The following is a 57671-nucleotide window of genomic DNA, read 5'->3' on the forward strand; positions in this document are numbered from 1 at the left end:
TGACTACCTAGCACTTACCCGATTATGTGGTTATCAGGAGGATCGTCCTCTCACGATTTCAATCCCGATCGGTCTGTGACCAATCTTCGTTACATTGTCAGAGCCGCTGCTCTATTCAGGCTCCTAGGTTCATCTGGTGATACAGATGGTTCACTCGTTGAGCGGTGAACAGCGCTTCATACGACTTCACGTCGCACGTCCAACAGTGAGTTACGTTATTTTGTGTGCAGATTACACGATTAGGTCATACGACTTAATCAACACGGTCTAATCGTGTATGAGTTAGTACAGATTAACTGACTTTAAACCTGGTCCACACTTGTGATCGCCAGCGTTTCGCCATGATGATACCGCGCACCCACTCATCCAGCGCAGTGGCCATCCACGCTCCCAGCACGCCATAGCCCATATGGATGCCAAACAGGTACGAAAACACCACCCCCAGGCCCCACATGCTGAGAATGCCCATTTGCACCGGAAAGCGGATATCACCCGCTCCCTTAAGCGCCGAGATAAACACCAGGTTAAACACCCGCCCGGCCTCCAGCACGATGGATCCCATCACTAAAGTGCCGGCCAGCGCCAATATCTCGGTTTGGCCGGTAAACACGCTGAGTATTTCCAGACGGAAAAGGTAAACCAGTGACGTCACGAGCGTCGATACCACAAAACCGACCAGAAAATAGATCTGCACCCGCCTGGCAATGCTGGTGATCCAGCCTTTGCCGACGTAGTAGCCGGTCTGAATTTGCGCCGCCTGGCCGATCGCCAGCGCGAAAGCAAAAGAAAACCGGGCAATGTTCTGCGCATAAGTGAAGGCCGCCAGCGACGCCGTGCCCATCTGCACCACAAAATAGACAATGCAGATCTGCGCCAGATTATACGACAGCACCTCACCGGCATTCATCCCGCCAATCTTGAGGATTTTGTGGTAAACCGCTTTAGGTACCTGCTTTAGCGTCGACATCGGCAGGGCAATGCTACTGCGCCACAGTATCCACGCCAGCAGCAGGGTACCTATCACCTGACTGACCACCGTGGCCACGGCCACCCCTTCCACCCCGTACACCGGCAAGCCAAACGGCTGATACAGGGCAAGGTAGTTGCCAAAAACATTCAGTACGCCACTGATAAGATTCACCACCATCGGCGAACGTGAATAGCCGTGGCTGCGTAAAATGGTGGTGAAGACAATCCCCATCGTGACATTGAATGTCATCGCGCCGCTGATCAACAGGTATTCCCGGGCGTACTGCTCGACCTCTACCTCCAGGCCGTAATACGGCAAAAAATACACCGCGACCAACACCGCCAACACACTCAGGGCGATCCCCACGCCAACAGAGAGCGCGACACTGGCAACGCCTACCTCTACCGACTCATTCTCTCGCCCCGCCCCGTTATACTGGGCGATCAGGATCCCGGTGCCGCTGCTGACAAAGGATGAGACAATGATCAGAAAGAAGGTTAACTGAGTGATCACCCCGACCGCTGACACCGCCTGATCGGAATAGCTACTCAGCATGAACACGTCACTGGTTCCCAACGCCGTGCGCAGAAAAATTTCGACAAGTATCGGCCAGGTCAGTGCCACAATCGACATCCGCTGGCTGATGTTCTGGCTATTCGCCATACTGCTACCCTCTACACAACTAAAAACTGCCCCACAACAAATTGTGAGGCAGTTAACACTATTGACTGATTTTGGGCGCGAATTGTATAGCTTTTGTTCGGGATGTCACGCCTATTTTGATGTTATTGCAGCAAATAATTGGCTTTTTGCCGCGCTGACCACCAAAGCATTATTCCACGCTATACCTCGCCCGCTACTGCTTGGTGAAAACTATCTTTTCCAGCTCCAGACCCGGTTTGACGAAACGGACATCCAGGTTATAAACGCCGGGCGCCAGCTTCACCTGCAGACCTTCGACGTTGATCCACACCCCGTCAGTGCCATGGATGGGCAGGGTCATACCAAACTCATCATTGAGGAACAGGCTGCAAGAGGATTGCGCCAGCGCATCACGCTCATACCTCATCACCCCACTGACCTGATAAACCCCCGGCTCCGATACCGCCACCATCACGGAAGTATCGAGCTTGGTCGCCAGCTCAATCGCGTTTTCGACCGGGTGCACCATCTCGTCCTGGGCTAGCGGCCGGGGGGCAAAGGTTCTGATCGGCTCATATGCTGTTAGCGGGCGTTCCATTACCGGTGCCGACATAATAAAGCGGCAGATGTTCATCGCACTGCGTTGCAGCTCGCCCAGGGTTAACCGGCCGGTTTCCAGCGCTTCCAGGGTGTCATCCCCCATCACGTTACATTCTGCACCATCGTTCTCCACCACCATGTAGAGATCGTTTTGCGCCCGCAGCATAAAGGAGGTGAAGGTTTTATCTTCTTTGCCCGCTTCAATCGGATCATTCATCTTCGCCCACCAGTCGGTCATCACGATACCGGTGTAGCCCCACTCCCCGCGTAATATCGTGGTATTGAGATCATAATTGGAGGCGGTCCAATGGCCATTGACCGGGTTGTAAGCGGTCATGATGGTCGAGGCCCGGCCGTCTTTCACCGCCATTTCAAACGGTTTAATGTGCACCTCACGCAGTGCCCGCTCAGACATGATGCTGTCCACATCCACCCGCGCCGTTTCCTGATCGTTGGCCGCGAAATGTTTGATCGTACCCGTGACACCGGCTTCATCCAGGCCGAGGGTTTGCGCCGCCGCCATCACCCCGGTGATCAGCGGATCTTCTGAGAAATACTCAAAGTTACGTCCGTTGAGCGGATGACGGTGGATGTTAATCCCCGGCCCCAGCAAGGTATCAATCTGATTGGCACGCAGCTCCTGGCCAATCAGGTTAAACAACTGCTGGTTCAAAGGCGGGTTCCAGGTACAGCCCAGTAGCGTGCCAATCGGTACCTGAGTGGCTTTATGACCACTGTCCATACGGATCCCAGACGGACCATCTGCCGCCGCCACCACCGGGATCCCCAGCGCAAACAAACTGTCACAAACACCACCAAAGGCGGCCGCGGTACCCGGCGTCGCTTTCGGGCTGCACATTCCTTCGCCACGCACCAGGATCGCCAGTTGCTCCGGGGTCATCTGGGCCACAAACGCTTCCAGGCTGGCTTTACCCTGCTTAACATCCATCAGCGTGATGCCCTGATCACCGCTCATTTCCAGTGAACGCGGCAGATTGGCGTGAATACGCTCCGACAGCGACACGCTGCGCAGCGGCACCGCTTCGTGTTCCAGGCGATACACGCCAAGGTCATTCGGCTTTCCGGGCTTGATGCGTTCGAAAGCCTGCACCGGTGCACAGGCCTCACTGAGCACCTCCACCAGCAACAGCTGCGCCAGCTCCAGGGTGGCCGCAATCGGCTCGGCCCGGCGAACACTCGCCCCCAGATAAAACTGGTAGCGGCCAGATTCCAGCACGTAACAGTTGCGGTGTCCGGTCTGGCCGCCGTCGTCGTAGGAAGCCAGGGAGGCGACAGGAACCGAAACCCGCACCAGTTGACTGTCCCCCGGCAGGATCACTTCTGTTTTGGCAAACCCCGCCAGGACCCGGGCAGGTTTGCCCAGTTCACCCTGTGGCGCTTCAACATACAGCTGCACCACCTCTTTACCCGCAAACTCGCGGCCAAGGTTGGTCACTTCAATATCAAAATGCAACACAGCGGCCACCCCCTCACCTTGCTGGCGGTATTGCACCAGCTCGCGGCGAAACTCGGTATAAGACAGCCCGGCACCAAATTCAAACTGCACCGCCTCAGGATTGAAGGTTTCGAAATAGCGGTAACCGACATAAATATCTTCTGCGTAAAGATTGCGGTCGGTACGACCAAAGTTGGCCGACGACGGGTAATCCGCCAACCGGTAGGCAATGGTATCAGTCAGGCGGCCACTCGGAGACTGCCGGCCCGAAATCACGTCCGCCAGCCCGTGGCCACCCTCCATCCCGGCCGCCCAGCTGTAGAGGACCGCTTTGATCGACGCATGACCTTCAATGGTGTCTAACCAGGCCATATCCATAATGTTGGTGACGTTCATCACCACGATCACTTCAGAGAAGTGGCGCGCCACTTTGGTCAGCATGTCCTGTTCGCATTCGGTCAGGCGATAACTTCCGGGGGCATCGGCGTTGTCCTGATCTTCCCCTGCGGTGCGGCCAATAAACACCATGGCTTTGTTGGACTGAGCGGCCGCCTCTGCGACCAGTTCATCCGTAAGCGGCATCTCTTGCTGGAACCAGGGCTCTGCCGCCCAGCCACCGCCGCCATCGTCGAACGGGTGCTGCGCTATCCAGTCCTGATACACGGCCACCAGCTCTTCATTGATACGCACACGGCTATTGGCACGCAAACCATCCAGCGCGCTGATGGCGTAAGGCACATTCACCGCCCCGCCAGATCCGGTACCGCTGCGGTAGGTGTCAATCTGACAGCGGCCAAACAGAGAAAGCGTATCGCTGGCCCGTACCGGCAGCACCGCATCCGCATTCTTCAGTAATACAATCCCTTCAGCGGCGGCCTGTCGGCTCACCGGGACCAGCCTCTTTTGCACCTGGCTTATTTGTTTATTGTTCATACACAACCACTCGACCATTTACTTTTGTTTCACGTTCGGCAATCCAGTCACAACCCGGCCAAAACCCCCGGTTGTACGGCATTGCCAATATTCATTAATTATCGCTATCCACCAGGTACCCGGACGCGGCGAACACGCTCTCTCGCATACGGTGCCACCGGCCTGAAAACAGCAAAAATTCCTGATAGATATTCGTTTTGCCGTGGAGAAATAGTATGCTTAGCAGCTGCGCCATTCTACCAATATGGCGACAATTAAAAGGAATATCGCGACATGAGCATTACTTATCAGCTAAAAGCACATCAGAAACACAGCCATCTCAAATTTGCTTACGTTGATGGTCATCACCATTGCGATTTTGCCCCGCACCGGCATGACTTCTCTGAGCTGTTTCTAGTGGTCAGTGGCAGCGGTAAGCACACCGTCGCTGATCAGGAGTACCCGCTGCGCCAGGGGGATGTATTTGTCATTAATGGCGATATTGAACATGGCTTTCGCGATGTCGATAAGCTGAAAATCATCAATCTGATGTTCGATGCCTCGACCCCTTTTTTTGAACTGCCGTCAATGCGCCAGTTATCCGGCTACCAGGCGATGTTTAAAGTCGAACCCATCGCCCGGCAGAGCAAGGAATATCAGGCGAAGCTGACTTTAAGCCAACCACAGTTCGGTGAAATTGAGCAGTTACTGATGCAAATTCATCACGAATACCAGCAGGGCACCGCCGGATTTGAAGTGATGCTCACCAGCCTGATGCAGCAACTGGTCATTGCCCTGTCGCGCTTATATCAGAATCAGACCCAGGATTTGCCGCAAACCACATTAGCCCTGAGCCGGGCGCTGGTGTTCATTGAACAACACTTTAACGAGATTGGGATCAGCAGTGAGACGATTGCGCAGGCCGCATTTATCAGCAAACGCCAGCTGGAAAGGCTGTTTCGCCAGTTCCTCAATACCTCGCCCAACCAATACCTGCGCGAGACTCAGCTTAATCACGCGCTGAAACTACTTAATCAGGAAAATGAACGCCCGGTGCAACAGGTGGCCGAGCTGTGCGGGTTTGCCGACAGTAACTATTTCTCGAAATGCTTCAAACAACGATTCCAGCAAAGCCCCAGAACCTACCGCAAGATGAACCTTTCTCAGGCAAAAAAAAAGCCGCTAAATTAGCGGCTATGAATGGTTGACCATTCAGTGCAATATAATCGAGCTCCCCCGTTGAGTATTCAAGTAACCGTCCTTCAATGGAACTGACGCTACTTAAACTAATTTCTCGCATATTGCCAAGTGGATTCAGTGCGGCCCCCCAAGAACCGCACCAGAGTTAAGAACTCAAGTGGTGGATTACCACCAAGCTTCAAACATTGCGCCAACCGCAAATGTATCCACTTTGTCAGAAGCGACAGCTACACCATCACCATTAACTTTGTTGTCTGCCTCACCTGCTGTAGCGTAAAAGCGCAGCATCGGACGTCCCCAAGGCACACTGTCGATCGCCATGTTTTGTGAAACGGTGATCTTCCATGCCGCATTGCTTTCGTTCGCCTGGTCGTAATCAACCAGAGAGTAGCCCGCTTCTAGCCAGGTTGAGTGCGTATCATCCCATGCGTGCATCGGGCGTACGATGACACTGTAGTTAGTACGATCTTGCGCAGCATTGTCGGCGTATTCTGAATTGTGGTAGGCCAGCTGGTAATCCATGCTGGTTTTGTCGCCCAGAGAAATGCCAGACTGGAAGCTTGCGTAAATGGTGTCTAAACCTTCTGTACGGTTAAACGCAGTGTTGTCAGAGTTGGTGCTGTAGCGCAGGCTCAGTTTCTTGCCAGAGAAATCAAACACCGTGGCAACCTGGAAGGCTTCATCAACATCAGCACTGTCTGACTTGTCATCTGACAAACCGTAGTTCATGTAAATATCAAGGTTATTACCTTCACCTAAAGACAGGCCATGCAGTTTTGAAGTCAGCGCGTAGTTGCCACTGTCACCGGTACCTGTCCAGTTGCTGCCATCGGTTTGACCGACAAAACCAACGTCCAGTTTCAAAGCACCCATATCGAGATTTTTAAAGCCGGCACCCTGACCATCGTGGGTCATCAGAAAGTAGTCGTTCAGACCTTCCTGTGGACGCTGGTGGAAATCACGACCCGCCCAGATGTACAGATCAGGCTGAGCGTCAAATACGTTCGAAACGCCCGCGTAGAACTTTTTCAGGAAGACATCGGCATTACCGACGATGTCGCCATCAACGTCACCCGGCATTTTCCACCAGTTTTCCATCATCACGTTCAGATCCCATTTCGTGCCGTTAGCACCTTCAAATCGTTTTGTGAACTGGAACTCGCCACCGTTGGTTTCATTGCCTAAACGACCCGCTGCATTACCTGCTTTTTGACCAGCAGCACCAACGTAACGGTTGCCGTCAGCTTCAAAATGGAAACCGTAGCGCGCATAACCGGTGAACTGAACATCCGAGCTTTGCTGTGATTCCAGTGCTTCTACACGTTTTAGTAGCGCATCAACGTCCGCGTTTGCAAAAGTTGAAACTGAAGCAAGCGAAGCTGCCACTGCAAGGGTAAGAGGTACTACCTTAAAGTTTTTCATGATAACTCCATCATTTCATTATTATATATAGCCTTATAAGAAAGCGCTTTCTTACGTGAGCAAAATTTTTTGCCCACAAAGAATAAATATTCACCTGAATTCAGATAAAAAGACAGAAACAACCTAAATCAGCGGTAAAAACCTACTCCCTAGCGCTTTTGATTGGCATTATATGGACAAAATCCAGTTGTAAAAGTGATCAAACTCACCAAGAAAGCGCTTTCCTAGTGAGAGCAATCACATTGTCAGTAACTAATCAGAAACCCGAAACCATTTACATCGGAAATTAAAAAAGCCCCAAAGCATATTTGAGGCTTTATATGTGACCCTGGTTTCATTACATCAGGGCAAAGATTAGGTTACCACCAGACTTCCGCCTGGATCCCCAGGATCAGATCAGACTCCGTCTCACCATCGACAATGTTAGTCCAGGAGTCTGGCAGGTAGGTGGCGAACATTCGGATTTCCGGCGCAACACCAATCGATGTCGGCAGAATCACCGTTGGCGCGACGGTCACTTTACTCTGTGTCCACGATCCGCCGTTCCAGTTGTTATAGACATAACCCGCTTCGCCCTGGAGATAGAAGTGTTGGCTGATAGGCATCGTTGGGCGAACCATGGCTGATACCCAGTAGTTGTAACCACCGTCAGAGCGGGCATCGCCCTCCGCCATATCATTGTACTGCGCCTGGATAGACGGGAATAAGCTGATGCCATTCTCGAAGAAATACCCGCCCCAAAGCAGTGCGCGGGCCGAGGTGTCATCGTCTTCTAAATGGGTTAACAGGTAGGTCGCATCGCCCGCCGGCCCCCAGTCATTATGTTGGCCTTGCGCCAGCGATCCCGGGTGGTAGGCATTATAATCGGTGATCGTACCGCCGAGCAGGTTACCCGCACCGAGCCCTTTGCCTGCCTGGACAATAATATTGGAGAAACCGTTTCCAGGTAAGCCAAAGAAACTGCTTAAGTTGTAGGTTGCGGTCAAATCAAAACCCGTTTCCGCCCACTCTTTGCCTTCTCTGTCCCAGTTGTCGGGCATCGCCTTCAGTAAGGCTGACAGTTTTAAGTTACCAAAAGTCGAACTGATATTCACCGCATGAAGCAGGTTATTCAGGTTGGTCTCATTGTTGCCGACTTCTGCCGGATCCGTCTCCCAGCGGTCAATGCTCTCATCGACGCGATCACTCACAATGTAGGCCAGATTCACCACCGATTCCCCGAATTCATAGCCTTGTACACCCAGGCCGGTACCGGACATGTCGTGGTAGAAGAAGTCGGTCATAAAAATATAGTTATCTTCTTTACCGTACTCGCGACGCCCGGCCCATAACGTACCGGATGGCGTGACACCATTCAGCTCAAAGAACGCGTTACCGATGCCGGCTTCCACCGAATCCGCACTGGATGTCAGCGCTGACTCATCCCCGCGTTTACTCAAACCAAAATGGATCTTGAAGTTTCGCCCATCATCAAAATCCCATTTGCTGATCAGTTTGGCGTTGTAATCATTGTCCGCCTCAAGACCCAACCGGCCTAAGGTTTCCTTCTGCCCGGCATAATTTGAGCGCTTAAAGTCATTTTCAGAACTCAGCATAATCCCCGTTCTGAAGTAACCGTGAAACTCAAATCCCTCGGTTTGGTTAGCGCTGGCCAGACTAGGCATGCCCAGTACCGTAGCAATACACAATGCGGTTGTTGTTATTCTCATCATTACCTCTAATCCATTTAGAAAGCGCTTTCTTTTCAAACTCCAGAAAAGCGTCAGTTGATGTATCAATTATCCAGTTATCGTTCGAGACGAATGTTATCGAAGTAGGCCGTCATCGGTTGCTGTGGCTCAATGACTAACAGGTTTTTCACTTTGCTGAAATCTACCGTGCTGCCGGAAGCAAAGCGGTTACCGTTGCGCTTTATGTCCGAAAGCCTGACGCGGACTTCATGCCACTCATCATTGCCGGTAAGCGGTACTGAGTAATCCCCCACAGCAGGCCAGCCGCTGTCGATTTTTACCAGCAACTCAGAACCGCTGGTGTTGCCTTGCGTTTTCAGATCAAACACCAACTCGCCATCAGCCAACCAGTCACTCAAATCCACTTCAGGTGAAATTAGGAAGGCATTCCCGCTGTTGCCGGTTTTGGTCACTTTCATCACCTTGCCGCGCTCTGCCTGATCCTCATAACTGACAGAGACATTCTTTTCCGGATCATAACCACTCATGATCAGGTGTTTATTTAGCGCATCATCAAACAGGGTCAGTTGCTTGCCTTTACCATAACTGGCATCAGCAACAATGATTGCTGGCGCACTGTTTCCTTCCACAAACTGCGCCTCTTCGGATACGGTTGCACACCCTTTGCCCGTTTTTGGATCGACAGAGCATTCGAATACGCGCACATAATCCACCGCCATGGTCTGCGGGAAGATACTGTGGTCAATGCCTTTTTCATTGGTGTTGCCCGCCCATGAGCCACCAACCGCTAAGTTGAGCAACAGATGGAAACGCTCGTTAAAAGGCGCCGGTGCTTCTGCGGTCACCAGCTGGCCATTGTCTTTATACTGGGTGTACCATCCCTGCTGACGCTGCGTGGCGTAATGGATATTATCGACATACCAGCGTATTTCCCCCTCTTCCCACTCAATCGCGTAAGTGTGGAACCCATCGGCGGGATTCAGGTTATCGGGTAAATTAAACTGGGCACCAGAGTGGACGTTTTCCGGCCACTGCCGGCCATAGTGCAAGCTGCCATGAATACGCGACTCAACCTCACCCGGTTGAGCTCCTTTTTTATCGGACTGGGTTTTCAGGTTCACCGCTTCCACAATATCGATCTCACCCGACGCCGCCCATGTGCCATAGACGTTGTCTGTCGGTAGCATCCAGATGGCAGGCCAGGTGCCTTGTCCATACGGCATACGCGCCCTGATCTCAAACCGGCCGTATTTCCAGTCACCTTTATTGACGGTACGCAAACGTGCGGAGGTAAAAGGCAGGGTCGCTTTACTGCGCATGTCCCCGTCCGGGTTATTGGCTCCGGTATAACTGCCCTCCTTGGCGACAATGTGCAGTACGCCGTCTTTCACAAAGGAGTTAACCTGGCGTTTGGTATAACATTGCTTCTCGTTATTGCCTCCCCCCCAACAGTTCTCTTCATGACTCCATTTGGACTTATCAATTTGATTACCTTCAAATTCATCAGACCACACCGGTGTCCAGAGCGGGCCTGGCGTGCCGGTCGGATCCACCAGTTCGTCTGCGGTAAATGTCACCGGTTCACTGGTTGATTGACAGCCCGCTAATGCCACCATTAGCGAAATCGACATTAAGGATAATTTAGGTAACGCACTTTTCTTTACGTTAACCAGCTTGTTTTGCATCATCTTTTTACCATCTCGTTTTTATCTATTTTGGTTCGAACGCTGCATACTCATCTTTGCTGTCGTTCGAACAGCGCAAAGGTGAGGCTTTCTTTATCAACCCATGATCCAGAAAGCCCGCCTCTTAAAGTACTGCTGAGATAATTATTCGAACCAGGATATGTTTCGAATCTGAATATCCGATGCTGTCAGCCCTTCCTTCGACGTGTTATGCACAACAAATGGCTGGGCGATTTTGGTGAGATCTGGTGTGCCGGAAAACTCACTGATATCGACTTCGATGGTCTGCCATTCAGTGGTTAACTGGCGGCTACCTTCATTAAAACGAATCGTGTGGTTAGATGCCCACTCTCCGCCCGTGTCAGACTGGAATCCAACCCCAAAACCGAACTCAGCCAGCACCTTGCCATCCTCGGTGTAGCCACGTATGTCAAACTTAAGTGTTTTGACGTTGCTGAAATCACGCATGGTGTCATCACCGATATGAGCGCCCCAGCCCCAGTCTTTGGCGCCATCAGGCAACGTCGCAACGGTCAGTACGCCATCACTGTCAATTCCGGCCCAGGAGGTGCCTTCCCATGCGATCGCACTTGCGCCACTAAAGGCGCCAGCGCCCAGCACTTTAAATTCACCTTCCAGCGGTGGTTGTTCCACTGGTGCAAAAGGCGAAGGCTGGACGTCCGCCAGTAACGTTTCAAATACACCGCCATAGCTCGCCGAGAACGCACAGTCGCGGGTCAGCCCCAGCTCATTCAGGGTTTCCACTTTGTCCCAGGCGACGTACTTCACATGACAGTCGATATCAATCAGACCGAAATGCTGCTCTGAATGTCCATCATTAGCGGCGTCGCCTTTCCATGGCTCGTCAAAGGCCTGGAAGAAGAACAGCGACACCCCTGAGTTATCTGAGAAATCGCGCATATCATCGTGGAAGAGTTTCTGCTTGTACTCGTCAGCTGCCTGGGTACCACCGGCACCATACGCTTCGTTAGAGAAAGTGGCCCACCCTGTTTCCCCGATATGAATTGGCTTACTCGGATCGACACTATGGACAAATTGCTGCGCAGTGGCGTACTGCTCTAATGAGTGGAGGTAGGCTTTGTCCATCGCGGTCGCAATTTGGGCTTCCTTGCTCAACTCTTGCTCTGCTTCCGGTACTTTCCAGTCTTCACGGAAATCCGGGTGCCACTTGGTATCGTGGAAAGCGTAGGTATGTAAAGACACATAATCCACCGCTTGGATCAGTGCTTTCAAATCTTGCTGGTCGTTATTATTGCCGTTGGCGTCTATCCCTGCCCACACCGCCCAGTTATCCGAGGTGGTGATCCAAAGGTTTTGGGTACTCTCGTTCTCTTGCTTCCAGCTCTGGAAATCGTTAACGTGATTTAAGATGATCGAAGGATGAACCTTATAGGAAGCCGCCCAGTCAACCATCGCCTCGTTACCCACCGCCACGACTTTGACAATATCCGGGTACTTCAGCGCCAACTCTTTCGCTTTGGCGATTTCCAACGCGTTATTGGGCGAGTCCACCGCAGAGTCAATCGGGTTACCAGTCCAGGAGTTCAGTGCGTCAATCCAGACTCCCAGCATCACGTACATTTCAAAGCTCTTGCCGTCAGCCTCGGCTTGATCTTTCAGCTGTCGGATCGCGGCCAAAAGATTTTCGGTATTACTTTTACCGTCGGTTCCTTTGAAACCCTGGGTATTGTAGGTACGCACCATCTTGATACCCATCGCCGAGAGTATCTTCATATCTTCAATATGTTGCGCGACAGATGGGACGGTTTCACCGTCAGCCCGTGCTTTGGTCCGCCACGCGCCATAAGAGATGGCCTGATACTCCGGGTTACCGAGTAACGGCTTGCCGGAATCCGAGACCGGATAGCTTTCCGGCTGAGGCTGATCAAGCAGTCCATAGCCTTCATGACGAACATTGTCCCAGTAGAAGACTCTTTCGGTGCCGGAGTTGCCGAAATCAAAGAAAACGCTTTTCTTGTTAAAAACAAAATCCGGGTTTAGTTCACCGGCTTTTAACTGGGTAAAATCAAACGTCAGCTGTTCCCAGTCGTTCGCCTTCGTCGTATTAACTTCAACTTCAGCAAACTCGTCACCGTTGCTGGCATTTTCGACCTTAAACAACACCGGAAGATCCGCCGCTGGTGAGTATACCCACATGGTAACCTGGCTACGTTCCTCGCTCAGTTCCAGCGCTTTGGAATCGGGTAACGTGGTACCCGCCCACACTTCTGCTGTCGCCGGTTTGGTGGTTTTGATCACCGTGCCCAAAGGCTTGACCGCCTGAAAGCTGGCCGCGGCCACACTATCGGGGTTAACGGCATTGACTTCTGTCGTCGCCCCGCCAAATGGCAGGTGTTCGCCAGACAATAATTCCAGTTTATAGTCAGGTGAAACGGACACTGTTACACTACCGCCTGTATCACCCCCTTCTGGTGGCGCAGTACTGGTACTGTCTTTAAGGCTGTCCTCACCACAGCCCATAAGCGCAAGGGTAATCGCAGAACATAACGCAGCCTTGGCAAATCGAGACCGCTGATTAGTTACTTTCATTCTATCTTTCCTTATTATTTGCTTCGATCTTTCATTTCACCTACCAACCACAAAAGAAAGCGCTTTCTTTTGTGGGGTTAAAAATAGACTTCCTGATGATGTACAGCTAAAGAAGTCTAATAAGAATCGAACCATTCCTTACCCCAAACACTAGGGTTTCTGGTAGACCCGAGACTCTTTTTCTATTCTAGAAACAAATAACCTATGAAAATGTGAGCGCCGCCTATAAGCAAGCGCTTTCTTAGTGCATGGGTCACATTATAGGGCGCGATTAAACGGTGTAATTAACACCTGGGCAAATACCTGCGTCGATCTGACGTTAAATAGCTCAGAAATTTGCGCCAAGTTCATCAAGAAACCTAGGCGTTCACCGCTGGCGCGGGTAAGATAGCGACCAGATTAATCAGCGATAAAATAGAGGGCGTTCCGTTGATCACGATTAAAGAAGTCTCTGAGCTGGCAAAGGTGTCTCAATCAACTGTGTCGAGAGCACTCAATGGCCACCCAACGGTAAAAGAAGCCAACCGTAAGAAAGTCTTTGATGCGATTGAAAAACTTGGCTACAAACCCAATGCATTTGCTCAGGCATTAGCCTCAAGCCGCTCCAACAGTATTGGCATGCTGGTCGGATCGCTTGATGGTCCGTTCTACGGCCCGCTGATGCACAACGCCGAAAACACGGTTCGTCAGAATAACATTCACCTTATCGTCACCAGCGGTCAGGAATCCCACACCCGAGAGCGCGATTCGGTCAACTTTCTGCGCTCCAAGCAGGTTGATGGGTTGATCATCCACTCAGACACACTGTCTGATGACGAGCTGATCGAGGTGATCAAACAGAGCCCTGCGACCGTCATCCTCAACCGCTATATTCCGGAAGTTGCCGATAACTGCATCTACATTGACAATGAGCTCGGTGGCTATCTGGCAACCAAACACATGCTGGAACAGGGCCACACCAAAGTTGCGTGTATTACCGGACAAATGAGCAAGATCGACAGCCGCGATCGCCTGCAGGGTTACCGTAACGCCCTGGCAGAATATGGCATCAGTTATGATGCCAACTTAATTGTCGAAGGCCGCTTTGATCATGATGGTAACCATGACGCCGCACGCCGCCTGCTAGATCGTGATCCGGAAATCAGTGCGGTATTCTGTCAGAATGACAATATCGCCATCGCCGTGTATGACGTCGCCGCAGAGCGGGGCCTGATCATTGGCCGCGACCTGTCAGTGGTCGGCTTTGATAATGATACCCATAGCCAGCACGTCCGCCCGCGCCTGACGACAGTGAACTTCCCCGTCCGGGAAATGGGGTGTGAGGCCGCCAAAGGGGTGATGGCGATGGTCAACAAACAAACTTACCCGCTCAAACACAAACTGACGCCCGAGTTAGTGGTGCGCGATTCCGTCGGGGCACACGCTTAGTCTGCTCGATCGACTTACTGAACAATACAACCAAAAAAGGCCTCAAGTTTACACTTGAGGCCTTTGCTTATTTACTCAGTCAGGTTATACACGTAGCCGTGTCTGAGGGATTGACACCAGCATTTTTTCAATCTCACCGTTACGGGCAAAGATTTTTTCGCAAATAACTTCAGGTAACGTCAGGTGTTCCAGAGTTGCCACGCTGCCATCCGCCAGGGTGATTTCAATCGCGGCTTGTGACTCAGATTCCACCAGTTGGTAAATCACCGGGATCTGGCAGTAAGTAAAGGCCAGTTGATCCGGATTAATCACATAACTGCGCGTTTCGCCGCTGACCGTCTGGCATGAGAACGATACCGATGAGGTCAGGAACTCACTGCGGCTTAGCAGACGCGGATCGATGTGAACCTCACCAGACTCAACCATCAGACCCAGCTCCGCAAAGCGGGTGATCACTTCCTCTTTAACCTGTCCCGTCATGCCCGGTTGCTGCGCGCCGGCGTGTTTTGGGGTATGCGAATACGGATCGGTTGGGAACGCACCGTAGTTCTGCGGGGTTTTGTTAAAGCCGATCCCAGCACGAACCCGGTAGTAGTAATCCGCCAGTTGCTGGGTTTCGACACTGTTAGCATCCAGCTCACGTGCCGCCAGATAGTTTTCCTGCACCGCCAGTAACAACTTGGAAACCATGTGCCAGTAAATGCAGCCCAGACCTTCGTAGCCGAACATGGTACCAGAGCGGCCGGTAAAGGCTTTATGGTTGAATACCTGTTCATACAACGCTTCAATATTTTCCCAGTCTTCGTCACTCGCCTGCGGGTAATCGGTACGTAACGACTCGATCTGCGCTTGGAGATAGCCGCTGTTCTCTAAGCTTGCATGGAAGTGGTACTGGCCTTGCTCGTCCAGACTGACTAAACGCTGATCGTCATTTGCCACCATAGTATTCAGCAAACGACTGGCTTTGATCTGCTCGGCAGTGATGCAGTTCTTGTCCATAAAGTGGCTCAAATCGCGATCCGGGTAGAGCATAAAGCTGTGCTGATCCTCGCGGTACATCTCACTGGCAAACAGGTTGTCCAGTAGCGCTACCGCTTGGCTTGGCGTCAGCACCCCGGCACTCAACACCGCCACTTGCCCTTCCAGCATCGGGTACAGCTCTTCCACCTGAAGGCTCTCACCCGAATAGGTCAAAATGTTGTAGGCATTGTACAGGCCATCCTGGCGCAGGTTAGCGGCAATGCTGGAATCCAGCACGGTCAGGCTGACATCCAGCAGCAACTGAATCGCTGAAGACTCGACGGTCGTTTTACCAGAGAAACCATTCACACGGTACACGCGCTGGCGGAACTCATCGGCCGCTTTTTCCAGCTGGGTCAGAATCGCCTTACGGGTCTGACGGGTCACGGTTTCCTGACGGATCTCTTTCGCCGCCTCAGACAAAATGCGCGTGGTCGACAACAGCCACTCAAACACTTCCTTAGACATGCTGACGGAATCCGCCGCATCGGCCAACAGCTGCTGAAGGAACGCCACATAGCGGCGCATGTAGTACAGCGTCACCATCGACAAGCCATTGCCGACGATGGCATTATTGGCATCGTTCCACTCAGGACGCTGGGTATTGAGCCAGATCCCGCCATCCAGTACCAGGTTACTCAGTTTTGCCAGCAGCGGCACCAGTACTTTCTCAGTCAGGTTAACCGTGTAGACCTCATCGCCACCGGTTAACACCAGACGGCCATCGCTGCCCATATGTTCAACCCGTTGTTCGATGCGCTGCTGGAGATCATCATTGAACGCCACGGTATCTTTGGGGTTGGCAAACAGCTTGTCGACATCACACAGCTCGTAAGGCACGTTGGCATAGCTGAAAACGTCCGCCTGCATCAGCGCCAGCAAATCATCGCGCTGGTACTTGTCTGCCAGCTCAAGGAACTTGAGCAGGTAGATGATCTGGTGATCGCCCCAGTAACCGATGTTGCTCCATGGGTCATCCGGTTCAAGCATCTCCCAGTCAATACCGTCTTTGGTAATCCGGTATGGGTTGTAACCATCCATCGTCGACGCATTGACAAATTTGGCCAAAAACGACTGGATAAAGCCCGGATAGCTGAGGGCCATCGCTTCCCAGTTCTGGAAAATGTCACGCCAGTTGCCCTGATAAGAGAGTAAACGCTCACCATTCTCATCTTTCAGCTTGATTTCATAGTGGTTCCACGGACGGCTCGGGTCACCATGGCGACGACCAAACGTCAGCGGCAGGTACTCGTAAGCCAGGCGAATCAACTGCGCATCGCCGCTCTCTTTGGCCAGCGATACCAGCTCGGCATGGGTAAACTGCTCGGCAAGATCGGTGAACAGGGCATGATGACGCTCAAACACGCCACGGTTTGAGTTGCGAATCGTCGCCAGTACATCTTTTTTATCCAGGTTGTAGTTGTTCTCAAACACCCCGCCGCGCATGTTGTTAAATAACACGTTGGCGTAATGATGGACGCTGGTGGCCTCTTCAGCCGTTACTTGCCATGCGTCTGCCCCTGACATCAGGCTGATCAGTTCCTGCTGGTTCGCCGCAACGCTTTGCGCCACCAACTGCTCCATGTTCACCGGCTGGGCAAGCTGGTTGCTTAATCGGGTAATATCACCGTGGTTCTTATCGATATCAGCGATGATCAGCCAAGATTTGCTTTGGTTCGCGTCAAGTTTGGTCGACTTATGGATCAGGTAACTGCCACGCACCCCTTTGGTGAGCGACTCATTACGCACTTCTCGCCCCTGACGGAACGCCGTCAGCTGCTCACTGCTGAGCAGGCGCTGGCCGTAATCGTTGTCGACGCTAAATACGGTTGTCGCCAGCAAGGACTCCGCCGGCTCCGCACGATCACTCAGCTTCGCGTACATGGTAAACAGTGCCAGAGAGCTGCCATCCAGCAGTTCATTCCACTTGTACGCGTCAACCAGCGCACTGCGGGTTTGCAATGCGCCCAGCGGGGCGCCGGAAGGCAGCAGGTTTTGCAGGCCGTCAATCAGTTCAAGCTCACGCAGCTCCCCCGCCAAGTCCGTCAGCTCTGCACGGCGGACAAAGCCAAACTCTTCACTGGTGTTCCAGCTGTACTGGAATTTCAGCTTTAATGTGTGGTTAAGCTCTTCAAAGACAATTTTGTCACCAACGGTATTCTTATACAGATTACGCTCAGTCTGGTACAGGCCATCGTGATGGCGGTTGAACGGTTCCCACAGCGCCACTCCATTTTCAGTGGCGACTTTAATGATGGTTTTTGATCCGGTGTTTTCTGCATTCTCATGAATGTGGTCAACCGATTTGTAAGGAAACAGGGCATTCTCCGGGCGGATACGACCGGCAGACAGGCTGCCGGTTGAGGAGATAAATAACCAGTGATCACTCGATGAAACCACACTGATAAAAAACGGAGTCATCTGATCCACATTGGCAATCTTGTAATAACGCTCGCCGTCCAAATCCACAAAACTACCGTCAACGGCAGGGCAAGAGTAATGGGCAAAATTCATATGATTATTTCCAACTTTTATGAAAGCGCTTTCTTGAGCGCTTTTTTTTAATAGGCTGTTTCGGTGTCTTACGTCAGGTGGTGGCAACGTGCGTAATGGTCTTCCGCGACTTTGGTCGCGTCAGGCACCGATTGGGCACACACCTCTGTCGCCTTCAGGCAGCGGCTGGCAAAAGGACAACCGACACTGCTGGGTTTCCACAATGGAATTTCGCCTTTTTTGGCCATCAGCTCCCGTTTACCGGCATTGCCGACCTCAGGTACGGCTGACAGCAACAGCTGCGAATACGGATGCTGCGGGTTCTGGGTCACGCTGTCGCTGCTGCCCCACTCCACCATATGGCCGACGTACATCACCGCGGTTTTCTCAGCGAAGTAACGGGCTGTGGCGATATCGTGGGTAATATACATAAACGAAATGCCGTGTTTGTCTTTCAGATCCGACATCAGGTTCAGAATCCCCAACCGCACCGACACATCCAGCATAGAGATAGGTTCATCGGCGAGAATGACGTCGGGATCGACCGCAATCGCCCGGGCAATCGCGACACGCTGACGTTGACCGCCACTGAGCTCATGAGGGTATTTCTCTGCCGTTTCTTTCACCGGTGACAGGCCGACCAGTTCCAGCAGCTCGTACACCAGCTTAGGGATCGCGTGTTTCTCTGCCCGATTATGGATCATCAGCGGACGGGCGATATGATGATAAATCGTATGTACCGGGTTAAGTGAACCAAACGGGTCCTGGAAGATCATCTGCACCTGGCGCGCATACTCCAGCTCACCGTGCTGTTTGATGTACTCGCTCAGCTCCTGGCCTTTAAACATCACCTCGCCGTCGGTCTTATCGTAGATACGCGTCAGTACGCGGGCGCCGGTACTTTTACCCGACCCCGACTCCCCGACGATCGCTAACGCCTCGCCTTTACGCAGCTCAAATGACACATCATTGACTGCGCGCATCAGGTTGCTTTTCACCGACTGACCGAGTGGAAAGTCCTTAACCAGATTCTTCACTGAGAGAATCACTTCTGGGTTGGTTGCATTGTCCATTCTTCTCTCCGGTTTACATCAGATGGCACGAAACAAGGTTACCGTTGCTGACTTTAGTCAGCGTCGGATCACTCTTTTGACACGCTGCGAAACACTCGTTGCAGCGAGCCTGGAAGTTACATCCCTGCGGGATATTCAACAGGTTGACCGGGTTGCCCGGAATGCCGTACAGGCGCTCTTTTGGCCCGTGAATGGTCGGGAATGACGAAATCAGGCCTTTGGTATAGGGGTGCTGTGGATCGCCAAACACCTTTTTCGCCTCGCCCAGTTCAATCAGGTTACCGGCATACATCACCCCGATGCGATCGGCAATTTCACCCATCAGGCTCAGGTCGTGACTGATAAACAGGATTGAGAAGCCAAATTTATCTTTCAGCTCATACAGCTCGTTGAGGATTTCGCGCTCAACCACCACATCCAGTGCCGTGGTTGGCTCATCCATGATGATCAGTTTAGGCTCAAGGGCAAGCGCCACCGCAATCACCACCCGTTGACGCATACCACCACTCAGCTGGTGAGGGAAGCTCGCCATGCGATCGCCGTGAATACCGACCACACCCAGCAGTTCAACCGCACGCTCATGCGCCTGCTTATACGTTACTTTGCGGTGGGCGAGGATCACGTCGGTTAACTGTTCCCCGATGGTGATCACCGGGTTGAGCGAGTTCATCGCACTCTGGAATACCACTGACACGTCATTCCAGCGGAAATCGCGCAACTGTTTGTCATTCATCTTCAGCACATCCTGACCTTTGTACAGGATTTCACCCTCGGAGATCAGTGCCGGAGCCTTGTGCAAACGTGAAATCGCAAACGCCAGTGTACTTTTACCACAACCGGATTCGCCCGCAATGCCAAGGGTTTCACCCGGTGCAATGGAGATGCTGACATTATTGACCGCGCGAGCAACACCGTTAGGTGAGACGTAATCGACGCATAGGTTATTAATTTCTAGTAAGTTGCTCATCGTAGACCTCGGCGCTTATCCGCTTCTTTTTTCAGTTTGTGCCATAGCTTGATGTGTGGACCAGTACGCAGTTTCGGGTTACTTACCTGGTCAATCGACATGTTGATCAGTGCCAGCGCACCACCTGTAACCGCCAGCGCCATCGCCGGAACCAACATTTCCCACCATGCACCGGTGTAGAGTGACGACGAGGTTTGTGCCCAGTACAGCATGGAACCCCAGCTGACTTCGGTGGCATCACCCAGGCCAAGGATGCCCAGACCGGCTTCAGAACCCATCGCGTAAATTACTGTACCGAGGAATCCACCAAATACGATGGAAACCAGGTTCGGCAGGATTTCCACCAAAATGATACGTATTTTTGACTCGCCCATTACTTCCGCAGAGATAATGAATTCTTTGTTACGGATCGCCAGGGTTTGCGAACGGATAACCCGTGCCCCCCACGGCCAGGAGGTTATTCCGAGCAATATGGTAATAACCAGGGACCCGACCTGGCCGAGAAACGCCGCCAGAACGATCAGCAACGGTAACTGTGGGAAAACCAGGAATACGTTGGTCAGGAAGTTCAGACGCTCATCGATCTTGCCGCCAAAATAACCTGAGGAAACACCAATAATGACCGCCAGACTCATTGCGATCACGCCGGCAGAGATGGCCACTGTCAGTGACTTTCTCGCGCCGTGCAGCACCTGGCTGTACACATCACGGCCACTACGGGTGGTACCCAGAACGTGTTCAGCGTTCGGCGCCACGTGGGGTCTGGCTACGCGGCGATCTGGGTCGTGCGTTGCCAGTACCGGGGCGAAAATTGCGCCGGCCAAAACAATCGAGAGCAACAACCCGCCGATGATCGCAGGTGGGTTGCCATAGAAAAAGGCATAAACTTTGCCAAAGCTTTTCTTGATCCGTTGCCAAGAGAATCGTGGTTCGCGTGTCATCTGTTCAGCCGTCCCGGAAGGTGTTGAGTTAGTGATTAATTTGTCCATGATGCACCTTAGTTCGAAATTCGCGGATCAAGCCAAACGTAAAGTAAGTCAGCAATAAAGTTGGCCGTCAGTACTGCGGTCACCAGGATCAGCAGAATGGCCTGAATAAGTGGGTAGTCACGTGCAACGATGCCTTTCAGCAAAATGTTGCCAAGGCCCTGATAGTTAAATACCACCTCGGTCATGATCGAACCGGCAAATGAGAAACCAATCGCCATTGCGATAGCAGTGGCTACCGGCAGAATGGCGTTTCGACCGGCATAGCGGTACATCACGCGGTAGCTGCTTAAGCCCTTTGCCTCGGCCATGGTGACGTAATCTTCACCGAGGATATTGATCATCGCGTTACGCATGTTAAATACCCAACTGGCGATACCGACAACCACCATTGACCCCACCGGTAACACAGCGTGTTTCGCCACACTACTGATGAACTCCCAGGTGAAGCCTGGATCCAGTGCCGGATCATAGGTGTAGGCCAGTGGCAGCAGCTCCATTTTCAGACCAAAGAAATAGAACAGCAGCAGTGCCGTGACGATATAGGGGAAGTTACTGATGAAGGCGAGCACTGGTGGGACCACCTGACCAAACAGTCCTTCACGGTGATAAGAGGCGTAGGTACCGATGCTGACCCCGATGATCAGCGCCACGATCAGAGAACCCAGCGCAAGAAACATAGTCCATGGCAGTGCCATCGCAATCACTTCAGACACGCTAACCGGGAACATCAGCACTGACGGGCCCAAGTCTAAAGTGAACACGCTTTGCATATAAGCCAGATACTGCTCAAAAACGTTGCCATCGACAAAACCATACATCTCACGAACCGCATCCATTTGTGCCGGGTCCATACGACCTTGAGCGGCCGCGAACAACGCATCAACCGGATCACCCGGCATCAGGCGAGGCAGCATAAAGTTGAATGAAATCGCAATCAGAAAGGCAGTAAAATAAAAGCCAAATCGGCGAGCTAAAAACGACATAACAAACCTTTTAACCTAGGAGCCACAGCCCGATGGCCGTGGCTCCGGTGTAAAATAAAAAAACGAATTAACTACTTAAGGTGTAGGTTGTTCAGGATGATCACGCGCTTACCGCCATCATACCAAACAGGTTGAATATAAGGGTCTTTTTCGTTTGGCCAGCCAACAATATTTTTCGTGCTGTACTGGAACCAGGTCGGGTTAGAGAACAATGGAATAAACGGCAGGTTTTCAGCAGTAAATTCCTGCAGTTCAGAAATGATCGCTTCCTGCTTGTTCGCATCGCCAATTTTACCGAAGCTGTCGATCAGCTTGTCGATTTCAGGCGAATGAACACCGTGACCGGCGTGGAAACCTTTACCGATTCGAGAGGTGTGGTAGTACTCCTGGAATGCCAGAATTGGGTTGTTAGACACCATTGACCAGTTGATCGACATAGTAAATCCACTGTCTTTCAGGTGCTTATCGTAAACCGCCCAGTCAACCGTTTTAACATTCGCTTTAATGCCCACATCCGCATAGTACTCAGTGACCATCTGTACCACCTGGATCCAGTCAGTCCAGCCGTTCACCACTTCGATATCAAACTCAACCGTTGAACCGTCTTTACTGTCACGGAAGCCGTCACCATTGCGGTCAACAATACCCGCTTCATCAAGCAGCGCTTTGGCTTTGTTAACATCATACTGAGTCAGGTAGCCATATTTTTTGTTTACGCCAGCATCAATATGGCTTTTGTATAGTTCAGCAATACCGCCAACGTTGTAGTTCACCGTTGGGTAGCCGTAAGCGGCAATGTCCACAATCGCTTCACGGTCAAGTGCCATCGACAGCGCCTGACGTACACGCAGATCATCAAATGGTGCTTTCTTGGTATTCACATACAGGTGAATCGCATCGTTTGCCGGGTACCAGAAGTGGTTATTCTCTTTATCCTGGCCGACAAACGTTGACTCTACGTCAGCAATGAAGTTTGAACCCCAGTCGATTTCACCTTTGATCAGCGCTGGCTGGATCTGTGAGTTATCGTTGTAAGAACGGTAGTTAATACAGTCCAGGTATGGACGGTTTTCCAGATAGTAGTTCGGGTTACGACACAACTCCAGTTGCTGTGGCTTCAGGTATTTAACCGTCGTCATTGGGCCACTGCCGACCGGGTTTGGGTTGGTAAACGTGGTGTAATCTTTCACGCTCGACCACGTATGTTTAGGAACAATATGGTAAGCACCAATGTTCCATAAGAACGTAGAGTCGGCTTCAGCAAGCTTAAATTCGACGTTGTGTTTATCTAACGCCTTAACACTTTGCAAATTACCTGTTGGCCAAATTGCTTTTACATCAAAAGCAGGGGCTTTTTTTGTCAATTCAAAACTGAAAACAACATCTTCTGCTGTCAAAGGGGCACCGTCAGACCATTTAAGACCATCACGTAATTTCAAAGTGATCGTTTTAAGGTCATCAGAATACTGAACTGACTCTGCTAGACGGTAGTGCGTTTCCCCCGTCATGTTGTTCAGAACAAATAACGGCTCAAACATGACACCGTGGAATGTGTCACCGGAAGTGTAAGGGTTATAGTTTTCAACAAAACCGGTATTGATGACCGGTACCGTCAATGTTCCACCCTGTTTGATGGTCTCAGCTTGTGCTGTAGCAGCAAGCACCATACTGGCAGCAAGTGTCGCGAGCAGAGTTTTCTTTTGCATCACATTGTCCTTTTATAATGTTAGATTGCCAAAGAAAGCGCTTTCTTTTGTATGTAAAAAAATATCAGTTCTTAACACAGCGGACTGGGGTTATCGTAAACATCAAACAACGTAGCGACACACCATTCGCGCCCAAGAGAAAGCGCTTTCTTAAATGTCATCTTCCCCGCTATTGGGCAGAGATTCAATCACACCTACATAAAATAGCGGCTGGATCACAATAAGAAAAAACCACGCAATATCAATAACATAAATAGAGGGCGCTTTGGTTAAAAAATAACATCTTATTTGCAATCAACAACTTAACCAATAACGTCTCGCTACCCGTTTTGTGAGCCAATACAAATTTATCTAGCATTGTCCTCACACTTAAAGATAAGCAGCATGGCCGCCACCACCTCACGAGTCTAATCCCATAATACTGGGTTAATTCGTGCGTCTTAGCACAAATCTAACCCACAAGATGCGAAAGCGCTTTCATTGCAATGTTAGAGATGAAATCATCCCATAATCATCAAAATAACGAGGCAATAGCATGATTCATTTCTGGAATGGCAATAAATCTGCGATTCGACAAGCATTTGAGCTGAAAGTACTGCAACTGGCGCTAGAGCAGAGTGTTCACTCAGGTGAGATCTATAATGACCAGACCGATTATCCCCGCGCCGAAGATGAAGGCAACATCTTCAACCTCGGCGCGGATGTACTGGTGACGGTCGCCGGCAATAAAAAGTTCGCTAAAACCCCTTTTCTGCAGTTGCCTCAGCCATTATGTAAAGGTTTACTGGGTTGTCGGGTGCTGATCGTTCACCGACACCGTCAGCACAACTTTGCCCGGCTGAGTGAAGCCCAATTAAAACAAATGACGGTGGGGATCCCCGCCACCTGGGCAGACGCCGATCTGTTTCGCGCCAACCAATATCCGGTGTTAGAACAAGGCAGCCTGGAAGAAATGCTGATTGCACTGCAAAACGGTGAGTGTGACTACATGGCGCTAGGGGCCAATGAAGCCGAGGCGATCCTGGCACAATACGCCAGCCTGGCACCGGATCTGATCATCGAGCCAAGCCTGTTGCTGTACTACCCTTTTCCACTGGTCTTTTACTTCCATCCACAGCAACAGGCGTTACTCAAGGCGCTGCAGTCCGGTTTACAGCAAGCCCGGGCCAGCGGCCAGCTCGATCAGCTGTTTGAACAGGTCTACGGCGCGGATCTGGCCGGACTGGCGTTGGATCAACGACGCGTTTTCCATCTGACCAATCCGATCCTGCCCGCCACGCTGGCTGACTACCGTTCAGACCTGCTCCCGACAGAAGATAACTAAGCCCGAAACTTAGAAATCGTCGACTCCCGGACAATCAAATCAATCGGCGGGAGTCGTACCTCACACGCCTCGCCTCTGAGTAAGGCTAAAATTGCTTCGGCGCATACCACACCAATTTCCTCCACCGGCTGACGCAGCGTGGTCAGTCCTGGAGTAAAGTACTTGGAAGTGGGCAGATCATCAAAACCGACAACCGAGACATCATCAGGCACTTTCAGCCCATGATCATGCAGGGCTTTGATCGCGCCATAGGCCGTTTGGTCATTGGCCGCAAACAGGGCAGAAAAATGGACTTTGGCTTGCAGCAGCTCCACCGTCCGGTCATAACCGGTTTCACTGCTGAAATCACCCTGCTTTACCAGCTTAGAGTGCACCTTGAGCCCCGCATCCTGCAGCGCGTTTTGATAGCCCTCATAGCGGGCAATGGTATCCGGTTGATTGAGCACCCCTTTGATGTGGGCGATATTAACATGGCCCTGCTGAAGCAGATGCAACGTAGCTATATAGCCACCAAGCACATTATCAATATTGACCGAATACAAGTTGTCTCCGCTTGCCTGATAACCCAGTGCCACCACCGGAATTTTACTGGCGCACGTCTGTAAGTCCTGCCCGGTGAGGTTGCCAGAAACCACAATCACACCATCGACATTGCTTTTTACCAGCTGTTCAAGCGCATTGAGTTGTAAGCGGCGTTGCCAATAACCCGATGCAATCACCAGCGAATAGCCCTTCGGTGCCAGATACTTCTCCATATCGTTAAAAATACGGCTGGTAAACGGGCTTTCCGGGCTTTGTACCAGTACCCCGATCGTCATTGAACGGGGGTTGCCGGCCTGACTGATTTGATAATTCGGTTTGTAACTCAGAGTTTTTATCGCGTTTTCGATACTGGCCGTCTTTTCCTCTGACACATACGTCGTACGGTTCAAAAAGCGCGATACGGTACTGGGTGATACCCCAGCTAACTTGGCCACATCATAAATCGACGGCGAGCGTTTTTTCTTGTTCATAACATCCAACAGCGGAAAACTTTCCGCGAAAGTGTAGTAATAAAAATATAAATGACCAATGAACCAGGCTCAATTATCCAAAGGGGGAGAAATGGAGAGGCCAGAGCCCGTGCGTTCCTCCGGATTCTGGCTACGTGGTCAGAACCGCGCCAGAGAATGTTCGCTGGCGGCATCAAACAAATGTAATGCATCTAAATCGAGGTACAGCGTCAGCTCATCCCCCCTGACCTCTGCGGCCTGAGTTTCCACCATCAAAGGCTGCCCGGCGATTTCTGTTTTAAGCAAAGTACTTGCCCCCAATAGCTCTTTGTCTTTGATCTTGGCCACGAATGGCCACACCCGCTCATGCTCAACTTGTTCGGCACGCAGGTGAATGTCGGTAGGGCGAATGCCCAAGTTCAGCGCCAGCTTGTTTGCTGCAAGGGCTTGAAAACGCTCAGGCAGAGGAATTTTGACATCACCCAGTTCGACTAACCAGTGATCATCTTCACCTACCAATACTGCATCGAGCATGTTCATCGACGGGTTGCCGATAAACTGCGCGACAAACTTGTTGGCCGGCCGTTGGAACACCTCGGTGGGCGTCCCGACCTGCGCCACGTAGCCGTCTTTTAAGATCACGATACGATCAGCCAGGGTCATGGCTTCAATCTGATCATGGGTCACGTAAATGGTGGTGGTTTTAAGCTCGCGGTGCAGTTGTTTGATCTCTGCACGCATTACCCCACGCAACTTGGCATCCAGATTGGATAAGGGCTCATCAAACAGGAACACTTTGGGCGTACGCACCATCGCGCGGCCCATTGCGACGCGCTGACGCTGGCCGCCAGAAAGCGCTTTCGGTTTACGATCGAGCAGGGTTTCCAGCTCCAGCATTTTAGCGGCCTTACGCACTTCGGCATCGATCTGCGCTTTGGCCATGCCTTTCAGTTTGAGCGCAAAGGCGATGTTCTCGTATACCGTCATATGGGGGTAGAGCGCGTAGCTCTGGAACACCATTGCCAGGTCACGGTCTTTGGCATCGACTTTGTTCATCAGCTTGTCACCGACGTAAATCTCACCGGCGGTGATGCTTTCCAGACCCGCCAGCATGCGTAGCGTGGTCGATTTACCGCAGCCCGATGGTCCGAGGAAAACCACAAATTCACCATCTTCCACCGTGAAATCAAAGTGTTTCACCACTTCCACATTATCAAAAGATTTCTTGATGTTTTTGAACTCTACTTTTGCCATTATTTGTTCTCCTCGATCCGCACCAGCCGCATATTCCGGTACGCCATCGCACTCTGCTTTAAGGTGCGTTTCTGGGTAGGGTAACCGACATCCATCATGCCAAACCGTTGCCGGTAAGCAGAGATTGCGACACCAAACAGGAACGTCGGACGAGGCATGGGCGAATCCTGGGACAGCTGGAGCGTATTCATTATTGTACCTTTCGTGTCACTTAACCTTTCACCGCACCGGACGTCAGACCGCTGATCATCTGTTTCGAAGCAAACAAATAAGTGATAACCAGCGGAAGAATGGAAATGGTGGTGCCGAGCATCACCGCGCCCCAAGGCGTATTGGGGATCCCCTGGACACTGCGCAGCGCCTGGGTGATCACGTAATTTTCCGGCGTGGTCAGCACCACCAGCGGCTGCATAAACATGTTCCAGAAAAACACGAACTGCACGATAGCCAGCGTCGCCAGTGCCGGTTTCATCAGAGGCAATACCACACTCCAGTAGGTGCGGAACTCGCCCGCCCCATCAAGTTTCGCCGCCTCTAGCAGCTCTTTTGGGATCGAGGCCACCACGTGCTGGCGCATCAGGAAAAGACCAAATGGTGTGGTGGTGAACGGCAGCCATACCGCCAGGTGGTTATCGAGCAAACCTAAAAATTTAACGATCATGAAATACGGGATCAGGCTCAGCACCGGCGGGATCATCATCGACCCGACCAGCATACCGAACAGCAGGTTCTTACCTTTGAACCGGTACACCGCAAAGGCGTAACCGCCCATGCTACAGAACAGCAGTGAAATCGCCGTGCCGAGGAACGCGATATAAATCGAATTAAACATCGCCTGCCAGAACGGCATAATTTCCAGCAGTTTGGCGTAATTGATGGCCAGGCTGTCACCAATCGCGAAACTGATGCCGCTACCGAAGATTTCGGTTCGGTCGCGGGTTGATAGCAGCGCCGACCAAATAAACGGAAACACAGTCATGATGGCAGAGACAATCAGCACTGAGCCCAGCACCACCATCAGTACCTTGGTGAAGATCCTGAGGCTGCGATCGCTCGGACGCCAGCCCAGCGCTGCCGGTGAGGTATGTTCGCTCATATTACGGCTCCCCCAAACCTTTCTTACCGAAAAAGAAGAACTGAACCGCCGTACAACCTGCAATCAGGGTAAACAGCAACCATGAAATCGCTGAGGCGGTGCCCATCTCCAGCCATTCCCAGCCCACTTTGTACAGGTACATCGAAATGGTTAACCCCGACTGACCGGTGCCCCCGGTACCGCGGGTCAGCACGAACGGCTCTTCGAACAACTGCAGATTACCGATGATGGTCATGGTGACCGCAAAGAAGACAAATGGGCGGATCATCGGCAGTGAGATGCTCCAGAATCGGCGCCAGGCGTTAGCGCCATCCATACGCGCCGCTTCCAAAATGTCCTTCGGGATCGTCATCAGGCCGGTGGTGTACAGGACAATGTTAAAGCCGGTGTATTTCCAGAACACCATGATGGCGATCGAGGGTTTCACCAGTGTCGCATCATCTAACCAACGGATAGGCTGAAACTCGTTCACCCAGGAAAATGCCCAGCCAAACAGCGGGCTGTCTGCCAGAGCAATCAGACTTTGGTTAATAATCCCGGAAGTGGGCGAGTACATATTGAAGAAAATCAGCGAAGCCGCCACCGTCGAGGTGATGAAGGGCAAAAAGTAGGCGGAAGTAAGCCAGTGACGGAAACGCTCCCCCAGAGACACCAGGATGTAAGCCACCGGCAGCGCCACCAGGTGCTGCGCCACACCGGAGGTGATGGCTAACCATAAAGTGTTCTTTAATGATCGCCATAACCACGGGTCGGTCAGAGCAATGTGGTAGTTCTCCAGCCCGACGAAATTCATCGCCCCCAGTCCCTCCACCGGATTCCACTCATGAAAGGAAAGGAAAATCGAAAACAGTAACGGGAATATTCCGAACACAGAAAAGATGAGCAAAAACGGCAACAGGAACCCATACGGTGTAAGCGCTTGCAAATTTAACCGAGAAAAAATGCTGTCACGTTGTGATGTTTGCATAACCTTGCCCGTTGCCCGTTGCCCGTTGCCCGATTCATAATAACGATCTCTTACCCGGAAGAGGGCACGCCCCCTTCCTGTCTTAAGTATTAGCAATAATTACAGATTACGCGTACGACGTTTGATCATCCGCTCAGCTTCTTTCAGCGCCGTCTTGATGTCCTTGCCTTCATCCAGCACTTCCATCAGGGCGTTTTCCAGGATGATAGAACGCGCCACATGGTCGCCTTTTGCCGGGGCCACCGGTTTGATGTTCTTTGCCACATCCGCAAACAGCAGGCGCGCCTGCTGCCCCCCCAGAAAATCAATTTTCTCCTCGAACATGGGGTCATCGTAAGTGGTGGTATTGGCCGGGAAGGCGGCGATGGTTTCAAAGTGTTTGAGCTGAACGTCACGGCGAGTGGTCAGGTATTCGATCAACTTCCACGCCTCGTCCTGATGTTTGGACTGAGTCGGAATCGACAGGAATGAACCGCCCCAGCTGCCGTAAATACCGTCAGGCAGATTTGATACCCCCCAGTTTCCTGCGGTCTCTGGTGCGATCCAGTTGTGGAGGTGGCCCAGCAACCACGCGCCGGACAGTTGGGTGGCAAAGGTGCCGTTACGGAAGCCTTCATACCACTCATTTGACCAGGCCCGAATACGGCTATCCAGGCCTTTATCACGGATCGCTTTGGCGACTTCAAAGGCATGCACAAAACGCTCAGAAGTCACCACCGGCTTGCCGTCTCTGTCAAAGTAAACGCCTTCGCCTTCCGGCACAGTGGTAAAGATGATCGCTTGCGCTACGTCCGCCGCCGAAGCAATCAGTTGCACGTTGTGCTGCTTAAGTTTTTCACCGGCAGCGATGTAGGCATCCCAGTCTTTGAGCGCCTCACCAAGATCAATACCGGCGTTTTCAAATAGGTCCGTGCGGTAGTACATCACCCCCGGACCGAGGTCGACGGGCATGCCGTACACACCACCATCCGCCCCCTGACCTTGCGCCCAGGCGTAAGGTGCAAAGCGTTGCGCATATTTGTCTGCACCGTATGTTTCCGACAGGTTGACCAGGCCACCAGAGGAGACAAACGGACCAATTTTTTCCACATCAACAACGATCACATCACCTGCACCGGAGCCCGTCGCCAGGTTGGTGGTAAGCTTGGTATGATGATCGCCATGGTTGTTCATCAGGTAATCCACCTCAATACCGGTTTCCTTTTCAAACTCCGGGAGTAACACCTTGAGGCTGCTGTCAAAATCCGGGAAACCATCAAAGCGAATGGACTGCTCTGCGGCGTTCACGCTCGCGCCCGCTCCCAGCGCCGCGGTCATCACCAGCGTCAAAGTCTTCAATTTCATGTCATCGTCCTTAAATATCGGTTTATCGGCGGTAGGGTTCCTGTACCGAGCCTCTGTGTACCAACGTCGGCGCCAACTTAAAGTTTACGTCGCGTTTTTGTTTGTTCAGCATCTGAACGCCCAGCTGAACGGCCTCCGTGCTCATTTGCTCGATCGGGAAGTTCACCGTCGTAAGCGCCGGGGTGAGATAACGGGCAAACAAGATGTCGTCAAACCCGACCAAAGAGACACGCTCTGGTACCGCTAAGCCTTCTGCTTTCAGAACTTCATACGCCCCAAATGCCATGTGGTCATTACACGCAAACACCGCCGTAAACGGGCATTTCCGCTTGAGTAACTTGCGCATGGCACTGACGCCAGACTCCTCAGTAAAACCGGCCTCGGACACTAACGCTTCGTCATACTCGATTTCCGCTTCTTCCAGAGCCTTGCGATAACCTTGCAGACGCCCCCGTGCGTCAGCTCTGTCCAGAGGACCGGTAATACAGGCAATGTTGCGATGTCCCATTCGCAACAAATGTTCAGTCGCTATGCGGCCACCAAGTTCGTTGTCGATCTCAATACAGCTGGTTGCCATTTCAGGAATAAAGCGATTCACCAGGATCAGCGGCACCCCTTTCCCTTCAAGATCGATTAAAAAATCATCCGACAAGCGCTGAGTGTGGAGGATCATCGCATCCACCCGGCGCCCAAGCAGAAACTCGACCGACTCCCGCTGGCTTTGCTCGGTGTTGGAACCGGCCGTGACCACTGCATGGTAACCGAGACGGCGCAACCGCTCTTCAATACTCTGCAGGATGCCAGAGTAAAATGGCCCGCCCAACTCCGGAACGATGATGCCAATGCTGCCGGTACGGCTGGACGCCAGGGCCTGGGCGATGGAGTTGGGACGATAGCCAAGCGCCTGGATGGCTTTTTCCACTTTCAGTTTCTTATCATGGCTGACCCGACAGGTACCATTTACCACTCTGGACACGGTTGCCTGAGAAACCCCAGCGTATTCAGATACATCTTTGATCGTTGCCACCAGAAACCTCACCCTACACTCTGTATTTGCTTTTCATCACACATGCCGAAACCGCTTTCATGAATGCCATTATTGAGCATCACCCGCAGGGTTATTGTGAGAACTATCACATCCAACTTTAGCCTGTTGTTGGCAATCTGGTAAACAATGAGACCTTCTACAGTTTTCTCCCGCGCCATGAAACAGTTTCATGGAGTGGCAAGAACCGACCAGAATCACAATACCAGAACAAAAAAAAAGCCTCCGCATGGGAGGCAAAACGTTAAGAGACAAGAAATAAGTATGTTATCGGTATCAGGTACCACCTCTGAACTAACCGATAACACAAATGGACATTAGCTATTTCAAGAAACAGGTTAATCGATGAAACTCATGAAAACGGACATACGGCTCACAGCGTTAAACATCACGAAAAGCCATGAAACAACACCAGCCTACCTCTTCAATATTTAGTCAAATATATCAATACCTTAACCAACATGCGAGTGTTCATACCACGCTGAAATCGCTTTCATTTCACCGCAAAGTCCTATTGTCATCACGTTAGACGATGACTAACCCGCCCAGCTTGAGCCGTTTACTAATGAAAGTTTTCACACCCATGAAAACTTTCACAAACTGTCAGTTTATTACCATCAGGGCCGCCTTAGGTAATAAACCAGATTCATATCACATTTCTTCATTTCACCTTCAGCGCGCGCTGATTTCCCTTCTAGACTTACCCACTAGACAAGGAAGACCAAGCGACTCTTGGAGAGGAAAGTCAATGACTAAACTTGCTGGTGCACGTTTAGAGGAGATGGCTGACATACGATCCACCCGGAAGAAAAAGATAGTTTCGCTGTGCTGTGGCATTACAGCACTCAGCATGGGGATAGGATCGTTACTGCACTATTCACCAGACAACCCCACGCAAAGCCTGCTCTACGCGCTTTGTGCATTCGCGTGCACCAGTAACTTCTATGCGATTAAACACTATCATTATCATCACGCTGATCTGATTCTCAGTGGCATTTTGCTGCTGGCAGGGTTACTGCTTTTTCTGTTTGACCACTCGGCACCCGGCCATTTGCTGTGGTTGTTCCCGATTCTGGCGGCGATAATCTTAATTAACGAGTTTCAACTCGGGCTATGGCTAAGCCTGGGATTTTGCCTGGCAGTATCACTGGGTATCCATCTTATCCAGCCACAGCACTTAGAGTTCGGCCGGTTTATGCTGACCTTAATCGCCACCTGCGTCGTGTGCCATACCTTCTCTTATTACTACACTAAGGTACTGAACTATATTCAAACCCTTTACCGGGAAGGCATTGAGGAGCTGGCTTACCTTGATCAACTGACCGGCCTAGCCAATCGATGGAGTTTTGAAAAGTGGGCACGCACCAAACTGGCCCAGATAAGCCGCGATCGCAGAGGCCCAGCTACGGTTACCGCGCTGGTGTTCCTTGATATCGACAACTTCAAACGGATTAACGACAGTTTTGGTCATGAGGCCGGCGATCGCGTTCTGCGTCACTTTGCCACTCGGTTGAAAAAAAACCTCCGCAGCCGCAGTAAAGACCAGCACCAACACGATTACTCAATCGCCCGCTTTGCCGGTGATGAATTTGTCTTACTGCTGTATGGTGTGCGCAATAAACAGGATCTGGATGGTATTTTGCAGCGGATTGTCAACCTGTTCGGGCATGGCTACTATCTGCATGAGGAGATGATCAGCTTAACCACCAGCGTTGGAGCCGCCATCTACCAGCAAGATGCGAATGACTTGGCTGAACTCACCCGTTGCGCAGATAAGGCCATGTACACCGCCAAACACAACGGTAAAAACCAGTTCGCCTACTATGAAAACGGTGAGTATCCCGCAAACCTAAGCCATCAGGTTCAAACGGAGACAAACAGCAACGTTACCCCGCTGCGCCGCTAAACAGCGGAATCAATACGTCAGGCAAACAGATACATAAACCATAGGCCAACCAGCAAAACCACAACCAGCCACACAGCCTGCCTCAACTTGCTAGGTTTAGGCGTGTTAGTCGGTGCATCATCCTTATGCATCTTCGCCATTAAACCTTTTTCCAGCGCTTGCTTATAGAAAGCACGACGCTTGTGCGCCGCATTGGCTACGGAAGTAAAGCGGTGCCTTTGCTCATTGGTGAAATCCGGCGCCTCATAACGAGGAGGGAGATCGGAATGCTTTTGATGTACGGCCACCGTGTCCTCCTTACTCGGTAAACGTTTCTTACTTAAGTATATACTTAAGTAAGCGCAACATGCAGAGTAAGCAGTAACAAGCTGATAACGTCATCACGGATATCAAGCATCCGAGCCCCATGCCCGCGGCCAGATCAAAAAGGCCACCTTAACGGTGGCCAGTCCAGGCAAAGCGATAGCTAGAAATACTCACACAAATAGGCGGTCGCGTCTCTCACTTCCAGATCAAACGATGAGTTCCCTTCAACGTCAAATGACTGACCATCAGTGTAAGTCACCCAGTCAGCCTGATTCGCCAGCTTAACAATCAGCGCACCTTTCACCACCGTCATACGCTCAGGGGCTTGGGTACCGAAAGTGTAAGAACCAGGCAGCATCACACCGACGCTGATCTCCTTTCCTTTTTGATTAAAGCCAAGCGATTTAACATCACCTGCAAAATAACTGTTTTCCTTAATATCCATTTCGGTTTCCTTATCAAAAGACCGCTATTTTTTACAATGTTTTTCTCAATGACTCAAGCTTAAAACTGCTCCAAATTAACATTCTTATTACCAACTAACCGGGATAAAGCGTGTTTCAGAATGTAAAAATGAACAATAGATCATACTTTCACTGTCTCAAAGACGAGATCGTTTGTTTTTTGATTGTATCATTCCCACCATGTTTTTATCGGTAATTGTTTAGGAAGCATGGCCACTTCAATGCACAACAAAAAAACACCATCAAAGCCAGCGACTTCTTTTTGGTCTCGCCATCAGACGGCCCTGTTCCGCAGCGTATTTATCCTCTTTGCGGTCAGCCTGATTAGCGTCTGTGCCTTGCAGGTCGTCAAATCATATCAGGAGTACACCGACCCGAGTAACGTGTACGGCGACTGGCTCGAAATCGGTGCACCACCGTACCGGACCGAAACCCTGACGTTCTCCGCCGAAGGGGTGTTCCGGGATCATCGCTTAATCGCGACCCAGTTCGATTTCGACGGCAAAGTTATCACCATTGACACCGGCTTAGGCCAGACCGCGTATCAAACCTCCGGTTCCCACCTGTCGCCGCAAATCCGGCGTATCGAGCCCTCAATACCCGATCAACGCTTTATCAAAAAAGGCTTTGAGCATACGGTGAAAGGCTCAGAAACCGGGGTCGCTGTCAAGCGGCGCGCCGCTCTCAGTCAACACTTCAACAACAAGTAATCCTTTTCGTTGCGGCATTGTGCTGCCACTGGCAGGCGCGACTGCTGTGGTGGCTAACCAGCGCATTGATTAACCTAAAACTCATCCCGTCTCACTTAGCAGCAAAAACCAAATTTGCTAAAAAAATGTTAAATATGGATTCAGGGTTGCAATTGACGTGCAACAGCGCTCGGGTTGCGCTTAAGTTCTCGCAAATGGCTCGAAAAGCAATTTAATTTTTTTTGACGAAAAAAAACTCTCTGAAATCCTCATTGGGATGCTTTTGCGCCCAGCCTGGTTGACATGACTAGCCCGCGCATCAGCAGTTTATGTCCGGCTTTAAACACCAATTCAAGGATTGAGAGTAACGTTATGATTCGATTCAACCTATGTGCAACCGGGGTTGCCATGGCGATATCCGGAGGGGCAATGGCTGCCCCCAGCATACCAAGTATCGATATGTATGGTTCAAATAACCTGCAATTTTCCAAAATCGAACTGGCAATGGAAACCACATCTGGCTACTACGACATGGTGAAATACCATGACCAGGCCAAAATTACGGTAAAGTTTAACCAGTGGAGTGGCACAACCGGTGACACTTACAATATCTACTTCGATGGCGTTGAGGTGGCAACAGGGCCTATCACTGGCAGCCAAACCAGTGCAACATTTGAATACAGCCAGGGTGGTTTATATCAAATGGAAATCGAAGCATGTGATGCGACCGGCTGTGCCAAAAGTGCACCGGTGGAAATCACCATTGCCGATACAGACGGCTCTCACCTTAAGCCGCTGGTGATGAATGTCGACCCGAATAACAAGACCTACAAAACCGATCCAAGCGTCGTGATGGGGACTTATTTTGTTGAATGGGGCATCTACGGTCGTGATTACACCGTGGACAACATGCCTGTCGATAACCTAACTCACATCCTTTACGGCTTCATTCCCATTTGTGGTCCAAATGAGTCAGTAAAATCGGTTGGCGGTAACAGCTTCAATGCCCTGCAAACCGCCTGTCGTGGTGTGAATGATTACGAAGTGGTGATCCATGATCCCTGGGCAGCGTATCAAAAAAGCTTCCCCCAGGCCGGTCATCAGTACAGCACACCAATCAAAGGCAATTACGCCATGCTGATGGCGCTGAAACAGCGTAATCCTGATCTGAAAATTATCCCTTCCATCGGCGGCTGGACACTGTCGGATCCATTCTATGACTTCGTCAACAAAGCCAACCGTGACACCTTTGTTGCTTCGGTCAAAAAATTCCTGAAAACCTGGAAGTTCTATGATGGCGTCGATATCGACTGGGAGTTTCCTGGCGGTGGCGGCGCGGCGGCTGAGAAAGGCGATCCGGTTAACGATGGACCGGCATACGGGGCACTGATGCGTGAACTGCGGGCCATGCTGGATGATCTGGAGGCAGAAACAGGCCGTACCTACGAACTCACTTCCGCAATCGGTGTGGGGTATGACAAAATTGAAGACGTTAACTATGCTGACGCCGTGCAGTACATGGACTACATCTTTGCCATGACTTACGACTTCTACGGCGGTTGGAACAACGTTCCTGGTCACCAGACTGCACTTTACTGTGGTTCATTCATGCGCCCAGGTCAATGTGACGGTAGCGGTGTCGATGAAAACGGTGAACCGTACAAAGGCCCGGCCTACACGGCAGACAACGGCATCCAGCTTCTGCTGGCACAAGGCGTTCCTGCCAGCAAACTTGTACTAGGCACAGCTATGTACGGCCGTGGTTGGGAAGGGGTAACACCTGATACGCTAACCGATCCCAATGACCCTATGACAGGTACGGCGACGGGCAAACTGAAAGGCAGCACGGCTCAGGGCGTTTGGGAAGATGGCGTTATTGACTACAAAGGCATTAAGTCATTCATGCTGGGAGCGAACAACACCGGCATCAACGGCTTTGAATATGGCTATGATGAGCAAGCCGAAGCACCTTGGGTGTGGAACCGTTCAACCGGTGAACTGATCACATTTGACGATCACCGCTCTGTATTGGCGAAAGGCAACTACGCGAAATCTCTAGGTCTTGCTGGTCTGTTCTCGTGGGAAATTGACGCAGACAACGGCGACATCCTAAACGCAATGCACGAAGGTATGGCTGGCGGTATAGTTGTTCCACCAAACCGTAAACCAACGGCGGCGGCAGGTGCGGACCAAGTAGTTACGGGGCCGGCAAGCGTAGTGCTTGATGGCAGCAACTCAACAGACTCTGATGGCACCATCGCAAGCTACGCTTGGGAGCAGGTATCAGGTACTGCCGTGGCACTATCTGGCACGAACACAACAACAGCAAGCTTTGATGTTGCAGAAGTAACAGCAGAAGAGCAGCTAACATTCGAGCTAACCGTAACAGACAACCAAGGCACGACGGCTTCTGATCTCGTGGTGGTAACGGTGAAGCCTGCTGGCGTAATCGATCCACCAAACACCGCACCAGTTGCACAGGTTTCTGCTCCAGCAACGGCAAATGCCGGAGATGTGGTAGTGATTGACGCGTCAGCGTCTAGCGATGCTGACAACGACACGTTAACCTTCGATTGGACGCTCCCTCAAGGCCTAAGCGCGACAGTTAACGGCGCGAAGGTTACCTTCACTGCAGCTGAATACCCACAAGACACCAGTCTCAGCTTTACAGTCAGTGTAAGCGACGGCCAGGCAGCGTCTTCAGCAAGCGCAACCGTGGTTGTCGCGAAACACAGCACTGGCGGCGGTACGTGTACTAACGCGTGGGATGCAACAGCGGTCTACACGGGCGGCGATCAAGTAACGTACGCAGGTAAAACTTGGCAAGCGAAGTGGTGGACTCAGGGTCAAGATCCTAGCAAGTCTGGCGAATGGGGGGTTTGGAAAGAAATTGGCCCAGCTAACTGTAGCTAAGCCCAGCTAAGATGTTGTGATCCAACATCACTGTCTTTCAACATAGTTAAAAAGAAGAGGACAGCTTCGGCTGTCCTTTGTTGTTTTTGCGATCTCGCTTTATCAATCTGCTTCAATCAAGCGGTCAAAGCTACAGAAAACTTCGTCGCACTTCATTACCCGGCCATGGCCTTGACCCTGCGTCGTGACCAGTTCAACACGCTCAATCTCGCTCGCTGCTTTAGCAGACACGCTGTGCCTGGTGAACTTGTCCTGCTGATCATGAACAATGATGGTTTTCGCTTCTCGTTCTGCCAGACGCTTTTCTGGGTCGATCGATTGCAGTGGGTAGCCAAACTGATCTTCAACTTCTGAGACCACCGCCTGAAACAGTTTCATTGAATAACCAGAGCGTGCAATGCTGCCAAACAGGTTTTCAACGTAGTTCAGAACGGGAGCAATCAACAGTAGAGGTTTGTTGTCCAGTTTGCTGTGGCGACATTCAAGCGCCGATGCCGTGCCCATGCTGTGCCCCACCAAACCCGCAACGTCATCTACGGAATCCAATACGTCCTCCAGACCACGAACAAACGCCGGAATATGCCCATACTGGCCATCACTCGCGCCATGGGCAGGATGATCGTAAGCCAGTGCGGTGTAGCCAGATGCGGCAATATGCTCCATTAGCGGGTAGAACTGGCTCGCAGTGCCTGACCAACCATGGGTCAGTACCCAAACCGGACCGGAGCCCAGTGAATAAGTTTTAATACCACCGGCATGGCCTTGTACTTCCCCTTTTACCAAGCCTTGTGGTTCAGTGTTCTTTGGCTGAGTGCGTACCGGTGTCAGCAGCAGTTTACGCGCGGTCTTTTTCGCGTGTGATGGGGCAAACGTATGATGCAGACGGGTAGTGATGCTGACCAGACTGCGTTTCAAGCTGAATCGCTGCGAAGTATTAAAGTAGATTTTTTCACTCATGATCGTTTCCTTAGCTATCAGCTTTGCAAAAAAGAACGGTCGTGCTTTTTAAGCTGATAAGAAAGAGCGCTCTGTGTCGCCCTTTGCTATTAATCTTTTGCTATGCCCGTAACCGCGGGGCTAGCGCTTCCACCGAGTAAACAAGTTATCGATGCCTTGCCAGAACAATCTCTGACTCTCTTCTTGTCCTTTGATGGAGTAAAACACGTGCGCACTCAAGTACTGCCCGTACAAATCAAAGGTCGCTTGTCGCGTATCTAAATCGGCAGCAAACTCTTGGTTTTCTATGCCTTTCTTGATCTGAATTTCCAGGTAATTTAGCCAGGTATCAATCGATTTACGCAACGCCGCTTGCAGCGCGCATCCCTCTTCTGCGGTGTCATTCCAAGCGTCAAGGAACATGCAACTGCCTTGGAACGCATGGTTCCATGTCATCCACGCATCCAACAACGCTCGAATCTTGCGCTCGATACAGCTGCTGCCCAACTCTCTAACCGGGGTGATAACACGCGCAGCGAACACTTGATTGGCAAACTCCAACACCGACAGCTGTAGATTTAGCTTGGAATTGAAGTGAGCGAACAAACCACTTTTCGACATACCACACTGTTTGGCTAACTCACCAATAGTGAGGCTTTCCAGGCCGCTTTCACTGGCCAGCAGAAATGCCCGCTGCAAAATCAGCTCTTTAGTCACTTTTCCTTTTTTCATTTGGATACTTTTAGCACGCTCGTTCTATTTTGCAAGTTTTTTGACCCAGCGGTACGCAACATGCCATTCAGACAACCTTCCCGGATGGGAAACCAGGCAACCGGCGCAACCACAAAGAAAATTTGAACAGTGTCTAAAATAGCTCACGTTCTTATCTGGCTTTACGACAAAATTGACATTTTTCTGATCCAACTTCGCCCATAACTGTTAGTTTTCTGCCATTTTCACGTTATTAATTAGGTAAGTAGGATGACGACAAAAGACAAAATTGCAAGTTTAGAGTTTGCCCGCATCATTGCCATGCTGGCAATCATCGGCCTGCACTGCCAGATGGCCTTGACCTATTGGCAATGGGACGGCATACCTTGGATTGGCTACCTACTCAACCAGTTCGCCCGCTTCGGTGTACCATTGTTCTTTGTGATTTCAGGGTACCTTATCCAACCCAAACTCAGCCAGGATCCCATCACCACCCTTAAAAACTACGCCAAGCCATTAGTCAAAATCTGGTTGGTCTGGAGCCTGCTGTCTCTGCTGATGCCATTCCAGTGGCAAACCACTGCTGAAGCAGGCTACCTTGCTGAGCGCATGGGTTATTGGGGCTACCTGCTGATGGATCCGCTTAACTCACTAATGGAAGGTGGTTTGGTTCACTTGTGGTTTTTGCCTGCACTGCTCATCGCCGTAGCAATCATTGCCCTCACCGTGCATACCGGCCTTACTGCATGGATGCTACCGTTAGCAGGGGCCCTGTATGTTTACGGGGTATTAGGCGGGAGCTATCAGACACTGACAGAGCTACCGGTCCCCTTCTTTACCCGCAATGGCCCCTTCTTCAGCACCCTGATGGTCGTGCTTGGTTATCTCGCCCGGCAGCAGCAATGGCAAATATCCCGCAACAATACCATCCGCCTGATCTTAATTGGCATGCTCCTCCACCTTGCTGAAGCATATTGGCTAATGTCATATGAGGTACCATTCAACGTACACGATTTTCTGTTTGGCACCCCGCTGTGGGCCGTTGGGATATTCATGTGGTTATTGGCCCACCCTAACTTTGGCAGAATGAACTGGGTGTTGGCACTTTCACCGAGTATTTTGGGCATATACGTGAGCCACCTGCTGGTTGTCATCGTCATGATGAACATCGCTGGTATGTTAGCCCTTGATGGCTTAGTCAAAGATCTGTTTATCTACCCGGCCACCCTGGTAGTGACATTACTATTAGTCAAAGGTATTGAAGCGACACGATTAAAAGGGCTACTGCTCCGCTAGGTCACAGCATCCTCACAGCGCTGCATCCACGTACGCTCTCTGGTAAGAGAGCGGATTGGAACAAAAATGAGAGTTCTCTCTCACTCAAGCTAAGTGCAGCGCTTTAATCCACAATAATTTGTATCGACTCACAAAAAATCTCCCGGAGTTATTTTACATTGCTTGCCTTATCTATCAATTTTGCTCATTAAACGGAGGCTGTATGTGGGCAAGTCAGGGACTTATTCCTTTGCTGGAAATTAGCCATTGGTTAACTTATGGCTTATACGCCGCGGTATGTCTATTTGGCGCAGCAGGTATCGCGTCATTGAGAAAGTAGTGCTTTGCATCGCAGGGTTGGTAACAACTCCGGTTAATTCGAACTCTCTCACACTCAACCTCTTAATAAGTGGCTAATATTTCTCCATAAAGACAAAGGAGAAATGTCTATGCCAATCTATCCCCTCGTCGCGATTTGCTGCTTGTTGCTCACAACACCCAGCTACGCTGCGACTACACCCGATCTAAACCTGGCGCATTCAGCTGTCGGTTACACCGCGCTGGCTCTGTTTGCTATCGCCTACACCCTGGTAATGCTGGAAGAATACCTGGACATGCGTAAGTCCAAGCCGGTTTTACTCGCCGCCGGATTGATCTGGATCCTGATTGGTTATACCTACACCCAACACCAGCAGCCTGAAATAGCCAAAGCGGCACTGGAACACAATCTATTGGAATACGCAGAGCTATTATTGTTCCTGTTGGTGGCGATGACCTACATCAACGCAATGGAAGAACGCCGCTTATTCGATGCTTTACAAGCATGGATGGTAGGCAAAGGCTTTGACTTCAAAAAATTGTTCTGGCTGACGGGCGCACTGGCTTTCGTGATTTCTCCAATCGCTGATAACCTGACCACGGCGCTGCTAATGTGTGCCGTGGTGCTTAAAGTTTCCGGTGACAATCCCCGCTTTGTTAACTTAGCCTGTATCAACATAGTCATTGCTGCCAACGCCGGCGGGGCCTTCAGCCCGTTTGGGGATATCACCACCCTGATGGTGTGGCAAGCCGGTCATGTCCAGTTTTCCGAGTTTATGCCGCTGTTGTTCCCGTCACTGGTCAACTACCTTGTCCCGGCCCTGCTGATGTCGATGTTTGTCCCCGACACCAAACCTAACACCGTACATGTGCACGTTGAACTGAAGCGCGGCGCAAGGCGTATTGTCGGATTATTCATTCTGACCGTTGCCACTGCGGTTGCCTTTCACGCGGTGCTGCATTTCCCTCCCGTGGTGGGCATGATGATGGGGCTGGCCTACCTGCAGTTCTTTGGCTACTTTCTGCGTAAAACCTTGTCACACTCACTGGCCAAGAAAGCCGCACTCGCCATCGCCAATGGGGATGACTATGCGTTAAAACGTTTAGGCTCTGTGGTGCCATTCGATGTATTCCACCGTGTTGCTCGCGCCGAATGGGATACTTTACTCTTCTTCTATGGTGTGGTGATGTGTGTCGGAGGGTTGAGTCTGCTTGGCTACCTCGAACTGGTCTCGGTGGTGATGTATACCGAGTGGGATCCAGTCTGGGCGAACGTTATGGTCGGAGTACTGTCCGCCATCGTGGATAACATTCCGGTGATGTTTGCCGTCCTGACCATGGAGCCCAACCTGTCAATGGGTAACTGGTTGCTTGTCACGCTGACTGCTGGGGTGGGAGGCAGTTTACTCTCGATCGGTTCGGCCGCCGGCGTGGCACTGATGGGCGCAGCACGCGGCCAATACACCTTCTTTGGTCACCTCAAGTGGGCCCCGGTCATTGCGCTTGGCTACGCCATGAGTATCTGGACCCACTTATGGCTCAACGGCAGCCTGTTTTAGCCTCTAGCCGGTGGGCGTTCGGATGGATGGTTAACCCCATCCATAACTGGCACGTCCACCAACAGATAAGGATTGATCCCTTCCAGACAGCCGAGGTTATAGCCGAACTCACCCGGGTCGGAACGGCGCTGATGATGGGTATAAATGCCGCACTCGCCACAGAAATATTGCTTGGCGGCGGGGGTTGTAGACTGATACAACTTAAGCTGCTCTGGTTTTACTTCGAGCTGCTGCCAACTTTGATTAATAAATGCATCAAAATCCGTTTTGCAAAACATATCCATGTTTTCCTTGTTTTACTCGTAGGTTGTTTGGTTTACTCAGGCAACCCTACACATAAAACATTACGGATGATGCAAGTCTGGCCGGAATTTGAGAATAGCTTCACTCAAACCGGCTGGCCCTGCTCTAATGCCAGTAAACGTCGCTTACGTTCAACCCCCCCGGCGTATCCGGTAAGTTTGCCACTTTTGCCAACCACACGGTGGCACGGCACCACAATAGAAATCGGGTTCTTACCGTTCGCCAGCCCGACGGCACGCACCGCATTGGGGTTACCGATGGCATTAGCCAACTCTTGATAGCTCCAGGTTTCACCATAAGGAATTGTCGTGAGTGCTTGCCAGACCCTCATCTGAAAATCAGTGCCCGTCGCGGCCAACGGCAGATCAAAATGACTGCGCTGACCGGCAAAGTACTCGCCTAGTTGTGTCACCGTCTGAGACAAAATAGGGTGCAGATCATGGCGTTCACCTAAGTTATCCGGTTTGGTTGTACAAATTTCAAACCAGATACCCAGTAAACCATGCGCATTGGCTTGAATGGTAATGTCCCCCAGCGGGCTAAACCAATTGGTGTAAAACGTCGTATTCATGATTGATTCCACAAGTGAAAGGTTGCGTAGCTTCCCCAGGGGGAAGCGGTATAGGCATTGAGTGATGGATAGCGCGGCAGGTTCTTTTTCACCACCAAATCTTTATCCAAAAAGCAGTTGGGCTGAGATTGGCCCCGTAACTGAGCATAACTGACCGTCCATGGGCCGATACCTTTCAACTCCAGCCACTGCTCTGGATCAGATTCCGGATGACACTGCATAAACTGCGCAAAGCGAACCAGGGTCTCCTTACGGCTTTGCGGCATGCGCAGAAAACTCACATCCGCACTCGCGATCTCATCGGGGGTAGGGAAGTGGCATGATGGCTGCTCAGCACTTAAGCGCGCCACCAGCAAGTTAAGCTGAGTAATCGCCGCTTTCACTGACACCTGCTGACCTAAAATGGCACGCACGCCGGCTTCCCAGCAGCTCCACACACCGGGAATCCGAATACCTGAGTTAGCCACCAATCCCGCCGCAACAAAATCAAGGTGCTGCTCTACGCTGCGAATATCCACATCCAAATCAAACATGCGACGAACACCCGCGACCAAGTTTGGTAAGTTGGCAACCACATCGAGATCGAACTCCAGTTCAAGGTAGCCCTGCCCCTGGCTGGCTTTGAACCAGGCCTGGCCACTGTCCAGCAGCACACTGCGCTGGTAGCTGTGCCCGGTTACTTGCTCGATACCGTCAATAGCCCGCAAGCGGTAGAAATCCAGCATATGCTGCCAGTTGAGCTCACCCCGATACGGCAACGCTATCCGGTTACTGCCCGCTGCATCAAAGTGTTTGCGTCTCACTTGTGAGGGTGTCAGTTTCAGCAGTTTTTGAAATGCATCGTTAAACCGGCGGGTACTGTTAAAGCCCGCCGCAAAGCCAATATCAGTGACCGACATCGAACTGGAGTGCAACAATTGTTTGGCAAACATCACTTGCTGGTATTGTGCGTATTGCTTGGGCGACATGGCTAAATATTGTTCAAACAGCATGCGCAAATAACGATCGGAAATTCCCAGCCGCTCCGCCAGAGCCTTGACAGACTGGTGATGCAATACACCTTGGTCAATTAGCTTAATTGCCCGCTGAAAAGTTGTCTCAGCCCCCTTCCACGCCCATGAATTGGGTGCACTGTCGGGTCGGCAACGCAAACACGGGCGATATCCGGCTTTTAATGCCTGAGTTTTATCAATGAAATACTCCACATTGGCTTCTTGCGCCAGGTTGGCCGGACAAACTGGGCGACAAAATATCCCCGTGGTTTTCACCGCTACATAAAAACGCCCGTCAAACCGGCTGTCGCGTGACATTCGGGCTTTGTGGCATTGTTCGGCGGTCAGCGCAGAATGTGGGTGTACAAGCATAGGGTGTTCCTTCAGGGTTGGCCCCTTGGCTAGTCTGATAACTTGATTGTAGAACCGATGAACACGTTCCGTTAGCCATTTTCGGAACTCAATATTGAGATAGCTTGGTATTCTGCATTTTATACGCTAATTTTAAGTAAGAATAAGACAACCTGTTGGCTAAAGGGAATTGGCTATGAATCTACATACTTGCATCATAATGCTTAGCAATCAACGAGTTATCACCAGCAATTCAGTTGAATATTCGCTTAAATTGCTGGAAACTAACTCACAGCACGATATTTCAGAAATACAAATCAACGCGACCGATGGGGCAACAATTCACACCTATCACTACCACAATGTAGAAGAATCTCTTGAGAGTTTAATGAATTTGTAAGAACCCTTCCTTGTCTTTTGACTAAGCATGAAAGCGCAGCTCCCCCTGCGCTTTTTTTTTGCGTGTGTGTATCCGCCAAAATCCGACCCCGCCACCAGACATCACTCGTCACGGCACCAAACGGAGAAGGCAGCATGTCATTCATCGACGGGTAGTTCACCGATCTGCTGCAAGCTGTAAGCCGTCAAAGGATCGATGCCTTTGACTAACTCTTCGACCTGTTTAATCGCATCCAGCGAAGTGCTGGCTTTGCGGTAGCTAAGATAAATCGGACGATACCAATCTGCGACTCCACGGACTTTGTGCAACTGGCCACTGGCAATAAACGGCTCCACCAATGAAACCGGTAAATAGGCACTACCGCCCTTTTCCAGAATGAAATCCAAAGCAATACGTGCCGTCGACGTACGCAGGTACGGCGCTGGGATCTTAGGATGGCGATCTGCATGCTCAGACGCAAATCGGGTTCCCCAGTCGACATACACATATTTTTGCTCAAATGCCGAATCTAAAGAATCGGGCTCAGTGGAAACCAACACCAGTACTAAATCGGCCACTTTTTTACAATGCAGCTCATCAGCTTTGATCTGATCAAACGCAAACGCCATATCCAGGGTACGTTCAACCAGGCTGCGACTGAGCATTTCGCGGCCCATAACCTCAGCCATGAAGCCATAGCCGCCAAACGCATCGGTGACCACGCTTAAACAGTTTTGCAAATACGCATCCCAGATGTTGGGGGTACCACCCATGGTCAGTTGCAATGCTTTGCCATCTTCAAGCGACAGTTCCAGTTTCGCCTGTTGCAGCGTCGTCACCATGACTTGGGCATAACCAACTAAACGCTCGCCCGCCGAGGTCAATTTAATGTTATTCCGATCACGAATAAACAATTGCGTATCGAAGTAACTTTCTAATTGTTTGATCCGCGCGCTGACCGCCGCTTGGGTAATGTAGAGATTCTCAGCGGCACGCCCGAAGTGACGAACCTTGGCCACTTCTAAAAATGTTCGAAAGACCTTTACGTCCATAAAATATCCCCTGGTCAATATACAACCAGACTAACAAGTAAACCCTATCCTGACGATAAAAAAGTTTTGTTTTTCTTTTGGCAGATTTCAGCCTAATTTTCGCCGTAATTCATCACTCATCGTTAACACGGTTATAGAGGCTGTTACTATGTCTGACACTCAATTTCGTCATGGCAAAAAACGTTTTTACGACAACGTAAAATTCCCACGCGGCTTTGCAAAGTCGGGTGATTTTACTCTTGCCGAAGAGGAAATCCTAACACTTTATGGGGATACCATGCTTGGGCTGGAAACAGGGGAACTGCAACCTGACAATGCCGAGGAAAAACACTTTGTCAAAGTCCTTGAGCACCCGGGCAAAGCGAAATCCAAATTAGAACGCACATGGCTTAAGTACGCCCAGTTAGCTCGTGGTCGTAAGCGTTTTCATACTCTCAACGGTCGCACCAAACCTGACGCGAGTGATGATTACTCTGAAGAAGACACCAGCTTAACTGAGGAAAATTAATGCATATTTGCTTTTTGATGTATCCATGGGACCGTGTTTGCCCTGAATCAGACACCACGCTACGGATGATCCATGAATGCGCAGCGCGGGGCCACACGGTCGCAGTTACAACAACAAGCGGGTTGACCATTCGTGATAGTACCGTTTACGGTTTTTGTCAGGTCCTGAAAAAAGGGCAAAAGATCTCAGAGAAGATTCCAACGTTTTATCGTCAAGCACAATTCCAGAAAGCTCGCCTGCCAATGGCGGGCTTTGACGTGATTTTTATGCGCGCCAACCCACCACTGGATAACCTGGCCTTAAACTTTTTGGATTCGATCAAGGACGACACTCTCATTATCAACGATCTTGAAGGTCTGCGTTTAGCCAACAATAAACTCTACACCGCAAGCATGGGCGGTGCAGCCAGCGAGTTTATTCCGGCAACACACGTATCTAAAAATCGCGATTACCTGCAACACGTACTGGAAGAGAGTACCAGTGAAAAAATGATCCTTAAGCCACTCAACGGCTTTGGTGGTCATGGGGTGATCGTGATAGAAAAAAATGCACGCCAGAACTTCCGTTCACTGCTGGATTTCTACATCGGTGAAGGAGACCAAAGCAACTATGTGATCCTGCAAGATTACATCGAAGGGGCAGAAGAAGGTGATAAGCGCATATTGATGCTCAATGGTGAACCGATCGGGGCAATGCGCCGGGTACCGGCCACCGGCGAGATCCGCTCGAACGTCCACGCGGGTGGCCGAGTGGTGAAACACTCGATCACCAAAGAAGAAAAAAGGTTATGTGCCGCCATCGGGCCTAAGCTGGTTCGAGATGGGTTGTATTTTACCGGCCTGGATGTGATCGGAAACAAACTGGTTGAAGTTAACGTACTGAGCCCGGGCGGGATCACCCGGATCAACAAACTCAACCGTGTAAGGCTGCAACGTCAGGTCATTGACTTTGCAGAGAACATTGTCAACTCCAAAGAACTTCTTCAACAACGTAAAAGTACCTTCCGCTCCGCAATTAAAAATGCACACATCGAACCATAAACAATATACGATGGAAGAGATGCTCTCGCTTATCCAGCGGGAGCAGCCTTTTTCCGGTGAACTGATTGGTGCCGGGTGCCTGATCAAAATTGATGAGTACCTGCCGGTGGTCTGCGCGGCGATCCATGCGGGCTCACGTTTTCGCAATGACATCGCCAAACAGTGCATCCTGACGGCAGAAGAACGGTTTTTCGAAGAGGACCCCTTTACCGACGACATGATCCTGTCGCAACCGATCACGTTAGTCGGCTTAGATTCCCGCTTTGAATACGATCTCAATCGTGCCTTAACATTAAGTACCTACTACAAGTCGGCCTGGAGCCGGCAGGTTTGGGGCAAGCCGCTGTCAAAGAAGCAGCGTGCTGAAAGCCACCGCAAACACGCCGCTTTTTACACCCTGTATGAAGCGCTGATCCACAAACTGGAAACCAAGTTTGGCATGGTGGTCGTGTTTGACATTCACTCCTACAATTACAAGCGCCAAAGGCAAGACGCACCGGTCTTCAATATCGGGACCGCACAAATTGACCTTGAACGCTGGGGGGCGGTGGTCAAACGCTTTCGCGATGAACTGAACAAGATTGAATTACCAAACCTGTCGAGTAGCGCAGAACTGGACGCGGTGTTTGAAGGCCGCGGCTACCTGATCTCCCACACCAACGCTCACTTTGACCGGACACTGGTCTTACCGACCGAAGTCAAAAAAGTCTTTATGGAAGAAGAGACGGGGACCGTCTATCCGCTGGTGCTGGAGAGCCTGCAGTCCGGACTGAAAGAAGCCTTCAGTCAAACCAGTGCGTTCTTCCAGCGTCGCTACAACCGCCGGCGCAGCGTCAGTAAAACGGACATGCTGAGCTCCTCGATTGAACCGGCGGTCAAATCCGTCGATAAAGCGCTGTATAAACTGGCGCGTAAAGTAGAGACATTAAAGTATGTGACGCCAACCAACTTAACGGCAGAACGCAAACGCTTTAATGCCGCGCCAAGCCGCTATCAGCCCAACTACCGTTATCGACAATTGCCGCTGCACGCCAACGAGTTTAAACATCAGCTCTACCGGCTGCCGATTGAGCAAATTGCCGATCCGGACATGCGCCAGCTGTACAGTGACATGGTAAATAAACTAGGGGAAAAAATTGACCTGCTCACCAGCGTGGGCCAGGAGACTTTTCTCTATAACTCACTGCGTTACCATGGCAGACCAGCAGCCTGTTCGATTAAGAATGCCCAGTTCTTGCTCTACGCGAAAACCTTGCCCGAGCAGCGTGGGGCAGACCACAATGCAGAGCAGGCCAAGGCATTGATGGCTGATGCGGCCAAACAGTGGGGAATGAAGTGTAAGGTTACACTCAATGCCTCTTTGGCCGCTCGTGCCATGGTCAGTTCCAATCCCCCGACGTTGTTTGTCAATTCCACCGGAACGTTCAGTCAGGCGGAAATACAACGCCTGATCCAACACGAATTGGGCGTGCATATGGCGACTACTTTTAACGCCAGGATGCAGCCGCTTAACGTGTTTCGTTTAGGCTTGCCCGGTTCGACCATCACCCAAGAAGGTATGGCGATCATGGCCGAATACAAAGCTGGCTTTATGTCGCATGAACGGTTGCAGGTATTGGCGACGCGGGTGTTAGCGGTTGATTCAATGCTGAAGGAGCAGAACTTTTACAATACTTACTGCTACCTGTATGAAGAACTGGGCCTGGATAAAGACAGTGCATTTACCACCACAACGCGGGTATACCGCGGAGGTGGATTTACCAAAGATCACTTGTACTTAGACGGCTTTCTACACATGCTGCAGCTGGAAACACAACGCAGTTTAGATAATTTGCTGATAGGGAAATGCAGCTATCGCTATTTAGATTTGATCGACGAAATGGTTGAACGCGGTTGGTTATTACGCCCCTTCCATCGCTTTGATGACCGGGACTCAGCCCTTGAACCCAACCTACGCTATCTGATCGAATCGCTAAAGCAGCCGCACTGACCGTTATTCTTCTCCTAAAGCCCCAGCCGGTTACTTCTGTTGGGGCTTTATTCATCTCACGTCATCACTTGGCCAACATCGCCACTTTTTTCAGAAAACTGTCACGCAGGTGCTCCTGGTCATACTCCAGTTCATAGGTATTGTGAAAACCAACTTTGAGTTCCACCCCATTACCACGCAGATATACCGTGTAACCGTCGTAATCGGAAAACGCCTCTACCCCTTCATAAATTTTCCCCAGTTCAGTCGGGGTACCCTTCTCCATAACACATTCATAAGCTTGCAATACTTTGCTGGGATCCAGTTCGTTTTTCATCGCGATATCCTCGCCCATTGACATGCTGTAAGTATGGTAAACGAAAAACGTTCATGCCACATTGAAGCTTGCTTAAGATCATAAGCCAACTTAATTTCAATCATGAATTTTATCTTTAACGCTTTAAAAGAATATCGAAAGAACCGAAGTAAAACGGCAAATTTCAAGCATTTACTGACCATAGCTCAACAAAAAGTAAACATAAGGCAAATTTTTGACCTAAAACAATAGCAGTTGCCAATAACTTATTTTATAATGCGAATTAATGTCACAGTACAACTTGAATTCCAATCATTAGGGGCCAAACATGAGACTTATCCCGTTAACTAAAGCTGCACAAGTCGGTAAATGGGCAGCCGCCCACATCGCGAAGCGTATTAACGACTTCCAACCAACGGCTGAGCGCCCATTCGTACTGGGCCTGCCAACGGGAGGAACTCCTCTTGCGACGTATAAAGCGTTGATTGAACTTTACAACGCCGGCGAAGTGAGCTTCAGACACGTTGTAACTTTTAACATGGACGAATACATCGGAATTCCAGCGGATCACCCTGAATCCTACCGTTCGTTCATGTACAACAATTTCTTCAACCACGTTGATATTCAGGAACAGAACATCAACCTGCTCAACGGCAACGCAGACGATCACGAAGCGGAATGCAAACGTTACGAAGACAAAATCAAAAGCTACGGCAAAATTAACTTGTTCATGGGTGGTGTTGGTAATGACGGTCACATCGCGTTTAACGAGCCAGCTTCATCACTTTCATCGCGCACACGGATCAAAACCCTGACCGAAGACACGCGTATCGCCAACTCGCGCTTCTTTGAGGGCGACATCAACCAGGTACCGAAATACGCCCTGACTATCGGTGTGGGTACGCTGCTGGATGCAGAAGAGATCATGATCCTGGTAACCGGCCATAACAAAGCGTTAGCGCTGGAAGCGGCTGTTGAAGGCAGCGTGAACCACCTATGGACGGTCTCAGCACTGCAACTGCATCCGAAATCAGTCATCGTGTGTGATGAACCATCACAGCAAGAACTCAAAGTGAAAACCGTCAAGTACTTTTCTGAGCTGGAAGCAGACAACATAAAAGGCTTCTGATGCTTTACCGCTGCCAGTTACACAAAACCCGTGCACAAGCACGGGTTTTTTATTGTCTCTGTCTTATGCTCAAAACTAGTAAGCACGAATTCCATAGCGGCGTAAGCGCGCAGGAAGTACCTCATCAAGCTTGTCTAATTCGCGAACTTCAATTTCAATCAGCGGAAAATTATGCTGCTCGTAAACCGCGCGTATCGCATCACGTTGCGCTGGTGCAACCTCACCTTGATCACTGCCCCAGAACTGGACATACACTTTGCCACCGGGTAAATAGAAATCACTCATGACGTCCTGCTCTATTGGCAGCTGCCGCTCATAAGCATGCACCACACCAGCGAGATACAACCAGTTATCGATCAATAACTCCCCTTTCGAGCGCACATAATGCCCATCTAACGTACGATGTTTGGCTAAGAATTTCTGCTGAAAGCTCGAATAAGACTTATCAGTGGCATGAGATTCTGCATCCTGGCCGAGAAATTCCACCACGGACTGTTTAAGCCGCTTATTGCGCAGGACCGAATCATGCCAGACAACAAACGGATGCCCGGAAGCTTTTTCCGCCCGCGGCTGCGCCCCGGCGCGGATCCCCGCCTCTGTGGCCAACCAGCCATCGTCACTGCGCTGGATCCAGCCCAGCTCACTGAGCAGCTGATTCATCCGTTTGGCACTCAGGGCCAGCTTGACTCCTAACTGGGTTGCACTCAGGGTTACCCCTTCTGTTGCCGCAAGCTCGATATGCAGATGGGCGGGCCAGACAATAAACTGACCAAACTTAGGGTGATCGACATACTCGCCACCAAAACGGGCGCCCAGTTCCGTCAGTACCCATTTGTCTTGGCTGCGGGTGATATAGCCAGCGCGGGTCAGATCCGCAAACAGCTGTTTTGGGTCCTGACCGCGCATTTTTGCCAGGGCTGAAGTCGAATGTTTTTCTGACATCGTGCTCTCCTTGCCGGTACCGGACTGTTAACACCAAAATAATAACGTCTTGATTTATAACTCTAGAATAAGAACAGACGTCAGCAGAGTAAAGCCCGAACCACCAGATAAAAAAAGGGAGCCAGTGGCTCCCTTGCTGATTACCCTAAAAAGGATATATACCCCTGCAAAATGATCAGGTTGACGATGTCAATAAAGAACGCCCCAACGATTGGTACCACCATAAAGGCCTGTGGTGACGGACCAAAGCGGTTAACGATCGATCCCATGTTCATCACCGCCGTGGGTGTTGCCCCCAGGCCGAATCCGCAATGGCCACCAGCGATGACCGCCGCGTTATAATTACGGCCCATGATTTTAAAGGTGACGTAGTAAGAGAAAATGGCCAGAACAACAGACTGCACCGCCAGGATAACCAAAAACGGGATGGCCAAATCAAAGATGTTCCACAGCTTAAGGCTCATTAATGCCATGGCAAGAAACAGCGACAGAGATACCGTACCCAGCATATCCACTGTCTCGGCATCCAGTTGACGCAGCTTGGTCACTTCCAGGAAGTTGGTAATGATCACACCAATAAACAGCGCATAAACAAAGTCCGGGATCATCAGCCATGAGATTTCAAAGGTACTGACCCACTGCTCGACATACTTGGCCCCGGTGACACAAATCAACAGAAAGAACAGCTTTTCAACCACTTTCTTCGCCGTCACTTTGTCTTCTTCGTACTCGTTATAAGTCACCAGCTCCGGGAATTTTTCGTGGGTTTTCGAACCACGGCCATACTCAGATTCAAATCCGTGCTTATCAACCAGACGCTGCGCCACCGGGCTGCCAATCAGGCCACCGATGATCAGGCCGAACGTCGCCGATGCCATGGCAATTTCCAGGACATTATTTATCCCGTACACATTCTGAAAGGTCTGTGACCAGGCCGCCCCGGTGCCGTGCCCGCCAGATAAGGTGATCGAACCGGCGATCAACCCCATTAAAGGATCCAGGCCCAATACCGTTGCCAGCGAGATCCCGACCCCGTTCTGGATGATGATGTAAAACGATGCGATGGCGAGGAAAACAAAAACTTTAGCGCCGCCTTTCATCAGCTGAGTGTAATTCGCTGCTAATCCCACCGTGGCGAAAAACATCAACATGAAGGTATTTTGCAACGGTAAGTCAAATTCCAGATCAATGCCGTGAAAATGCAGAGCGGTGATCACACAGGCCACAATCAGGCCACCGACTATCGGTTCGGGGATGTTGAACTTGTTTAAAATGGTGAATTTGGCATTAATAAAATGTCCGAGAAACAGCACACTGATTGCAACCAGAAAAGACTCCAGTGCACCAACAGAAATCAAATGATTCATATAACCTCTTGTTCTTATACTCTTCATCCTCCGTAATGATTGAGTGTTAACTTTCTCCTCTGCGTAGTAGCCGCTTCATCAGTCACGTTTGCCAACATACATCAGCAGGCCGTCATGTGTGCCTGGGTGAATTTTAGGGGCTAAATAAAGCGATGTTTGTTGTACGCTGTGCACCAGTCCCTAAAATGCAAAAAGGAGCTACCAGGCCGTCCGACCGAGCTCCCTCAGTACATATGTATGTTCGCAATGGTGTTTTTCCCAACCGCTTTCGGGCTCCCTTACTTAAACGGAAAACCACCATCACTACCTAACAGAGTTCCTTCCCCGTCATGACGAACAACCAGCGCTAAACGGCGCTATTACCGGCTAAATTTACCCGATCCTTTCGTAGTGCAATCACTCTGACTCGTGGAAATTTAAGAGCCGATCCCCAGGAAATGTTCACGTTGATAACAGGTGTTATCGTCAAAACGGAGCCGGATTATACCACTTCAGCGCAAATTTACCTCTTTTACGTACATTGCGGTACCGACCAGGCAGGATCCGGCTTCTAGTCCCCCCGAACACCCAGCCTGCTGGCGAGCGTTTTTCATCACCCGCGGCTATGGGTTTGTCTGACATCACTACTCAGGCCTGGTATCCGTGTATAATCCAGGAATATGCTAACTCACCACTAAGTCACTAACATGAAAGCGTATTTACCTACAGCTCTGGCCTGTCTTACCTTCAGTCACTGCTCCGCTGCCAGTCCAGCCAACATAGAAGTGGTTTTCCAAGCCACAGAGCTCCCCGCGGAACAACAGGTTATTAACGAAATCAAGCGCGCCCGGCTAAACGAAACCGTCATGCAGTTGTCAGCGGAGCGGTTTCCGTTTCAACGCAAACTGACGCTGAGTTACGGTGGCGAGGCCGGGCCACTGTTTGATCCCGACTCCTATACCATCCATATTCCCTACTCTTTTTATCAGCAATCCCTGCACTATTTCGAATCCAACAAATATCAACAGCGCTTTGGCAAGAGTGCGCGGCAAGGTGCGCTGGAGACCCTGCTGCACACACTGTTACACGAAGCGGGGCATGCCTACGTGGTGGACCAAAACATCCCAATTCTGGGCAAAGAGGAAGATGCCGTAGATAACTTTGCGACCATGTTGCTGATCGAGTATGTCGAAGACGGCGCAGGCATGGCGATCAGTGCAGCTGATATGTTTGCTTTTGAGTCCGAAGACCGGCCCGAGTATTACGACTTTGGCGAATACATCGATGAGCACAGTTTTGATTTGCAGCGTTACTTCTCAACTCTGTGCCTGGTTTATGGCAGCGACCCCAAGCAACATCACTCCTTACTCGATGAACTGGAGCCAGATTATCTGCGCGACCGAAAAGAATTCTGTGCAGACAACTACGATACCATTCACGCCAACTGGCACCACTACTTGCTGAGTGAATAACTTGCTGAGTGAATAACGACCTGACTTTGGGCGACCAACACAATCAAGGCGCAAAAACCTCAGCTCTGCTGAGCAGAGGGATCAAAATGCGCCGTTTCACCCGGCATGGCGTCCCTGGCTGGTTATGACTGCCAGCACTTTCCCTGTCACCGCAATCAACTCTCAAACCGGCTCAACGGAACTTCTCGCGGCAACCCTGAGCTCGCGTATCGCTAGCAGTGATCCATTTATCCTTTGGCTCATCCTTTAGTCGTAAATTGTTAAAACGCTGTGTAATCAATTATGCAACTCGGTTAAAGTTAACCGGGTCAGCACCATAATTAACCACATCGTCGGGCAAACCAGTATCGGTGAGCCTTATTTTAACCAAGCCCCGGCAAGGACGTCTCCATGAATCTAACGATCAGAAAACGACTTTACATCCTTTCGATTATTCCGGTTTTAACTATTGCACTGGGGATGATGTGGTTCACTTATCATCAAACCACCGCCTACAATCAAAGCCAGATCGAGCAAACGCGTAGCCAGATGATGGAGATGAAAAAAGCTGAGCTGAAAAACTATGTTCAGATGGCCCAGTCTGCTATCGCACCGTTACTGGCACAAAATGCGACGCTGGAAAAAGCGTTACCGGTACTTCGGGAGCTGGAATACGGCCAGAGTGGTTACATTTTTGGTTATGACTCCAAAGGCGTGCGCATCGTCGCCGGCAAAAATGACCAGGGAGTAGGCAAAAGCTTTTATAACTTGCAGGACAAAAAAGGCAACTATCTGATCCAGGATTTGCTCAAGAATGCCAGAGCCGGCAAGTTCACCACTTACTACTTTCCCAAACCCGGACAATCGGAACCTCTGCCCAAACTGAGCTATTCGATGTTTGTTCCCGCCTGGGATCTGATGTTAGGGACCGGGTTTTACACCGACGATATCGATGCCGTCGTTGCTGCAATGGAATCGTCAGCACACCAGGAGTTAAAGACCACCCTGTCAGCAATCATGCTGTTCTGTGCCGCGATCGCCGCCGTGGTGGCGATTTTTGCCGTTTTAGTCAATCGCAGCATCATGCGACCGATACAACTGTTTGATCACTCTATCGCTTCTTTTGCCCACGGTGACGCCGACCTAACCGCGCGGATGGACGAATCAAGCGTACCAGAGTTCAAACAGCTCAGCCTCAATTTCAACCGCTTTGTCGGACGCTTACAAAGCATCATTCAAAACGTTCATACCGTCGGGCAGGATGTGGTAACCGAAACAACCCAGATGTCACAGCGCGCTTCACAAGTCGACGAACTGGCTGGTGGCCAGCGGGAGGAGACCGAACAGGTCGCCGCAGCCATGACAGAGATGACCGCCACGGCCAGTGATATCTCTGGCAATGCCAATCAGGCAGCCCAATCAGCGAAAGAAGCGGATGCCAATGCTCAACAGGCGCAACGTATCGTCGATTCCGCTGCAGATTCGGTAGAATCACTGGCAAAAGAAATCTCACAAGCCAGTTCGGTAATCACCCGCTTAGAATCGGATGTGTTAAACATCTCCTCTTCGCTGGCAGTCATTCAAGACATCGCCGAGCAGACCAATTTACTGGCGTTAAACGCGGCGATCGAAGCCGCTCGTGCTGGCGAACAGGGGCGTGGATTTGCCGTGGTGGCTGATGAGGTACGCAAACTGGCCAGTCGCACCCAAGAAAGTACCGGAGACATCCATCAAATGATTGAGCAGTTGAAATCGGGCTCAGATAACGCGGTACAGGCTATGACGTCAAGCCAGGCTCGGGGGGCAGCAACCGTTGAACAAGCCCATGCCGCCTCACTCGCTCTGCAGGAAATCCAGGTTGCGATCGCCAATATCATGGAGATGAATACCTTAATTGCCACCGCAACCGAACAGCAAAACCAGGTAGGGCAAGAGATCTCCCAACGCGTAGAAATCATTTCCCAGCAAAGCGGTCAGTCAGCACAACTGGCCAAGCAAAACCGCTCCGGCAGTCAATCACTAAATCACAAAGCCAACGAGTTGTACGACCTAGTCGCACGTTTCAAACTATAACCCGCTACGCCATCAGGCTGAGAGTCTGGTGGCGTGGGTCTTTCCACAGCGTGCCGAACCGTTCCCCTCCGCTTGGCTTACATTCCTTTAAACAAGCTTTGTGACGCCCGGCTCACCGCAAGTTTATGCTCGCCAACATGCGCAAACATCCGCCCGGAAAAATCTTTGTTTACCTTGCTGATCTTACCTACCTGTACCACCGTGGAGCGGTGAATTTGCCAGAACAGCTCCGGATCAAGCTGCTGGAGCAACTCTTTAAGTGAAGTGCGGATCAAAAACTCTTGCCGCGGGCCACTCCCCTGCTGCACATGAACCGACACATACTTCTCATCCGCCTTAAAA

Annotated in this window: 45 protein-coding genes and 1 pseudogene (1 of these 46 running past the window's edge); 15 read left to right on the forward strand and 31 right to left on the reverse strand. The window is 50.9% G+C overall.

The window, feature by feature from the left end:
* Positions 1-292: 292 nt before the first annotated feature.
* The gene (locus P2G85_RS16070) at positions 293-1633 is read right to left on the reverse strand and encodes an MATE family efflux transporter (protein ID WP_275865079.1); all 1341 of its coding nucleotides are present in this window, start codon (positions 1631-1633) and stop codon (positions 293-295) included.
* A 193-nt stretch (positions 1634-1826) separates the two neighbouring features.
* Positions 1827-4601: a glycoside hydrolase family 3 protein gene (locus tag P2G85_RS16075; protein WP_275865080.1), complete on the reverse strand. Its 2775-nt coding sequence runs from the start codon at positions 4599-4601 to the stop codon at positions 1827-1829.
* Positions 4602-4874: 273 nt separating this feature from the next.
* On the opposite strand from P2G85_RS16075, the gene P2G85_RS16080 reads away from it, so the two are divergent.
* Complete coding sequence (locus P2G85_RS16080; protein ID WP_275865081.1) at positions 4875-5771, forward strand: helix-turn-helix domain-containing protein; 897 nt, start codon at positions 4875-4877, stop codon at positions 5769-5771.
* Between the two features lie 174 nt (positions 5772-5945).
* Here the strand turns inward: P2G85_RS16080 and P2G85_RS16085 are convergent, their stop codons facing one another.
* The 4 genes from P2G85_RS16085 to P2G85_RS16100 form a co-directional block, all read right to left on the reverse strand.
* Positions 5946-7202 (reverse strand): carbohydrate porin, encoded by a 1257-nt coding sequence (locus tag P2G85_RS16085; protein ID WP_275865082.1) that lies wholly within the window; start codon positions 7200-7202, stop codon positions 5946-5948.
* Positions 7203-7561: 359 nt separating this feature from the next.
* Positions 7562-8914, reverse strand: coding sequence for a carbohydrate porin (locus P2G85_RS16090; RefSeq protein ID WP_275865083.1), 1353 nt, complete (start codon positions 8912-8914; stop codon positions 7562-7564).
* Between the two features lie 74 nt (positions 8915-8988).
* A complete protein-coding gene (locus P2G85_RS16095) occupies positions 8989-10578 on the reverse strand; it encodes a glycoside hydrolase family 16 protein (protein WP_275865137.1) in 1590 nt (529 codons plus the stop codon).
* 144 nt (positions 10579-10722) lie between these two features.
* Positions 10723-13149 (reverse strand): hypothetical protein, encoded by a 2427-nt coding sequence (locus tag P2G85_RS16100; RefSeq protein ID WP_275865084.1) that lies wholly within the window; start codon positions 13147-13149, stop codon positions 10723-10725.
* A 429-nt stretch (positions 13150-13578) separates the two neighbouring features.
* On the opposite strand from P2G85_RS16100, the gene P2G85_RS16105 reads away from it, so the two are divergent.
* Positions 13579-14577, forward strand: coding sequence for a LacI family DNA-binding transcriptional regulator (locus P2G85_RS16105; RefSeq protein WP_275865085.1), 999 nt, complete (start codon positions 13579-13581; stop codon positions 14575-14577).
* An 84-nt stretch (positions 14578-14661) separates the two neighbouring features.
* On the opposite strand, the gene P2G85_RS16110 is transcribed toward P2G85_RS16105, so the two are convergent.
* The 6 genes from P2G85_RS16110 to P2G85_RS16135 all read right to left on the reverse strand — a co-directional run bounded on the left by P2G85_RS16110 (position 14662) and on the right by P2G85_RS16135 (position 23808).
* Positions 14662-18111, reverse strand: coding sequence for a hypothetical protein (locus P2G85_RS16110; RefSeq protein WP_275865086.1), 3450 nt, complete (start codon positions 18109-18111; stop codon positions 14662-14664).
* A gap of 68 nt (positions 18112-18179) precedes the next feature.
* Positions 18180-19163, reverse strand: coding sequence for an ABC transporter ATP-binding protein (locus tag P2G85_RS16115; protein ID WP_275865087.1), 984 nt, complete (start codon positions 19161-19163; stop codon positions 18180-18182).
* A gap of 13 nt (positions 19164-19176) precedes the next feature.
* A complete protein-coding gene (locus P2G85_RS16120) occupies positions 19177-20130 on the reverse strand; it encodes an ABC transporter ATP-binding protein (protein WP_275865088.1) in 954 nt (317 codons plus the stop codon).
* Positions 20127-21119 carry an ABC transporter permease gene (locus P2G85_RS16125; protein WP_275865089.1) on the reverse strand — a complete coding sequence of 331 codons (993 nt, stop codon included), beginning with the start codon at positions 21117-21119 and terminating at the stop codon, positions 20127-20129. Before P2G85_RS16125 ends, P2G85_RS16120 begins: the two co-directional genes overlap by 4 nt.
* A gap of 8 nt (positions 21120-21127) precedes the next feature.
* On the reverse strand, positions 21128-22102 hold the full coding sequence (locus tag P2G85_RS16130) for an ABC transporter permease (protein WP_275865090.1): 975 nt from the start codon (positions 22100-22102) through the stop codon (positions 21128-21130).
* A gap of 71 nt (positions 22103-22173) precedes the next feature.
* On the reverse strand, positions 22174-23808 hold the full coding sequence (locus tag P2G85_RS16135; protein WP_275865091.1) for an ABC transporter substrate-binding protein: 1635 nt from the start codon (positions 23806-23808) through the stop codon (positions 22174-22176).
* Positions 23809-24343: 535 nt separating this feature from the next.
* On the opposite strand from P2G85_RS16135, the gene P2G85_RS16140 reads away from it, so the two are divergent.
* Complete coding sequence (locus P2G85_RS16140) at positions 24344-25132, forward strand: transporter substrate-binding domain-containing protein (RefSeq protein WP_275865092.1); 789 nt, start codon at positions 24344-24346, stop codon at positions 25130-25132.
* Here the strand turns inward: P2G85_RS16140 and P2G85_RS16145 are convergent.
* From P2G85_RS16145 to P2G85_RS16175, 7 genes are all read right to left on the reverse strand, one after another.
* Positions 25129-26145, reverse strand: a complete 1017-nt coding sequence (locus P2G85_RS16145) for a substrate-binding domain-containing protein (protein WP_275865093.1) — start codon at positions 26143-26145, stop codon at positions 25129-25131. The two genes, P2G85_RS16140 and P2G85_RS16145, sit on opposite strands and share 4 nt — an antisense overlap.
* 138 nt (positions 26146-26283) lie before the next feature.
* Positions 26284-27378 (reverse strand): sn-glycerol-3-phosphate ABC transporter ATP-binding protein UgpC, encoded by a 1095-nt coding sequence (gene ugpC, locus P2G85_RS16150; protein WP_275865094.1) that lies wholly within the window; start codon positions 27376-27378, stop codon positions 26284-26286.
* Positions 27378-27569, reverse strand: a complete 192-nt coding sequence (locus P2G85_RS16155; RefSeq protein WP_275865138.1) for a hypothetical protein — start codon at positions 27567-27569, stop codon at positions 27378-27380. Before P2G85_RS16155 ends, ugpC begins: the two co-directional genes overlap by 1 nt.
* 20 nt (positions 27570-27589) lie before the next feature.
* Positions 27590-28474, reverse strand: a complete 885-nt coding sequence (locus P2G85_RS16160; protein WP_275865095.1) for a carbohydrate ABC transporter permease — start codon at positions 28472-28474, stop codon at positions 27590-27592.
* A gap of 1 nt (position 28475) precedes the next feature.
* Entirely contained in the window at positions 28476-29441 is a 966-nt protein-coding gene (locus P2G85_RS16165; protein WP_275865096.1) for a sugar ABC transporter permease, read from the reverse strand.
* A gap of 99 nt (positions 29442-29540) precedes the next feature.
* Positions 29541-30785 carry an extracellular solute-binding protein gene (locus P2G85_RS16170; protein WP_275865097.1) on the reverse strand — a complete coding sequence of 415 codons (1245 nt, stop codon included), beginning with the start codon at positions 30783-30785 and terminating at the stop codon, positions 29541-29543.
* A 22-nt stretch (positions 30786-30807) separates the two neighbouring features.
* On the reverse strand, positions 30808-31812 hold the full coding sequence (locus tag P2G85_RS16175; protein ID WP_275865098.1) for a LacI family DNA-binding transcriptional regulator: 1005 nt from the start codon (positions 31810-31812) through the stop codon (positions 30808-30810).
* A gap of 766 nt (positions 31813-32578) precedes the next feature.
* Here P2G85_RS16175 and P2G85_RS16180 point away from each other — a divergent pair.
* Entirely contained in the window at positions 32579-33736 is a 1158-nt protein-coding gene (locus tag P2G85_RS16180; RefSeq protein ID WP_275865099.1) for a GGDEF domain-containing protein, read from the forward strand.
* Between the two features lie 17 nt (positions 33737-33753).
* Here P2G85_RS16180 and P2G85_RS16185 read toward each other — a convergent pair whose 3' ends face one another.
* Complete coding sequence (locus P2G85_RS16185) at positions 33754-34023, reverse strand: hypothetical protein (protein WP_275865100.1); 270 nt, start codon at positions 34021-34023, stop codon at positions 33754-33756.
* Positions 34024-34202: 179 nt separating this feature from the next.
* Positions 34203-34487, reverse strand: coding sequence for a pyrimidine/purine nucleoside phosphorylase (locus P2G85_RS16190; protein WP_275865101.1), 285 nt, complete (start codon positions 34485-34487; stop codon positions 34203-34205).
* Between the two features lie 228 nt (positions 34488-34715).
* Between P2G85_RS16190 and P2G85_RS16195 the strand changes: the two genes are divergently transcribed.
* The gene (locus P2G85_RS16195; protein ID WP_275865102.1) at positions 34716-35216 is read left to right on the forward strand and encodes a DUF2850 domain-containing protein; all 501 of its coding nucleotides are present in this window, start codon (positions 34716-34718) and stop codon (positions 35214-35216) included.
* A 351-nt stretch (positions 35217-35567) separates the two neighbouring features.
* A complete protein-coding gene (locus tag P2G85_RS16200; protein ID WP_275865103.1) occupies positions 35568-38108 on the forward strand; it encodes a glycosyl hydrolase family 18 protein in 2541 nt (846 codons plus the stop codon).
* Positions 38109-38210: 102 nt separating this feature from the next.
* Here P2G85_RS16200 and P2G85_RS16205 read toward each other — a convergent pair whose 3' ends face one another.
* Both P2G85_RS16205 and P2G85_RS16210 read right to left on the reverse strand, forming a co-directional pair.
* Positions 38211-39065: an alpha/beta hydrolase gene (locus tag P2G85_RS16205; protein ID WP_275865104.1), complete on the reverse strand. Its 855-nt coding sequence runs from the start codon at positions 39063-39065 to the stop codon at positions 38211-38213.
* Positions 39066-39185: 120 nt separating this feature from the next.
* The gene (locus P2G85_RS16210) at positions 39186-39776 is read right to left on the reverse strand and encodes a TetR/AcrR family transcriptional regulator (RefSeq protein WP_275865105.1); all 591 of its coding nucleotides are present in this window, start codon (positions 39774-39776) and stop codon (positions 39186-39188) included.
* A gap of 249 nt (positions 39777-40025) precedes the next feature.
* On the opposite strand from P2G85_RS16210, the gene P2G85_RS16215 reads away from it, so the two are divergent.
* On the forward strand, positions 40026-41051 hold the full coding sequence (locus tag P2G85_RS16215) for an acyltransferase family protein (RefSeq protein WP_275865106.1): 1026 nt from the start codon (positions 40026-40028) through the stop codon (positions 41049-41051).
* Positions 41052-41479: 428 nt separating this feature from the next.
* A complete protein-coding gene (gene nhaD, locus P2G85_RS16220) occupies positions 41480-42907 on the forward strand; it encodes a sodium:proton antiporter NhaD (RefSeq protein WP_275865107.1) in 1428 nt (475 codons plus the stop codon).
* Here nhaD and P2G85_RS16225 read toward each other — a convergent pair.
* The 3 genes and pseudogenes from P2G85_RS16225 to P2G85_RS16235 form a co-directional block, all read right to left on the reverse strand.
* A pseudogene (locus P2G85_RS16225) lies at positions 42904-43119 on the reverse strand (GFA family protein); the annotation flags it as partial. The gene nhaD and the pseudogene P2G85_RS16225 overlap by 4 nt on opposite strands.
* A 176-nt stretch (positions 43120-43295) precedes the next feature.
* Positions 43296-43781 (reverse strand): methylated-DNA--[protein]-cysteine S-methyltransferase, encoded by a 486-nt coding sequence (locus P2G85_RS16230; RefSeq protein WP_275865108.1) that lies wholly within the window; start codon positions 43779-43781, stop codon positions 43296-43298.
* Positions 43778-45145: an AlkA N-terminal domain-containing protein gene (locus P2G85_RS16235; RefSeq protein WP_275865109.1), complete on the reverse strand. Its 1368-nt coding sequence runs from the start codon at positions 45143-45145 to the stop codon at positions 43778-43780. Before P2G85_RS16235 ends, P2G85_RS16230 begins: the two co-directional genes overlap by 4 nt.
* Positions 45146-45320: 175 nt before the next feature.
* Here P2G85_RS16235 and P2G85_RS16240 point away from each other — a divergent pair, with 175 nt between their 5' ends.
* Positions 45321-45524 carry a hypothetical protein gene (locus P2G85_RS16240; RefSeq protein ID WP_275865110.1) on the forward strand — a complete coding sequence of 68 codons (204 nt, stop codon included), beginning with the start codon at positions 45321-45323 and terminating at the stop codon, positions 45522-45524.
* Positions 45525-45661: 137 nt separating this feature from the next.
* On the opposite strand, the gene P2G85_RS16245 is transcribed toward P2G85_RS16240, so the two are convergent.
* A complete protein-coding gene (locus P2G85_RS16245; protein ID WP_275865111.1) occupies positions 45662-46555 on the reverse strand; it encodes a LysR family transcriptional regulator in 894 nt (297 codons plus the stop codon).
* A 148-nt stretch (positions 46556-46703) separates the two neighbouring features.
* Between P2G85_RS16245 and P2G85_RS16250 the strand changes: the two genes are divergently transcribed.
* From P2G85_RS16250 to P2G85_RS16260, 3 genes are read left to right on the forward strand one after another with little or no spacing between them, the layout of a single operon-like run.
* On the forward strand, positions 46704-47063 hold the full coding sequence (locus P2G85_RS16250) for a DUF413 domain-containing protein (protein ID WP_275865112.1): 360 nt from the start codon (positions 46704-46706) through the stop codon (positions 47061-47063).
* Entirely contained in the window at positions 47063-48103 is a 1041-nt protein-coding gene (gshB, locus tag P2G85_RS16255) for a glutathione synthase (RefSeq protein ID WP_275865113.1), read from the forward strand. The genes P2G85_RS16250 and gshB overlap by 1 nt, the downstream gene beginning before the upstream one ends.
* A complete protein-coding gene (locus P2G85_RS16260; protein ID WP_275865114.1) occupies positions 48084-50093 on the forward strand; it encodes a flavohemoglobin expression-modulating QEGLA motif protein in 2010 nt (669 codons plus the stop codon). Before gshB ends, P2G85_RS16260 begins: the two co-directional genes overlap by 20 nt.
* 64 nt (positions 50094-50157) lie before the next feature.
* Here the strand turns inward: P2G85_RS16260 and P2G85_RS16265 are convergent, their stop codons facing one another.
* Positions 50158-50409, reverse strand: coding sequence for a DUF3081 domain-containing protein (locus tag P2G85_RS16265; RefSeq protein WP_275865115.1), 252 nt, complete (start codon positions 50407-50409; stop codon positions 50158-50160).
* A gap of 307 nt (positions 50410-50716) precedes the next feature.
* Here P2G85_RS16265 and nagB point away from each other — a divergent pair, with 307 nt between their 5' ends.
* Positions 50717-51517 (forward strand): glucosamine-6-phosphate deaminase, encoded by an 801-nt coding sequence (gene nagB / locus P2G85_RS16270; RefSeq protein ID WP_275865116.1) that lies wholly within the window; start codon positions 50717-50719, stop codon positions 51515-51517.
* 75 nt (positions 51518-51592) lie between these two features.
* Here the strand turns inward: nagB and P2G85_RS16275 are convergent, their stop codons facing one another.
* A complete protein-coding gene (locus P2G85_RS16275) occupies positions 51593-52459 on the reverse strand; it encodes a glycerol kinase (RefSeq protein WP_275865117.1) in 867 nt (288 codons plus the stop codon).
* A gap of 140 nt (positions 52460-52599) precedes the next feature.
* Positions 52600-53826: a sodium/glutamate symporter gene (gene gltS, locus P2G85_RS16280; RefSeq protein ID WP_275865118.1), complete on the reverse strand. Its 1227-nt coding sequence runs from the start codon at positions 53824-53826 to the stop codon at positions 52600-52602.
* Between the two features lie 686 nt (positions 53827-54512).
* On the opposite strand from gltS, the gene P2G85_RS16285 reads away from it, so the two are divergent.
* Together P2G85_RS16285 and P2G85_RS16290 are read left to right on the forward strand one after the other, a co-directional pair.
* On the forward strand, positions 54513-55277 hold the full coding sequence (locus P2G85_RS16285) for a DUF4344 domain-containing metallopeptidase (RefSeq protein WP_275865119.1): 765 nt from the start codon (positions 54513-54515) through the stop codon (positions 55275-55277).
* A 390-nt stretch (positions 55278-55667) separates the two neighbouring features.
* Positions 55668-57329: a methyl-accepting chemotaxis protein gene (locus P2G85_RS16290; RefSeq protein ID WP_275865120.1), complete on the forward strand. Its 1662-nt coding sequence runs from the start codon at positions 55668-55670 to the stop codon at positions 57327-57329.
* A 77-nt stretch (positions 57330-57406) separates the two neighbouring features.
* On the opposite strand, the gene P2G85_RS16295 is transcribed toward P2G85_RS16290, so the two are convergent.
* Positions 57407-57671, reverse strand: partial view of a LytTR family DNA-binding domain-containing protein gene (locus P2G85_RS16295; protein ID WP_275865121.1) — the end only. The gene runs 527 nt beyond the window's last position; 265 of the gene's 792 nt are visible here — the last part of the coding sequence; its start codon lies off the right edge, out of view — the gene reads right to left on this strand; its stop codon occupies positions 57407-57409.

It is taken from the genome of Vibrio sp. CAU 1672 (assembly GCF_029223195.1).
Taxonomy (GTDB): Bacteria; Pseudomonadota; Gammaproteobacteria; order Enterobacterales; family Vibrionaceae; genus Vibrio.

Coding starts and splice junctions, on each gene's coding strand:
- P2G85_RS16070 (WP_275865079.1), bottom strand. CDS start 1,633: ATGGCGAATAGCCAGAACATCAGCCAGCGGATGTCGATTGTGGCACTG.
- P2G85_RS16075 (WP_275865080.1), bottom strand. CDS start 4,601: ATGAACAATAAACAAATAAGCCAGGTGCAAAAGAGGCTGGTCCCGGTG.
- P2G85_RS16080 (WP_275865081.1), top strand. CDS start 4,875: ATGAGCATTACTTATCAGCTAAAAGCACATCAGAAACACAGCCATCTC.
- P2G85_RS16085 (WP_275865082.1), bottom strand. CDS start 7,202: ATGAAAAACTTTAAGGTAGTACCTCTTACCCTTGCAGTGGCAGCTTCG.
- P2G85_RS16090 (WP_275865083.1), bottom strand. CDS start 8,914: ATGATGAGAATAACAACAACCGCATTGTGTATTGCTACGGTACTGGGC.
- P2G85_RS16095 (WP_275865137.1), bottom strand. CDS start 10,578: ATGCAAAACAAGCTGGTTAACGTAAAGAAAAGTGCGTTACCTAAATTA.
- P2G85_RS16100 (WP_275865084.1), bottom strand. CDS start 13,149: ATGAAAGTAACTAATCAGCGGTCTCGATTTGCCAAGGCTGCGTTATGT.
- P2G85_RS16110 (WP_275865086.1), bottom strand. CDS start 18,111: ATGAATTTTGCCCATTACTCTTGCCCTGCCGTTGACGGTAGTTTTGTG.
- P2G85_RS16115 (WP_275865087.1), bottom strand. CDS start 19,163: ATGGACAATGCAACCAACCCAGAAGTGATTCTCTCAGTGAAGAATCTG.
- P2G85_RS16120 (WP_275865088.1), bottom strand. CDS start 20,130: ATGAGCAACTTACTAGAAATTAATAACCTATGCGTCGATTACGTCTCA.
- P2G85_RS16125 (WP_275865089.1), bottom strand. CDS start 21,119: ATGGACAAATTAATCACTAACTCAACACCTTCCGGGACGGCTGAACAG.
- P2G85_RS16130 (WP_275865090.1), bottom strand. CDS start 22,102: ATGTCGTTTTTAGCTCGCCGATTTGGCTTTTATTTTACTGCCTTTCTG.
- P2G85_RS16135 (WP_275865091.1), bottom strand. CDS start 23,808: ATGCAAAAGAAAACTCTGCTCGCGACACTTGCTGCCAGTATGGTGCTT.
- P2G85_RS16140 (WP_275865092.1), top strand. CDS start 24,344: ATGATTCATTTCTGGAATGGCAATAAATCTGCGATTCGACAAGCATTT.
- P2G85_RS16145 (WP_275865093.1), bottom strand. CDS start 26,145: ATGAACAAGAAAAAACGCTCGCCGTCGATTTATGATGTGGCCAAGTTA.
- ugpC (WP_275865094.1), bottom strand. CDS start 27,378: ATGGCAAAAGTAGAGTTCAAAAACATCAAGAAATCTTTTGATAATGTG.
- P2G85_RS16155 (WP_275865138.1), bottom strand. CDS start 27,569: ATGAATACGCTCCAGCTGTCCCAGGATTCGCCCATGCCTCGTCCGACG.
- P2G85_RS16160 (WP_275865095.1), bottom strand. CDS start 28,474: ATGAGCGAACATACCTCACCGGCAGCGCTGGGCTGGCGTCCGAGCGAT.
- P2G85_RS16165 (WP_275865096.1), bottom strand. CDS start 29,441: ATGCAAACATCACAACGTGACAGCATTTTTTCTCGGTTAAATTTGCAA.
- P2G85_RS16170 (WP_275865097.1), bottom strand. CDS start 30,785: ATGAAATTGAAGACTTTGACGCTGGTGATGACCGCGGCGCTGGGAGCG.
- P2G85_RS16180 (WP_275865099.1), top strand. CDS start 32,579: ATGACTAAACTTGCTGGTGCACGTTTAGAGGAGATGGCTGACATACGA.
- P2G85_RS16190 (WP_275865101.1), bottom strand. CDS start 34,487: ATGGATATTAAGGAAAACAGTTATTTTGCAGGTGATGTTAAATCGCTT.
- P2G85_RS16195 (WP_275865102.1), top strand. CDS start 34,716: ATGGCCACTTCAATGCACAACAAAAAAACACCATCAAAGCCAGCGACT.
- P2G85_RS16200 (WP_275865103.1), top strand. CDS start 35,568: ATGATTCGATTCAACCTATGTGCAACCGGGGTTGCCATGGCGATATCC.
- P2G85_RS16205 (WP_275865104.1), bottom strand. CDS start 39,065: ATGAGTGAAAAAATCTACTTTAATACTTCGCAGCGATTCAGCTTGAAA.
- P2G85_RS16210 (WP_275865105.1), bottom strand. CDS start 39,776: ATGAAAAAAGGAAAAGTGACTAAAGAGCTGATTTTGCAGCGGGCATTT.
- P2G85_RS16215 (WP_275865106.1), top strand. CDS start 40,026: ATGACGACAAAAGACAAAATTGCAAGTTTAGAGTTTGCCCGCATCATT.
- nhaD (WP_275865107.1), top strand. CDS start 41,480: ATGCCAATCTATCCCCTCGTCGCGATTTGCTGCTTGTTGCTCACAACA.
- P2G85_RS16230 (WP_275865108.1), bottom strand. CDS start 43,781: ATGAATACGACGTTTTACACCAATTGGTTTAGCCCGCTGGGGGACATT.
- P2G85_RS16235 (WP_275865109.1), bottom strand. CDS start 45,145: ATGCTTGTACACCCACATTCTGCGCTGACCGCCGAACAATGCCACAAA.
- P2G85_RS16240 (WP_275865110.1), top strand. CDS start 45,321: ATGAATCTACATACTTGCATCATAATGCTTAGCAATCAACGAGTTATC.
- P2G85_RS16245 (WP_275865111.1), bottom strand. CDS start 46,555: ATGGACGTAAAGGTCTTTCGAACATTTTTAGAAGTGGCCAAGGTTCGT.
- P2G85_RS16250 (WP_275865112.1), top strand. CDS start 46,704: ATGTCTGACACTCAATTTCGTCATGGCAAAAAACGTTTTTACGACAAC.
- gshB (WP_275865113.1), top strand. CDS start 47,063: ATGCATATTTGCTTTTTGATGTATCCATGGGACCGTGTTTGCCCTGAA.
- P2G85_RS16260 (WP_275865114.1), top strand. CDS start 48,084: ATGCACACATCGAACCATAAACAATATACGATGGAAGAGATGCTCTCG.
- P2G85_RS16265 (WP_275865115.1), bottom strand. CDS start 50,409: ATGAAAAACGAACTGGATCCCAGCAAAGTATTGCAAGCTTATGAATGT.
- nagB (WP_275865116.1), top strand. CDS start 50,717: ATGAGACTTATCCCGTTAACTAAAGCTGCACAAGTCGGTAAATGGGCA.
- P2G85_RS16275 (WP_275865117.1), bottom strand. CDS start 52,459: ATGTCAGAAAAACATTCGACTTCAGCCCTGGCAAAAATGCGCGGTCAG.
- gltS (WP_275865118.1), bottom strand. CDS start 53,826: ATGAATCATTTGATTTCTGTTGGTGCACTGGAGTCTTTTCTGGTTGCA.
- P2G85_RS16285 (WP_275865119.1), top strand. CDS start 54,513: ATGAAAGCGTATTTACCTACAGCTCTGGCCTGTCTTACCTTCAGTCAC.
- P2G85_RS16290 (WP_275865120.1), top strand. CDS start 55,668: ATGAATCTAACGATCAGAAAACGACTTTACATCCTTTCGATTATTCCG.